Origin of the sequence: Pantoea dispersa (assembly GCF_035783935.1) — a bacterium.
Taxonomy (GTDB): domain Bacteria; phylum Pseudomonadota; class Gammaproteobacteria; order Enterobacterales; family Enterobacteriaceae; genus Pantoea; species Pantoea dispersa_C.
Genome location: NZ_JALKOV010000009.1, coordinates 1 through 56,946, shown reverse-complemented (window position 1 = coordinate 56,946; position 56,946 = coordinate 1). Strand labels below are relative to the sequence as shown.

The window sequence follows — 56,946 nt, the reverse complement described above, 5'->3', positions numbered from 1 at the left end:
GTGCTGGTGGCTGGGTGGCTACGCCGGTGCGCTGGTCGGGCTGGCGCTGGTGCCGGCGCTGCTGGTGCTGCCGGCGCTGTGGATGCTGCGTCGTCACCGTGAAGAACTGCCGCTGCGCTGGCTGAAGCCGCAGTGGCAGCCAGCGCTGGCGCGCAATCTGGGCAAATTTACCCTGATGGCGCTGATCACCGCTGTGACCTTGCCGGTGGCCTGGGTGATGATGCGTAATCTGCTGGCACAGCAGCAGGGCTGGGCGCAGGTCGGGCTGTGGCAGGGCGTCACCAGCATCTCTGATGCGTATCTGCAATTTATCACCGCCACGTTCAGCGTCTGGCTACTGCCGACGCTGGCGCGGCTGGAGCACAAAGCCGACATTGCGCGGGAAATTGGCCGCGCGCTGCGCTTTGTGCTGCCGGCGGTAGCGGCGGCCAGCTTTTGCGTCTGGCTGTTGCGCGATGTCGCCATCTGGCTGCTGTTTTCCCCGCAGTTCAGCGCCATGCGCGATCTTTTTGTCTGGCAGTTGTGCGGTGACGTCTTTAAAGTAGGCGCCTATGTTTTCGGATACCTGGTGATCGCCAAAGCCTCACTGCGCTTTTATATTCTCACGGAAATCAGCCAGTTTGTGCTGCTGACCGCCTTTGCGCACTGGCTGATCCCACTGCACGGTACCGCGGGCGCGGCGCAGGCCTATATGGCGACCTACGTGCTCTACTTTGCCCTTTGCTGTGGCGCTTTCTTGATTTATTGCCGGAAAAAATGACGCTATTTCACGTGCTGGGCTCCGATATCCCGCATCACAATCACACGCTGCTGCGCTTTTTTAACGATGTCATGAGCGTCGAAGCGCCGACGGACGTGCCACGTCAGTTTATGGTGGTATCGGCCGCGCCGGAGACCCTGCTGGTCTATCCACAGCTGCAGATCGACGTGTATCCCAGCAAGCGTGCGCTTGCGCAGGCAGTGATCGCACGCGCCGCCGATCGCCGTCAGCGCTTCTTCTTTCACGGCCAGTTCAATCCGCGCCTGTGGCTGGCGCTGCTCAGCGGCAAACTGCGGCGACAGCAGGCGTTCTGGCACGTCTGGGGCGCCGATCTCTACGAAGAGGGTGCCGGGCTGAAGTACCGCCTGTTCTATCTGCTGCGGCGTATTGCACAGGGGCGCATGGCGCAGGTATTTGCCACGCGCGGCGATCTGCACTTTTTCCAGCAGCGCCATCCGCGCGTGCCCACTTCGCTGCTCTATTTTCCAACGCGTATGCCGGAGGCCGCGATTCCCGCCCCTGCCGCCAGCGACAGCTTCACCATTCTGCTCGGCAACTCGGGCGATCGCAGCAACCGGCACATTGAGGGATTGCAGGCGATTCGCCGCCAGTTTGGTGAGCAGGTTAACGTGGTGATCCCGCTCGGTTATCCGGCCAGCAACTATGAGTACATCGATGAGATTGATGCTGCCGCGCAGCGCCTGTTTCCGCGCGGTCAGGTGACGCTGCTGCGCGACAAAATCGACTTCACTGCCTATCTGCAATTGCTGAGTCGCTGTCAGCTCGGCTATTTTATGTTCGAACGTCAGCAGGGCATCGGTACGCTGTGCCTGCTGATTCAGGCCGGCATTCCGTTTGTGGTTAACCGCAAGAATCCGTTCTGGCGTGACCTGAGCGAGCAGGGGCTACCGGTATTGTTCAGCGCGGATGCACTGGATCGCGATCGCGTGGCGGAGGCGCAGCGTCAGCTGGCGCAGTGCGACCGCTCAGCCATCGCCTTTTTTGCCCCGGGCTATCTGGCGGGATGGCGCCACGCGCTGGCGGAGAGTGAAAGGGAGTCAACATGAGCCTGCTGCAGTTTAGTGGTCTGCTGGTGGTGTATCTGTTTTCGCTGGGCTTCATTCTGACGCTGACCTGGCGCGAATTTAAACGGGTGCGTTTTAATTTCCACCTGTTCTTTACTCTGCTGTTTTTGCTGACCTTTTACTTTGGCTTCCCGCTGACCAGCGTGCTGGTGTTCCGCTTTAACGTCAGCGTGGTGCCGGCGGAGTATCTGCTGCAGGCGCTGCTGGCCGCCACCAGCTTCTATGCCATCTATTACGTCAGCTACAAAGTGCGGCTGCGGCCCGCGCAGGCCGAACCGCGCAAGCCCTGGCTGACGATGAACCGGGTGGAAACCCATCTGACCTGCCTGCTGCTGGCGCTGGTGGCCGTGGGAACCGTCACGGTGTTCTTTATGCATAACGGCCTGCTGCTGTTCCGGCTGTCGGCCTACAACCAGATCTTTTCCAGCGAAGTGTCCGGCGTGGCGCTCAAGCGCTTCTTCTACTTCTTCATTCCGGCGATGCTGATCCGCTATTTCCTTCATCCTACCCAGCGCCAGTGGCTGCTGTTTTTGCTGGTAACGGTGGCGTTTGGTCTGCTGACCTATGCGCTGGTGGGGGGGACGCGCGCCAATATCATCATCGCCTTTGCGCTGTTCCTGTTCATCGGCATTACGCGCGGCTGGATTACGCTGTGGATGCTGGTGGGTGCCGGCGTGATGGCGATTGGCGGCATGTTCTGGCTGGCGCTGCGTCGTTACAATCTCGACGTGGTGGGCGATGAAGCGTTCTACACGTTTCTTTATCTGACGCGCGACACCTTTTCGCCGTGGGAGAACCTCGCGCTGCTGCTGCAGAATTACGACAAAATCGATTTTCAGGGGCTGGCACCCATCTGGCGTGACTTCTACGTGTTTATCCCTGGCTGGCTGTGGCCGGATCGGCCATCGATGGTGCTCAACAGCGCCAACTATTTCACCTGGGAAGTGCTGAATAACCACTCCGGGCTGGCGATTTCGCCCACGCTGCTCGGTTCGCTGCTGATCATGGGCGGCGCAGCCTTTATTCCGCTCGGTGCGATAGCGGTCGGGCTGTTGATGAAAGGGTTTGATTCTCTTTACCAGCAGGGGCGCGATGCCGGTAACCGCTACAGCGGTGCCATTTTGCAGAGCTTCTGCTTTGGCGCGGTGTTCAATATGATCGTGCTGGCGCGCGAAGGGCTGGATGCATTTGGCTCGCGCGTGGTGTTCTTTTGCCTGATTTTTGCCGCCTGCGTTGGGCTGGCGAAGTTACTTTTCTGGCTGTTAGCGCGTGCCGGGCTGATTCGCCCGCGCGCGGAGCCAGGTTTACCGCGTTCTGCTTAACCTCCGGGCCTGACGGGAAATACCGACCATGGAAACCGATCATCCGCGTTATACCCTGCGCGGCATCGATTTACACGCTTTCGCTGATATGGCGAGCTTTCTTCATTTTCTGCTGCCGGACGGCCAGCCGCGCAGCGGCACGCTGGTGGCGATCAACGCTGAAAAGATGCTGACGCTGGAAGAGGATGCCCAGCTGCGCGCGCTGATTACCGCCGCCGAGATCAAATATCCGGATGGCATCAGTATTGTGCGTTCGCTGCGCAAAAAATACCCGCAGCTGAAGGTGAACCGCATCGCCGGTGCTGACCTGTGGGAAGCGCTGATGGAACAGGCGGGCCGCAGCGGTATTCCGGTGTTTTTAATCGGCGGGCGTGAGCAGGTGCTGCAGGAAACCTGTGACAAATTACGCCGTCAGTGGAACGTCAACATCGTGGGCAGCCAGAACGGCTACTTCGCCCCTGCCGAACGCGAGGCGCTGTTTGCACGCATTGCCGCCAGCGGGGCACAGATTGTCACCGTGGCGCAGGGATCGCCGCGCCAGGAGCTGCTGATGCGCGACTGTCGCGAGCTCTGGCCGCAGGCGCTGTATATGGGCGTCGGTGGCACCTACGATGTCTTTACCGGCCACGTCACGCGTGCGCCGCGCATCTGGCAACAGTTAGGGCTGGAGTGGCTGTATCGCCTGATTCGCCAGCCATCACGCTGGCGTCGTCAGTTAAAACTGCTGAAATATTTGCGCTATCACTGGCGTGGCGATCTGTAACGCAGCAGGAATAGTGCTGTAATTCCGGCAGGTTAAGCAGGCAAATTGCGTTATTTATCGACGGAATGCACAAAGCGTAAGCAAACGCGATTTTTTTATGAAAAAGCACTGGACAGCCTGGAGTCAAATACGTAGTATGCCCATCCGCAACGGCGCTACGCGCCCGTAGCTCAGCTGGATAGAGCGCTGCCCTCCGGAGGCAGAGGTCTCAGGTTCGAATCCTGTCGGGCGCGCCATTTAGTTTGTGCGCAAGAGCTTCGGTGGTTGGTTTAACCGCGTTATGCAGTGCATTGAGTAAGCGGTTACGCTTACGCACCAGAATTATGGTGGCTATAGCTCAGTTGGTAGAGCCCTGGATTGTGATTCCAGTTGTCGTGGGTTCGAGTCCCATTAGCCACCCCAGATTTTGCTGGGATATGCGAAGGTGGCGGAATTGGTAGACGCGCTAGCTTCAGGTGTTAGTGTTCTTACGGACGTGAGGGTTCAAGTCCCTCTCTTCGCACCAGGCAAAACAAGTAAGCAGTAACAGGCAGTACAAAATCGGCGAGTAGCGCAGCTTGGTAGCGCAACTGGTTTGGGACCAGTGGGTCGGAGGTTCGAATCCTCTCTCGCCGACCATATTCGAAAAGCCCGCTTTGCAAAAAGCGGGCTTTTTTCGTCTGTAGCAAAAGAGGATGAGAACCTCCGAAGGAGGTTTGAGCCGAGCGCAGCGAGACAACGTTGCGTCAGCAACGGCCCGCAGGGCGCTTCTCGCAGAGAAGCGTAATCCTCTCTCGCCGACCATCATTTAAGAAACCTGCTTTGTAAAAAGCAGGTTTTTTTTCGTCTGTAGCAAAAGAGGATGAGAACCTCCGAAGGAGGTTTGAGCCGGGCGCAGCGAAGATAGCGTCAGAGGTAGTTGTCGCTATTACGCGACACGTAACTTACTGATTATAAACAACCTTACCTTTCCTTGCACAGCTTGTCGCTCTGCGGAGACAGCTTTGAACCGGTCTGTCGCGTTTTTGCGACATCGCAACCGCCGTCAGCGGGCAGAGATTATCTAACTGACTGATATAAAATAAGTTACAGCGATTCATGCCATTCTGGCACGCTTTATGCAATAATCCCTGCGTAGATGCTCATTCCACCTCTTATGTTTGCTGATGCAACATAAACCTGGGAATGATGCAGAGCCCCTTACGGTATCCGTTGTCCAGCTGGCAGTAACGTGCACGCGCTACTGCAGTAAGAAGGACATTACGTTGAGTCGGATACCATCAGTTGTCTTACCGACCTGATCTTACACCTGCTTCTGGCAGGTGTTTTTTTATCTGCCCTTCGCGGATTGATGCCGCCTTTCCGGCCAGTTATTTCAGGCAAAAAAAAGCCGGGACTCGCCCGGCGTGCACAAAAATAACAACAGTAAAATCAGGCGCCAGGATTGTTCTTCAGCGTCAGTAACAGACCCTCGCGACGCATTTTAGCCGCGTCTTCCGGGCGATGCAGCCGATCGTAAACATCCGCCAGCCAGGCATAGTCAAAGCCATCCGGACGCTGTGCCAGCGCCTGCTGGAAGGCTTCTGCTGCCTGCTGCCACTCACCGTGGCGCATCAGCAGCTGGCCGAGCGTGCTGTGCAACAGCGGCGTGGCACCGTGCTGCTTAATCTGCTGACGCAGCGCTTTCTCCAGCGCCTGCGGATCGCCGCTTTTGATGCGCGGCATCAGCAGCACCAGCCGATCGTCATACTGACGCTTCAGCCCTTCCAGCACGATGCTTTGCGCGGTATCCGGATCGTCGCACTCAATCAGATGCTCAGCCATCGCCACCTGCAGCGCGGTCTCCTGACGGGTTTTGCGGCTCTGGTTCTGCCACCATTTCTTCAGGCCTTCGCTGCCCTGATCGGCCATAGCCTGATTCATCAGACCCAGCCACGCCTGTTGCTGCAGCGCATTGCGCTGGGCATCATCGTTAATCTGTGCCTTCTGCATGGAGGGCAGAATATCCAGCAGTGCACCCCAGGCGCCAGTGCGGATATAAGCCTGCTCGGCCAGACGCAGCACTTCCGGATGGCGCGGCGCCACTTCCAGCAGGCGATCGATACCGTGACGTGCGGCGTGATCTTCGTTACGCGCCAGCTGCAGGCGCACGCGGGTGATCTCAACCGGAATGGTATCGTTCTCGGAGAGCTCAGAGGCGCGCTCCAGATGCTGGTTAGCGCGGATTTCATCGCCGCGCTGCTGCGCCGCTTCGGCCGCCAGCAGATAGTTGGCTACCGGCTGATCGGCGTGATCGGCATTCTTCGACAGCAGCTTCTCCACCTGACGGTAATCGCCTTCCGCCAGCTTCATCAGCGCGCTCTGCGTGTGACGCTGGGCGCTGCGACGTTTACGTCCGGTGAACCAGCCGCGAGTGCGGGCACCGGTGCGGAACAGGCGGCGCAGAATCCACTCGACCAGCAGAATCACCAGCAGGCTGAGAATCAGGATGATGGCCAGACCGGTGACGCTGGTCTCAATGTTCCAGTTATCGGTCTGAATCAGCACGTAGCCCTGATGGCCGGCAACCATCGGCCCCAGCACAATGCCGGCAATCAGCAGCAGGAAAAGCACCAATACTTTCAGCATGCTTAGCCTCCCTGTTGATCAGCCGCAGCCGATGGCTGCGCCAGCAGATTGCGCACGCGGGTTTGCATCAGTTTTTCCAGCAGCGCCTGGCTCTCCAGCGTGTCCGGCACGTCCATTGAAATACTCTGCTGACTCAGCTCGTCGAGCTGGGCGAGGAAGGCTTTGGTCGCCGCATCGTTGGTGTCGTACCAGGCGCGCACCCACGTAGATACCGCATCAATGGACTGTTTGTAGATCTCATCCTGATGGCGCGGCACCGCCTGCGCGGCAATCAGCAGACGCGAACGGATGTTTTCGCGCAGATAAACATCCTGATTCGGTGCCAGCAGCGGCTGCGCGGTGTTATCGCGGCGGCGGATGGTGATGAAATCATCCATAAAATTGTGCCAGCTCTTCACCAGATTCTGACGCCACTCATGCAGCGAGCTGGAGAGCTCACCGCTGTCGGCATCCATCGGTGAATCATCGCTGTCGTTATCGGCCAGGCGCAGATTATCCACGCCGTTCGACAACTGGTTAAGTTTCAGGATGATGCCGTCGTAATCCACCTGGCTGACCGACGCCAGTGAACTGATATCCTGTGTCAGCGCACGGCGCACGTTCATGATGCTGGGATCGTTCATCTCCGCCAGGCTGGTGTCCGCGCTTTTCAGCAGCGCTGCTGCGGTGGTGACGTCCTGATCGCTCCACAGTTTGCGGCCCGCCAGTTTGACCAGATAATCGGCCTGTGCCAGCAGCCAGGTGCGGGTGTCGTTGCCGGAAATGGTGGCGACTTTTTCACGCAGCGTCTCCAGCTCTTTGGCGCTGTTGTCCTGCTGGCTGCGCGCTTCCTGCAGCGCGGTGTTGGCGTCTGCCAGCTGCTGCGAGAGCTGCTGTTTATCGCTGCCCAGTTGCTGCTGCAGGGCGCTCAGCTGCTCACTCAGGTTCTGGTTAGTCTGAGCCTGTAAGTCGGCCTGGTGTTTCCCATTCAGGTAAAGTCCCGCGCCAATCGCCAGTGCAATGACAATTGCCACCGCGCTCAGCACCTTGCCGTCGCTCTTTTTCGCACGAGGCGGCTGGCTGGCTGGCGTCGGGGAAGTGTCCGCAGGGGTGGTTTCTTCAACCATGGCGGAGGAGTCTTTTTGTTCCGTCATTGTGGCTCATCCCAATGTTAAGTTCAGCGTAACGCACGCAGCAGCGCATCGTTATCCGCACCATCGGCTACCTCAATCTCCTGCCAGCCTAATTCGGCGGCCTGGGTAGCCAAACGTTCACTGACGACCAGCAGTCGACAGTGCAGCAGCCATTCCCGCCGATCGATTGGCGGAAACAGCGCAAACAGTTGTTGTAACATTTCACCGCTGGTCACCACCAGCGTGGTGATACCGCGATCGCGCCAGCGACGGCCCTCAATTGCACCGTCGTACTGCTTTTCACAGCGCTGGTAGCACTCACAGTATTGCACGTCAGCACCGCGGGCGATCAGCGTCTCCGCCAGCAGCTCGCGGCCCGGGCTGCCGCGCAGAATCAGCGCGCGCTTGCCGCTCACCTGCTGCAGGCGATTCAGGCGCACCAGCTCTTCACTGGTTTCCCGCGCATGCGGATAGTCGACTTTCAGATTACTGACGGTGTGCAGCGCCAGCGCGGTACTGCGACCAATGGCATAATAGTCTAGAAATGCCGGCCACGCGCTGCGCTGCTGTTGTAAAGCCGGCTGGGCAAAGTGCACCACCTGCTGCGACAGCAGAAAAACCAGGTCGCCAGACTGCAGCGAGGCCAGCTGTTGCGGCAGTTGAGGGAGATCGCGACCCGGCGTGAATTCAATCAGTGGAAACGACCACGCCAGTTTGCCCTGGCTGCGCAGGCGCGCGACCAGTTCGCTGGCGGCGGGTTCCGGGCGGGTCACGAGGATAGTCATGCGGGCGGCTGTCCCTGATAAACTTCACGCAGAATGTCGCGCGCGCCGCCGTCCAGCAGCTCTTCGGCCAGGGAGATGCCCATCTGTTCAGCCTGTTCACGCGGGCCACGGCGTTCGCCCACCACCATCTGGCTGCCATCCGGCGCACCGACCAGACCGCGCAGCCATAGCTGATCGTCTTCCAGTACGGCAAAACTGCCGATCGGCACCTGACAGCCGCCTTCGAGACGGGTGTTCATCGCGCGCTCGGCGCGCACGCAGACGGCGGTGTCGCTGTGATTCAGCGCCTGCAGCAGCGTAATTAACGGCTGGTCGTCGAGACGGCACTCAATGCCGACCGCGCCCTGGCCCACCGCCGGCAGGGAAAACTCTGCCGGCAGCGCCTGGCGAATGCGATCGTCCAGTCCAAGGCGTTTCAGCCCGGCGGCAGCAAGAATGATGGCGTCATACTCGCCGGCGTCCAGTTTGCTGAGACGCGTGCCGACGTTACCGCGCAGCGAGCGAATCACCAGATCCGGGCGCCGTGCGCTGATCTGGCACTGGCGACGCAGGCTGGACGTGCCGACCACCGCGCCCTGTGGCAGCGCATCGATCGAGGAATAATGATTCGAGACGAAAGCATCACGGGGATCTTCGCGCTCGCAGATGGTCATCAGACCCAAGCCCTCTGGAAAATCGACGGGCACATCCTTCATGGAATGCACCGCCATATCGGCACGGTTTTCCAGCATCGCCAGCTCAAGTTCTTTGACAAACAGCCCTTTGCCACCCACTTTCGCCAGCGGCGTATCGAGGATGACGTCGCCTTTAGTGACCATCGGCACCAGCTCAACCTGCAGGCCGGGGTGCGCAGCCATCAGGCGCTGTTGGACATATTGTGCCTGCCACAAGGCAAGTGGACTTTGCCTGGTAGCAATTCTGAAAATTTTGTTTAACATGCTGTTAACCATTTTGATCGTTCACCGATTATCCTATCATTGATAGGGGAATGCTGTCAGTTTCAACGGATTGACCAGGCTGCAAACTCAGCGCGGAGCCCGACAGTTATCGCTCCCTGGCCTGAGGCTGGAGTCCGAAAATGCAGGGCTACGTTTGGAACGTGCTAAACTGTCAGGTAGCGCAACTTTCTTTACGGTCAATCTTCCAGGTGTTAGATTGATCACGTTTCCAGCAATAATTTGCCCGACATCTTTATTATTAAGCGGCAGATTTTGGAAACAGGGTGCTTAACACTGGGACAATCAGGCGAAACGTCTTGTACCTCTACATTGAGACACTGAAACAGAGACTGGATGCGATAAACCAGCTGCGTGTAGATCGCGCACTGGCTGCCATGGGACCTGCTTTCCAGCACGTCTACAGTCTGCTGCCAACATTACTGCATTATCATCATCCGCTGATGCCGGGTTACCTTGAAGGTAGCGTTCCCCACGGCGTCAGCTTCTTTGCGCCTGACGAAAACCAGCAGCAGCTGCTGCAACAGTTAGCGGGCGACCATCCGCTCGATCTCAGTGGCGCGGTGAAAGGCGAACTGCCGATCACTGGCATCTACTCCATGGGCAGCACCTCGTCCGTCGGCCAGAACAGTGTCTCCGATCTGGACATCTGGGTGTGCCATCAGTCGTGGCTCGATAATGAAGAGCGCCTCAATCTGCAGCGCAAGTGTACGCTCCTGCAAAAATGGTGTGTGTCGCTGGGTGTGGAAGTCAGCTTTTTCCTGATCGACGAAAACCGCTTCCGCCACAACGAGAGCGGCAGCCTCGGCGGTGAGGACTGCGGTTCTACCCAACATATTTTACTGCTGGATGAGTTCTACCGTACCGCCGTGCGCATGGCGGGCAAACGCATTCTGTGGAACATGGTGCCTGGCGAAGAAGAACATCACTACGACGATTACGTGATGTCGCTCTATTCACAGGGCGTGCTGACGCCGAATGAGTGGCTGGATCTCGGCGGTCTCGGCACGCTGTCGGCGGAAGAGTATTTCGGTGCCAGCCTGTGGCAGCTGTATAAAAGTATCGATTCGCCGTACAAAGCGGTGCTGAAAACCCTGCTGCTGGAAGCCTACAGCTGGGAATATCCCAACACGCAGCTGCTGGCAATGGATATCAAACAGCGGCTGCACGACGGCGAAATTGTCTGTTTTGGTCTCGATCCCTACTGCATGATGCTGGAGCGCGTGACGCGCTACCTGACCAGCGTCGATGACACCGCGCGCCTTGATTTGGTGCGCCGCTGTTTCTACCTCAAAGTGTGCGAAAAACTCTCCAGCGAGGAGCAGCATCCGCGCGCGGGCTGGCGGCGTGAAATCCTGTCGCAGCTGGTCAAAGAGTGGGGCTGGGACGATGAGAAGCTGGCGGTGCTGGATAATCGCGCGCAGTGGAAGATCGAACGGGTGCGTGAGGCGCACAATGAGCTGCTGGATGCGATGATGCAGAGCTATCGCAACCTGATCCGCTTTGCCCGTCGCAACAATTTAAGCGTCAGCGCCAGCCCGCAGGATATCGGCGTGCTGACGCGTAAATTGTACGCCGCGTTTGAAGCGCTGCCGGGCAAAGTCACGCTGGTGAACCCGCAAATCTCGCCCGATCTGTCGGAAGAGAACCTGACCTTTATTCACGTGCCAGCCGGGCGCGCCAACCGCGCCGGCTGGTATCTGTATAACCAGTCGCCGGACATGAGCTCAATCATCAGCCATCAGCCGCTGGAATATAATCGCTATCTCAATAAGTTAGTGGCATGGGCGTGGTTCAACGGACTGCTGACGCGCAAAACGCGTCTGCACATCAAGGGCAACGAGTTCTGCGATCTGCCGCGTCTGCAGGAGCTGGTGAACGATGTCTCCAGCCACTTTCCGCTGCGTCTGCCTGCGCCGACGCCGAAAGCGCTCTACAGCCCGTGCGAAATCCGGCATCTGGCAATTATCGTTAACCTCGAACACGATCCCACCTCGGCATTCCGCAATCAGGTAGTGCACTTCGACTTCCGTAAGCTGGATGTGTTCAGCTTCGGTCAGCAGCAGCAGTGCCTGATCGGCAGCATCGATCTGCTGTACCGTAACTCGTGGAACGAAGTGCGCACGCTGCACTTCAGCGGCGAACAGGCGATGATCGAAGCGCTGAAAACCATTCTGGGCAAAATGCATCAGGATGCTGCACCGCCGGACACGGTTGAAGTGTTCTGCTACAGCCAGCATCTGCGCGGTCTGATTCGTACCCGCGTCCAGCAGCTGGTGTCGGAATGCATTGAGCTGCGCCTGTCGAGCACGCGCCAGGAGCCGGGCCGCTTCAAGGCGCTGCGTATGGCCGGTCAGACGTGGGGGCTGTTCTTCGAGCGCATGAGCGTCTCGGTGCAGAAGCTGGAAAACGCGGTCGAATTTTACGGCGCGATCTCCAACAACAAGCTGCACGGTTTGTCGATCAAAGTGGAAACGAACCAGACGCCGCTGCCGCCGGTGGTTAACGGCTATGCCAGCGAAGGCATCATCCAGTTCTTCTTTGAAGACACCAGTGACGATCGCGGCTTCAACATCTACATCCTCGACGAAAGCAACCGGGTTGAGGTGTATCACCATTGCGAAGGCAGCAAAGAGGAGCTGGTGCGCGACGTCAGCCGCTTCTATTCGTCGTCGCACGATCGCTTTACTTACGGCTCCAGCTTTATCAATTTCAACCTGCCGCAGTTCTACCAGATTGTGCACGCCGGCGATCGCTTCCAGGTGATTCCGTTCCGCAGCCAGACGCTGACGCAGCTGTGTGCCACGCAGCCGGACAACGACAACGGCGACTTCCAGCCGCGCTACCAGATGCACTGAAGCCGCTGCGTTTTATGCCGCGGCCTGCGCCCGTCTCTGAACCTTCTGCCACATATTTCCTGTTGCTTTTACAACGTCAACTGCGATGATAAGCAGCTGGGATTTGGATAAAAAGAGCAGACAGAATGATACGAGTGATGAGCCAGCTGGGTATGGCGCTGGCACTGGTCAGCCTGGTAGGCTGTGGCCTGAAAGGACCGCTGTATTTCCCGCCCAACGATCGGCCGCAACAGAAGAATCAGCCGGTAACGGAGCAGCAGCAGAAAGCGGCGCAGGATGCGGATACCAGCGGCCTGGTCACCAGCAAACCGGCTGGCGTGCAGGCGAATTAAACCCGATGAGTCATCCGGCGGAGCAGAAAATGCAGTTCTCGAAAATGCACGGTCTCGGTAACGACTTTATGGTCGTCGATGCCGTGACGCAAAACGTCTTTTTTTCGCCGGAACTGATTCGCCGCCTGGCGGATCGGCACCTGGGGATCGGCTTCGATCAACTGCTGATCGTCGAGCCACCTTACGATCCGGATCTCGATTTTCACTACCGCATCTTCAATGCTGACGGCAGCGAAGTGGCGCAGTGCGGCAACGGCGCGCGCTGCTTTGCCCGCTTTGTCCGCCTCAAAGGCCTGACCAATAAAAGCGACATTCGCGTCAGCACCCAGACCGGTCGCATGGTACTGAGCGTCACCAGTGATGAGCTGGTGCGCGTTAATATGGGCGAACCCAATTTTGACCCGCAGCAGGTTCCGCTGCGCGCCAATAAGGCCGAAAACCTCTATCTGCAGCGCGTGGCCGAGCAGACGGTGATGTTCGGCGCGGTGTCGATGGGCAATCCACACTGCGTGATTCAGGTCGAAAGCGTGAAAACCGCCGCGGTGGAAACGCTCGGCCCGGCGCTGGAGAGCCATGAACGCTTTCCTGAGCGCGTTAACGTCGGCTTTATGGAAGTGGTCAATCCGGAACACATTCGTCTGCGCGTGTATGAACGCGGCGCGGGCGAAACCCGGGCGTGCGGCAGCGGTGCCTGCGCGGCAGTGGCCTGCGGCATCCAGCAGGGCATTCTTGCAGAAAAAGTGCGCGTCGATCTGCCCGGCGGCACGCTGCATATCGCCTGGAAAGGGGCCGGTCAGCCGCTGTTTATGACCGGACCAGCCACACACGTCTACGATGGGTTTATTCATCTATGAAAAATATCGACGAGCAGGCCGACAGCGCGGTTTTGCTGGACGATCAGGCGGTGAGCGCCTTTCTGCGTCACAACCCCGATTTCTTTATTCGCAACGCGCGCCAGGTCGAGCAGATGATGGTGCCGCATCCGGTACGCGGTAGCGTATCGCTGGTGGAGTGGCATATGGCGCGTCAGCGCAACCACATCCAGCAGTTAGAGGAGGAGATCACGCTGCTGATGGAGCAGGCCACCGCCAACCATCAGCTGTTCGATCGCCTGCTGGCGCTGCAGAGCCACCTCGCGGCCGCCGATAGCCTGCAGGAGATGCTGACGCGCCTGCACCGCTGGGCCCGTGAGCTTGGCCTCGCGGGCGCCTACGTGCGGCTGTTCAGCGATCGCTGGCGCATCGGCGCTCCTTCTGACTTCACCCAGCTTGGTCTGTCACGTCAGGCGTTTGAGCCGCTGCGCATTCAGCGCTTCGGTCAGCAGCATCACTATCTCGGCAGCCTGAACGGGCCGGAGCTGCTGTTGCTGTTGCCGCAGGCGAAAGCCGTGGGATCGGTGGCGATGTCGCTGATGGGCGAGCAGGGCGATCTCGGCGTGCTGATCTTCAGCAGCCGCGACAACCAGCACTATCAGGCGGGCATGGGCACGCTGCTGCTGCAGCACCTGGCACAAATGCTGCCCGACCTGCTGTCTCGCTGGGTTGAGCGCGCATGAGCAGCGCCAGCCCGCTGCTGCCGGCCGTTGAGGGCTTTCTGCGCTATCTGAAAGTCGAACGCCAGCTCAGTCCGCTGACGCAAAAAAATTACCAGCGCCAGCTGCAGGCGCTGGTCGCCATGGCCGATGACATGCACATTACCGCGTGGCCGCAGCTTGAACCGGCACAGGTGCGCAGTCTGGCGGCGCGCAGCCGGCGCGGCGGCCTCGGGGCCAGCAGCCTGGCGCTGCGCATGTCGGCGCTGCGCAGTTTTCTCGACTGGCAGGTCAGTCAGGGCATGCTGACGGCCAATCCGGCCAAAGGCATCGCCACGCCGCGCAACGCCCGGCATCTGCCGAAAAATATGGATGTCGACGAAGTCAGCCAGCTGCTGGAGATCGACCTCGACGATCCGCTGGCGGTGCGCGACCGCGCCATGCTGGAAACCATGTACGGCGGCGGTTTACGTCTCGCTGAACTGGTGGGCATCGACTGCCGTCATCTCGATCTGGAGAGCGGTGAAGTCTGGGTGCGCGGTAAAGGCAGCAAAGAGCGCCGCGTGCCGATTGGCGGCACGGCCGTCACCTGGCTGCAGCACTGGCTGCCGCTTCGCAACAGCTTCGCGCCGCAGGATGATGCGGTTTTCGTGTCGACGCGCGGCAGCCGTATTTCGGCGCGTAACGTACAAAAGCGCTTCGCCGAATGGGGCATTAAGCAGGGCGTTGCCAGCCATATCCATCCGCATAAGCTGCGCCACTCTTTTGCCACCCATCTGCTGGAATCGAGCGGCGACCTGCGCGCGGTGCAGGAGCTGCTGGGCCACGCCAATCTCTCGACTACGCAAATCTATACCCATCTGGATTTCCAGCATCTGGCGTCGGTGTACGATGCGGCTCACCCGCGAGCCAAACGAGGAAAGTCTGAATGAAGTTTTATCGTCCGCTGGGCCCGATCAAAGCCATCACCTTCGATCTCGACGATACGCTGTATGACAACTATCCGGTGATCCGCAAAACCACGGCAGAATCCCACGCTGCGCTGCAGGCCTATCATCCGGCACTGCGCGAGTTTACGCCGGAAGATTATCAGGCGCTGCGCGATGAACTGCTGCTGCGCGAACCGGAGATCTATCACGACGTCTCTGAGTGGCGTCGCCGCTCGGTAGAGCTGGCGCTGATCAATGCCGGGCTGCCGGCCGCGCAAGCCAGCGCAGGTGCCAGCGACGTGATGCGCGTGTTTCATCAGTGGCGCAGCGCGGTGGAAATGCCGGAGGAGACGCATCAGACGCTGGCCTGGCTCGGCGAGCGCGTGCCGCTGGTGGCGATCACCAACGGCAACGCCGACCCGCAAAAGCTCGGCATCGATCACTACTTCCGGTTCGCACTGCGCGCCGGTCCGCACGGCCGCGCCAAGCCGTGGCAGGATATGTACCACCTGGCCGCCGAACGGTTAGGCATTGCGCCGCAGCATATTCTGCACGTCGGCGATGATCTCACCACCGACGTCGCCGGTGCGCTGCGCGCCGGGCTGCAGGCCTGCTGGATCAACCTGCGGGACGGCAATCTGATGAAGATCGGCGACGCGCGCCTGCTGCCCCACGTGGAAATTCATCAGTTGGCATCGCTGACCTCGCTGCTATAATGGCTGTAAATTTATCCAGTCGTATTCTGTATTCTGCAACGCGCGGCCACGCTGGCTGTGTGCTGTCATCCCGCTGACTTAGCCAGTTACGCCAGCGGGAACTGACGCGGTTGCCGCCCGGCGGTAACGCGAACGAGGCAGGATACGCATCCTACTTGCTTAAAACGGTGCTTATGGACGTTTCCGATCTGCTTAACGGCTTGAATGACAAACAGCGCGAAGCGGTCGCCGCGCCGCGCAGCAATCTGCTGGTGCTGGCCGGAGCGGGCAGCGGTAAAACCCGCGTGCTGGTGCACCGCATCGCCTGGCTGCTGTCGGTGGAGAACTGCTCGCCGTACTCGATTATGGCGGTGACCTTCACCAACAAGGCGGCGGCAGAGATGCGCCACCGTATCGACCAGCTGATTGGCACCAGCCAGGGCGGCATGTGGATCGGCACCTTCCACGGCCTGGCGCACCGTTTGCTGCGCGCACATCATCTGGATGCCGGGCTGCCGCAGGATTTCCAGATTCTCGACAGCGAAGATCAGCTGCGCCTGCTGAAACGCCTGATCAAAGCCATGAACCTCGACGAGAAACAGTGGCCGGCGCGTCAAGGCATGTGGTACATCAACGGCAAAAAGGATGAAGGGCTGCGGCCGAAGCACATCGAAAGCTACGGCAATCCGGTGGAGCAGACGTGGCTGCGTATCTATCAGGCGTATCAGGAAGCCTGCGATCGCGCCGGGCTGGTGGACTTCGCTGAGCTGCTGCTGCGTGCGCACGAGCTGTGGCTCAACAAACCGCAGATTCTCAATCACTACCGTGAGCGCTTCAACAACATTCTGGTGGACGAATTCCAGGACACCAACAACATTCAGTACGCGTGGATTCGCATGCTGGCTGGCGACAGCGGCCGGGTCATCATCGTTGGCGATGACGATCAGTCGATTTACGGCTGGCGCGGCGCGCAGGTAGAGAACATTCAGCGTTTCCTGCAGGATTTCCCCGGTGCGGAGACCATCCGTCTTGAGCAGAACTACCGCTCAACCAATAACATTCTGAAAGCAGCTAACGCCCTGATTGCCAACAACAATGGCCGTCTGGGTAAAGAGCTGTGGACCGACGGCAGCGACGGTGAAAAGATTTCGCTGTATTGCGCCTTCAACGAGCTGGATGAAGCGCGCTTTGTCGTCAACCGCATCAAAACCTGGCACGAAAACGGCAACGCGCTGCAGGATTGCGCCATTCTCTATCGCAGCAACGCCCAGTCGCGCGTGCTGGAAGAGGCGCTGCTGCAGGGCAGCATGCCGTACCGTATTTACGGCGGTATGCGCTTCTTCGAGCGTCAGGAGATCAAAGACGCACTGGCCTATCTGCGGCTGCTGGCCAACCGCAATGACGATGCGGCATTCGAGCGCGTGGTCAACACGCCGGTGCGCGGCGTCGGCGATCGCACGCTTGATGTGGTGCGCCAGACCGCGCGTGAGCAGCAGCTGACGCTATGGCAGGCCACGCGCGAACTGCTGCAATCCAAAGCGCTGGCTGGCCGCGCTGCCTCGGCGCTGCAGCGCTTCTGTGAGCTGGTAGATTCACTGGCGACGGAAACCGCTGAAATGCCGCTGCACGTGCAGACCGATCGGGTGATCAAAGATTCCGGTTTGTGGCTGATGTACGAGCAGGAGAAGGGTGAAAAAGGCCAGGCGCGTATCGAAAACTTAGAAGAACTGGTCACCGCCACGCGTCAGTTCAGCTATCAGGATGAAGACGAAGATTTGATGCCGCTGCAGGCGTTTCTGTCGCATGCGGCGCTGGAAGCCGGTGAAGGCCAGGCGGACAAATGGCAGGATGCGGTGCAGCTGATGACGCTACATTCGGCGAAAGGGCTGGAGTTCAGTCAGGTGTTTGTGGTCGGCATGGAAGAAGGCATGTTCCCGAGCCAGATGTCGCTGGACGAAGGTGGCCGTCTCGAGGAGGAGCGTCGCCTGGCCTATGTTGGCGTGACGCGTGCGATGGAAAAGCTGACGCTGACCTACGCCGAAACCCGCCGGCTTTATGGTAAGGAAGTGTATCACCGGCCGTCGCGTTTCATTGGTGAATTGCCGGAAGAGTGCGTGGAAGAAGTGCGGCTGCGCGCCAGCGTGAGCCGGCCGGTGAGCCATCAGCGCATGGGCACGCCGGTGGCGAAGAGCGACAGCGGCTTCGCGCTCGGCCAGCGCGTGCGCCATGCCAAATTCGGCGAAGGCACCATCATCAATCTGGAAGGCAGCGGCGAGCACAGCCGTCTGCAGGTGGCCTTCCAGGGCCAGGGCATCAAGTGGCTGGTGGCGGCTTACGCCCGGCTGGAAACCGTGTAGCGCGGTTTCGCTACCTTGACGACTTTTTCGTCTCAGCGTAACATGCGCGCACTATTATCATGAGAGGACAATGCCTTGGACGCGCCCAGTCGATGCTGGCTCTATACCCTGGTTAACAGGGACAATTTCTAAGGCTACCTCTTTAACGCGGGTAGCCTTAGCGGTTATCAGCGACCTCCCTTTTTGATCCCGTCGCACGAGTCAGCACTGATTTACCCTTGAAGCGAAAGTTTCCGCGTTCAGGCTTTGCCGTGCCCGTGGTGCCAGCAGCACTGCGGTTCACCGCCTTGTCCCATGTCGTCTGCAATGGGGAGTATTGCTATGCTGAGCGCATTTAAACTGGAGCGCGATCGCCTGACGCGCATCGAGCTGGAAGACAACAACGACAAACTCAACACCTCGGTGTGGGTCGATCTGATCGAACCGGACGACAGCGAGCGTGAGCGCGTGCAGTCGGAGTTGGGGCAGAGCCTGGCAACGCGCCCCGAGCTGGAGGACATTGAGGCCTCGGCGCGTTTCTTCGAGGACGAAGACGGCCTGCACATCCACTCCTTCTTCTTTTTTGAAGATGCCGAAGATCACGCCGGTAACTCCACCGTGGCGTTTACTATCCGCGAAGATCGTCTGTACACGCTGCGCGAGCGCGAACTGCCGGCGTTCCGCCTGTACCGTATGCGCGCGCGCAATCAGCAGCTGACCGACGGCAACGCCTACGAGCTGCTGCTTGACCTGTTCGAAACCAAAATCGAGCAGCTGGCGGATGAGATCGAGAACATCTACAGCGCGCTGGAAAAACTCAGCCGCGTGATCATGGAAGGGCAGCAGGGCGAAGAGTACGACGACGCGCTGTCGCGCCTGGCGGAGCTGGAAGATATCGGCTGGAAGGTGCGGTTGTGTCTGATGGATACCCAGCGCGCCCTGAACTTCCTGGTGCGTAAAGCGCGGCTGCCGGGCAATCAGCTGGAGCAGGCGCGTGAGATCCTGCGCGATATCGAATCGCTGCTGCCACACAACGAATCGCTGTTCCAGAAGGTTAACTTCCTGATGCAGGCAGCGATGGGCTTTATCAACATCGAGCAGAACCGCATTATCAAAATCTTCTCGGTGGTGTCAGTGGTGTTCCTGCCGCCGACGCTGGTGGCCTCCAGCTACGGTATGAACTTTGAGTTTATGCCAGAGCTGAAGTGGAGCTTTGGTTATCCTGGTGCGATTGGTCTGATGATCCTCGCCGGGCTGGCGCCGTATCTCTATTTCAAACGGAAGAACTGGCTGTAATCGCACAGTATTGCATCATCGCACAGAACCGTAGCGGCGCGATTCATCGCGCTTTGTCTAACGGATGCTCAGCATATTGCGCCGTGGCATTCGCGTCATTAATACGCAATCCTGAGCGCAATAAATTGCGCCGCTACAACAGCGTGCGGTCCTTTGCTGGCGCCTTACCCCTGACGCGCCAGCGCTAATCTGCTAACCTGTTGCCTCAATTCACTTTCTGATTTCCACCCTATGGCGCGTTTCTCTTTGCGGCAGCAGTGGGCGCTGCTGCTGACGGCTTCGCTGGTGCTGGGCTGCCTGCTGCAGCTATTGCACCTGCCGGCTGCACTGTTACTCGGTCCGATGATTGTCGGTACCATTATGGGTCTGAGCGGCGCAACCGTGCGCATCGACAAACGGCTGTTCGTGCTGGCGCAGGCGGTGCTGGGCTGCATGATTGGCCAGAGCCTGTCACCGGCGATCCTCGCGCCGTTACTCAATGACTGGCCGGTGGTGCTGGCGGTACTGCTGCTGACGTTGGCGGCTAGCGGACTGTCTGGTTTTCTGCTGGTGCGCTTTAGCTCACTGCCGGGACCCACCGGCGCGTGGGGTTCGTCGCCGGGTGGCGCGTCCGCAATGGTGGCGATGGCGGGCGATTTTGGCGCCGACGTGCGGCTGGTGGCGTTCATGCAATATCTGCGCGTACTGTTTGTTGCCACCGCTGCGGCCGTGGTAGCCCGTATCGGCCTCGGCAGCAGCGGGGCGGCGGCCCACATCGTCTGGCTGCCGCCGCTGCACAGTGGCTTCGCGCTGACACTGCTGGTGATGGTGGCGGGCGCGTGGCTGGGACAGAAACTGCGTATCCCGTCCGGCGCGCTGCTGCTGCCGGCGCTGATGGGGGCCACGCTGCACGGCACTGAGGTTGCGACGCTGCAGGTGCCGGAGTGGCTGCTGGCGCTGGCCTATGGGCTGATCGGCTGGAGCGTTGGCCTGCGCTTTACCCGGCCGATCTTTTTGCTGGCGCTGCGCACGCTACCACAAATGATCGCCTCGATTATCGGGCTGATGCTGCTGTGCGGCGGGCTGGCATGGATGCTGACGCGCGTGCTGCACGTCGATCTGATGACCGCTTATCTGGCAACCAGCCCAGGCGGGCTGGATACGGTGGCGATTATTGCTGCTGGCAGCCGGGTCGATATTGCGTTTGTCATGGCGCTGCAGACGCTGCGTCTGTTTACCATTCTGCTCACTGGCCCGGCAATGGCGCGTTTTATCTCACGCTACGCGCACGCGCGTGCGGGCTGAAAACAGCAGCGCGTCCAGAATGAAGATCGCCAGCGCCAGCCAGATGAAGCCGAAGGTCACCAGTTTATCCGGCGTCAGGCTCTCACCGTAAAACAGCACTGCCAGCAGGAACATCAGCGTCGGCCCGAGATACTGAAAGAATCCGACCGTCGACAGGCGCAGGCGCGCGCAGGCGGCGGCGAACAGCATCAGCGGAATGGTGGTAATGATGCCGGCGGCGATCAGCTTGAGGTTCAGGCTTAGCGGATTGGCGCTGAGGTGGCTGGTGGCGCTGTCAGCAAAGCCAAACAGATAGATAGCCGCCAGCGGGAACAGCCACGCGGTTTCAATCAGCATACCGCTCTGTGCATCAACCTGAATCTTCTTGCGCACCAGTCCGTACAGCGCGAAGCTCAGCGCCAGGCCGAGGCCGATGATCGGCAGCGAACCGAATTGCCACAGCTGCACCAGCACGCCGGTGGCCGCCAGCAGCACCGCCAGCCACTGCAGACGGCGGAAGCGCTCACGCAGAAACAGCATGCCAAACACCACGTTAATCAGCGGGTTGATGAAGTAGCCGAGGCTGGCTTCCAGCATATGCTGATTATTCACCGCCCAGATAAACAGCAGCCAGTTGCCGCCGATGGTCAGTGCGGTCAGCGCCAGCAGCAGCACTTTTTTCGGCTGGGCCAGCACGCTGCGCACCTGGCGCCAGCTGCGGCTCAGGGTAATCAGCCCCAGCATAAACAGGGCCGACCAAATTACGCGGTGGGTCATAATTTCTGTGGGTGGCACCTCTTTGACCAGCTTGAAGTAGGCCGGCGCGATGCCCCAGATAAAGTAAGCGCCCAGCGCATAAAAAATGCCCTGACGCGTTTGTTGCGTATCCATCATCTATTCCAGAAAAGCGGCGAGTGTGGCAGGCCGCGTGAAATTAACCAATAAGATAGGTCGCAGTCGCGGTGGCGATGTAATCGCCCTGCTGATTGTGCAATTCGACGCGCGCCACCGCGACTTTATTCCCGGCGCGCAGCAGACTGCTGGTGGCGACAAAGCGCTCGCCACGGCCCGGACGCAGGTAGTCAACGCGCATGTCGATGGTGCCCATGCGCGACAGGCGCTGACGCAGCTCCTCTTCGCTGATGCTCTGCTGGCGCGACAGCGCATGGCTGACGCACACCAGCCCGGCGGCAACATCCAGCACTGAGGCGATGACGCCACCGTGCAGAATCTGCTGCGCCGCGTTACCCACCAGCATGGTTTTATTGGCAAAGCCGAGTTCGGCGTAATCGGCTTCGAGGCGATCCAGCTCAAGGCCTAGCGCCTGATTAAACGGCATGTGATAGACAAAGATTTCGCCAATCAGCCGGCGCGCTTCCTGCTGTGTCAGCATCGGGGATGACATTTTTCCTGCCTTAAGATGTTAAAGAATTGTGTATATTATGCCGCGTTCGCGCCGCTTTCCAGTTTCAGAAATCCGCACTGATCAACCACCGGGTTTGCGTGTAGAATGGCGTGCTTTTTGAACCGTCGCCCGACGATAACTTTTGCAGCGCTCTGGAGAATTCTATGCGTAAGCAGTACGCCTTGCTGGCCGCGGCATTTATGGTTCCTGCGCTGGCGCAGGCCGATGAAGCCACCGTGAAAGAGGTTCATGACGCACCGGCGGTGAAGGGCAGTATTATCGCTAACCTGCTGGAAAAACACGATAACCCATTCGTGCTTTATCCCTATGAAAATAACTATCTGCTTTACACCTACACCAGCGACATCAATAAAGAAGCGATTTCGTCTTACAACTGGGCAGACAAAGCGAAAAAGGATGAAGTAAAATTCCAGCTCAGCCTGGCGTTTCCGCTGTGGCGCGGCATTTTGGGTGACAACTCGGTGCTGGCCGCGTCGTATACTCAGCGCTCCTGGTGGCAGCTGTCGAACCGGGGAGCTTCATCACCGTTTCGTGAAACCAACTATGAGCCGCAGATTTTTCTCGGCTGGGCCACCGACTATTCGCTGGGCGGCTGGACATTACGCGACGTCGAGCTGGGGCTGAATCACCAGTCAAACGGCCGCAGCGAACCGACTTCACGCAGCTGGAACCGCGTTTACGCCCGTCTGATGGCGGAAAACGGTAACTTCCTGGCGGAAATCAAACCCTGGTATCGTCTGCCGGAAAGCGCCAGCAACGACGATAACCCGGACATCACCAAATACATGGGCTACTACCGCGCGAAGCTGGGCTATATGCTCGGTGACAGCATTTTCAGCGTGGAAGGCAACTACAACTGGAATAGCGGCTACGGCGGTGCAACCTTCGCGTGGAGCTATCCGATTACTGAACACGTGCGCTTTTACACGCAGCTGTTCAGCGGTTATGGTGAATCCCTTATTGACTATAACCATCGCCAGACGCGTCTTGGCGTCGGCGTAACGCTTAACGATCTGTTCTAACCAGTCAAAACAGGATTACCGTGGCAACATCGGCAGTGCTTAATCAGGAAATGCTGGCGCAGCAGGTATTACAGGATACCTTCGGCTATCAGCAGTTCCGTCCGGGTCAGCAAACCATCATTGAAACCGCGCTGTCAGGGCGCGACTGCCTGGTGGTGATGCCGACCGGCGGCGGCAAATCGCTGTGCTATCAAATCCCGGCGCTGGTGCGCGAAGGGCTGACGCTGGTGGTTTCGCCGCTGATTTCACTGATGAAAGATCAGGTCGATCAGCTGCTGGCGAACGGCGTGGCGGCGGCGTGCCTCAACTCGACGCAGACGCGTGAGCAGCAGCAGCAGGTGTTTGCGGACTGCCGCAGCGGCAAACTGCGGCTGCTATACATCGCGCCGGAACGTCTGATGATGGATAACTTCCTCGACACCCTGCAGCACTGGAATCCGGTGATGCTGGCCGTCGATGAAGCGCACTGTATTTCGCAGTGGGGCCACGATTTCCGTCCGGAATATGGCGCGCTCGGGCAGCTGCGCCAGCGCATTCCGCAGCTGCCGGTGATGGCGCTGACCGCCACCGCCGATGAAGCCACGCGTAACGACATCGTGCATCTGCTGCAGATGCACGATCCGCTGATTCAGATCAGCAGTTTTGACCGTCCCAACATTCGCTACACGCTGGTGGAGAAGTTCAAGCCCACCGAGCAGCTGCTGCGCTACGTGCAGGATCAGCGCGGCAAAAGCGGTATCATCTACTGTAACAGCCGCGCCAAAGTGGAAGACACCGCCGCACGTCTGCAGAGCCGCGGCATCAGCGTCGGCGCTTATCATGCCGGCATCGACAGCGAGCAGCGCGCACGCGTGCAGGAAGCGTTTCAGCGTGACGATTTGCAAATCGTGGTCGCGACCGTGGCGTTCGGCATGGGCATTAACAAGCCCAACGTGCGTTTTGTGGTGCACTTCGACATTCCGCGCAATATCGAATCCTACTATCAGGAGACCGGCCGCGCCGGGCGTGATGGCCTGCCGGCAGAAGCGATGATGCTGTACGACCCGGCTGACATGGCGTGGCTGCGTAAGTGTCTGGAAGAGAAAGCGCCGGGGCCGCTGCAGGATATTGAGCGTCATAAGCTTAACGCCATGGGCGCGTTTGCTGAGGCGCAGACCTGCCGTCGTCTGGTGCTGCTGAACTACTTTGGTGAAGGTCGCCAGCAGCCGTGCGGTAACTGCGATATCTGTCTCGATCCGCCGCGGCGCTATGACGGCCTGGTTGAAGCGCAGAAAGCGCTGTCGGGCATTTATCGTACCGGGCAGCGCTTTGGGATGAGCTATATTGTTGAAGTTTTGCGCGGTTCAACCAACCAGCGTATCCGCGATAACGGCCACGACAAACTGCCGGTGTACGGCCTGGGACGCGAACAGACTCAGGAGCACTGGGTCAGCGTGCTGCGCCAGCTGATCCATCTGGGCATGGTGACGCAAAACATCGCCATGCACTCGGCGCTGCAGCTCACCGAGGCCGCGCGCCCGGTGCTGCGCGCTGAAGTGCCGCTGATGCTGGCGGTACCGCGTACCGTGACGGTGAAAAGCCGCAGCAGCGCGCCAAAAGTCTACGGCGGCAATTACGATCGCAAGCTGTTCGCCAAGCTGCGTAAGCTGCGTAAAGCCATCGCCGACGAAGAGAATATTCCGCCCTACGTGGTGTTTAACGACGCCACGCTGATTGAAATGGCAGAGCAAATGCCGGTCAGCGCTTCAGAAATGCTGAGCGTGAACGGGGTCGGTCATCGCAAACTGGAGCGCTTCGGTAAGCCATTCCTGCTGATGATCAAAGAACATCTTGATGAAGAATAAGGGAAATAAACCATGCTGATGTTATTCGCCACCGTGGCGCTGGTGCATCTGGTTGCGCTGATGAGTCCGGGACCGGACTTCTTTTTTGTCTCACAGACCGCTGCCAGCCGCTCGCGCAAAGAGGCGATGATGGGCGTGCTCGGCATCACGCTGGGAATTGTGATCTGGGCGGGCGTTGCGCTGATGGGCCTGCATCTGATTCTGGAGAAAATGGCGTGGCTGCATGAAATCATCATGGTCGGCGGCGGGCTGTATCTGCTGTGGATGGGCTGGCAGCTGCTGCGCTCGGCGCGTCAGCGTCACAAGCAGCCGCACACGGAAGCGCCGGTGGTGGAGCTGCCAAAGCGTGGCATGAGCTTCCTCAAAGGGTTTCTCACCAACCTGTCTAACCCGAAAGCCATCATCTACTTCGGCAGTGTGTTTTCGCTGTTTGTCGGCAACGATGTAGGCGCGATTGAGCGCTGGGGGCTGTTCCTGCTGATCGTCGGTGAAACCTTCGCCTGGTTCACCCTGGTGGCGGCGATTTTTGCCCTGCCGTGGATGCGCGATAAGTATCAGCGGATGGCGAAGTGGGTGGACGGTATGGCGGGCGTGCTGTTTGCCGGGTTCGGTATTCACCTCATCATCTCCCGATAAGATCCCGAACCGTAGCGGCGCAACTTATTGCGCGTTTTTCAACGGTGCGCGATAAAGCGCGCCGCTACGATAGGTGCAAATCCTTACGCCATTTTACGTGCGCTGGCCAGCAGTGCGCCGACCGCCATAAACAAGCCACCAAATACCCGGTTCAGCAGCTTCATCTGCTTCGGTCCTTTAATCCAGCCAGCAATGCGCGTCGCCAGCGTGGCGTAGCCAATCATCACAATGATATCGACCACGATGGTGGTCACGCCGAGCACCAGATACTGCATCAGCTGCGGCTGGTGCGGCACGATAAACTGCGGAAACAGCGCGGCGAGAAACACAATGCTCTTCGGATTGGTGAGATTCACCAGCAGCGCGCGCTGAAACAGACGACGACGCGGCATCGCTTTGGCTACCGCATTGAGATCGATGCCACCCGCTGAGCGCCACTGCTGAATGCCAAGCCACACCAGATAGGCCGCGCCCGCCCATTTCAGCACCTCAAACGCCAGCACCGACTGCGAAAACAGCGCGCCCAGACCGGCGCCCACCAGCACGATATGCACCGCGAGACCGAGCTGTAATCCGGTAATTGAGGCTGCCGCACCGCGATAGCCGTGGCTGATGCCGGTACTCATGGTGTTAATCGCGCCGGAGCCGGGCGAGAGGCTGAGGATGGTCGTGGTTAACAGGTAGGTTAACCACCATTCAATGGTCATGGGTGACATTCCCTGAAGAGAGTGAAGTGTGACACAATACGCCAGAAAATCGCGCTGCGCTATTAAGTGCAGAGCCGCGTTTGACGTTTTTTCAGGGGGACGGATGCAGCAGCATAAACAGAGTTGGCTCGGACGTGAGCACGCTTTTTCGGCCTTTGCGACCGGTCCGCTGCTCGACTTCTGGCGTCAGCGTGAAGAGTGTGAATTCAGCGGCGTGGGCAATCTGACCATTCGCTATGTGCGCTTCACTTCACCGCACCACCGCCGTGTCATCCTGATTGTGCCCGGACGCATCGAAAGCTACATCAAATATCCCGAGCTGGCCTATGACCTGTTCCACTGCGGCTACGATGTGGTGATTATCGACCATCGCGGCCAGGGGCGTTCAGACCGGCTGCTGGCCGATTCGCACCGCGGTCATGTGGTGGAGTTCAGCGATTATGTCGACGATCTGGAAACGCTGTATCTGAAAGAGATCGTCAGCCATCACTATCAGCAGCGCTACGTGCTGGCGCACTCGATGGGCGGCGCAATTGTGGCGCTGTTTCTGGCGCGTCAGCCGCAGGCCTTTCACGCGGCGGTGTTTTGTGCGCCGATGTTTGGTATCGTGCTGCCGCTGCCGCCGTTTCTGGCGCACCGCATTCTCGACTGGGCGGAAAAGCTGCCCGCGCTGCGCGACGGCTACGCGCTGGGCACCGGACGCTGGCGCGCCAGCCCGTTTGGCATTAACCGGTTAACACACAGTCGTGAACGTTATCGCCGTAATCTGCGCTTTTACGCTGACGATCCGGCGATTCGCGTCGGCGGCCCCACTTATCACTGGGTGCGGGAAGGGATTCAGGCCGGACGCCATATCCTCAGCCAGGTGGCGCAGATGACCACACCGATTCTGCTGCTGCAGGCCAGTGAAGACGACGTGGTGGATAACCGTGCGCAGGACCTGTTCTGTGAGGCCATGGCGGCAGCAGGACACGCGGTGGAAGGCACCACGCCTTACATCATTCAGGGCGCGCGTCATGAGATCCTGTTTGAAACAGACGCTATGCGCGCCGAAGCGCTCAATGCGGTGGTCGATTTTTATCAGCGCCACCGTGACTAACTTATTTTCAGACATCAATACCAGAGGCTTACATGTACCACATCGTTGCATCCGACCTGGATGGCACGCTGCTTTCTCCGCAACATCGTCTGACGCCGTTCGCCCGCACCACGCTGCAGGAACTGGTGGTGCGCGATGTGCATTTTATCTTTGCCACCGGACGCCACTACATCGACGTCGGTCAGATGCGCGATAAGCTCGGCATTCCGGCGTATATGATCACCTCAAACGGCGCGCGCGTACACAACGCCGACGGCGAGCTGGTGTTCAGCCACAATCTGGACAGCGATATCGCCAGCGAACTGTATGGCCTGAAATATCACGATGAGAAAATCCTGACGCACGTTTACCGCGACGATGAGTGGCATATCAGCCGCCATAATCCGCAGGAAGCGGAGTTTTTCCAGGAGTCGGTGTTTACCTATCAGGTGTATCAGCCGGGCATGCTGGCGACCGACGGCATCAGCAAAGTGTTCTTCACCTGCGACGATCCGGAGCATCTGGTTCCGCTGGAACAGGCGATTGAAGCGCGCTGGGGCGATCGGGTTAACGTCAGCTTCTCGCTGCCCACCTGTCTGGAAGTGATGGCCGGTGGCGTTTCGAAAGGGCACGCGCTGGAAGCGGTGGCAAAACAGCTCGGCTATTCGCTGAAAGAGTGCATCGCGTTTGGCGACGGCATGAACGATGTCGAGATGCTGAGTATGGCGGGCAAAGGCTGCATTATGCACAACGCCCATCAGCGGCTGAAAGATACGCTGCCAACGCTGGAAGTGATTGGCAGCAACGCCGATGACGCGGTGCCGCAGACGCTGCGTAAGTTGTTTCTGGCCTGAATAAAACGGGCCGCGATTAAGCGGCCCGCTCTGATTACGCCTGCTGCTGCTTGTGGCGATGCTCACTGACCATGGTCAGCAGCAGTAACACCACCGCCAGCACCGATCCGACAATCATCACTAAGAAACCGCCGTCCCAGCCGAAGAAATCCACGGTGTAACCGACAATCGCACTGGCTGCTACCGATCCGCCCAGATAGCCGAACAGACCGGTAAAGCCTGCCGCAGTGCCGGCCGCTTTTTTCGGTGCCAGCTCCAGCGCGTGCAGACCAATCAGCATCACCGGACCGTAAATCAGGAAGCCAATCACAATCATGCAGAGCATATCCACGCCCGGATTGCCCGGCGGGTTGAGCCAGTACACGATGGTGGCGATGGTCACCAGCGTCATGAAGAAGACGCCGGTGGCACCGCGATTGCCGCGGAATACCTTGTCCGACATCCAGCCGCACAGCAGCGTGCCCGGAATCCCGGCGTACTCGTAGAGGAAATAGGCCCACGAGGATTTATCCAGCGTGAAGTGCTTCACCTCTTTCAGATAGGTCGGTGACCAGTCGAGGATGCCGTAGCGCAGCAGATAAACGAACACGTTGGCCAGCGCGATGTACCACAGCAGCTTATTGGGCAGCACGTACTGCATGAAAATCTGCTTCGCCGTCAGCTCCTGTTCGTGGTTTTCGCTGTAATCTGGCGGATAGTCATTCTTCCACGCCTCAATCGGCGGCAGCCCGCATGACTGCGGCGTATCGCGCATCAGCGCAAAGGCGATGATCGCCACAATAATGGCACCAAACGCCGGCATATAGAGCGCGGCTTTCCAGTCGTTAAACCACGCCATGCCGAGCAGGAACAGCAGTGGCGGAATGCCGCCACCCACGTTGTGCGCGCAGTTCCATACCGACACAATGCCGCCGCGTTCTTTCTGCGACCACCAGTGCACCATGGTGCGTCCGCACGGCGGCCAGCCCATGCCCTGGAACCAGCCACACAGAAACAGCAGCACGAACATCACCATGATGCTCGAGGTTGCCCACGGCACGAAGCCCATCACCAGCATCACGGCGGCGGCGAGAATCAGACCCGCAGGCAAAAACACCCGTGGGTTGGAGCGATCCGAGACCGATCCCATAATGAATTTGGAAAAACCGTAGGCGATGGAGATGCCGGAGAGGGCAAAACCGAGATCGCCGCGTGAGAAACCCTGTTCGACCAGATAAGGCATCGCCAGCGCAAAGTTTTTGCGCACCAGGTAATAGGCGGCGTAGCCAAAGAAAATGCCGAAGAAGATCTGCCAGCGCAGACGACGATAGAGCGGATCGACGCGATCGTCCGCCACCTGGGGCTGGTGTGGTGCAGGTTTAAAAATACTCAACATCAGAATGGCCCTCCGGGGCGCAATATAGTTATGAATTCCCAGCAGGTTGGGGCAAATGCAAAGTACGACAGCGAACAGAAAGCAACCTTTCCATTTCGCGCACAGAATAGTGATGGTTACGCGCAGTTACTGTGACGCGTGACACATATGTTACAGTTTTATGACAATAAAGAGCGATAAAAACCAGGAAATGTTGTATTTCGCGCATTTGTGCCAGCGAAAACGGCGCGCTGCATCATAAAAATCGCTGAGCTCAGTAAATCCGCCAGCCGGCTGCTGGCTTGCTGGCCGGGCAGAGAAGATGCGATCGTGTTTAATTCCACCACATGTCAACCAGATTGTCCGGTCAGCCGGCGTAAGTTTGTTTACACTAGCGCCAGGGTTGATTTTTAGGATGCATAACCGTGCTGTTGCTGATCGTTACCACCATTCTGTGGGCATTTTCTTTTAGTTTAATTGGCGAGTATCTGGCGGGGCAGGTGGATACCTGGTTCTCGGTGCTGATGCGTTTAGGGCTGGCCGCGCTGGTGTTCCTGCCGTTCCTGCGCTGGCGCGGTTATCGCGCTTCAACGTTACTGCTGTACATGCTGGTGGGCATGCTGCAGCTGGGCATCATGTATTTGCTCAGCTTTGAGGCTTATCTCTATCTCAGCGTGCCGGAATTCCTGCTGTTTACGGTGATGACGCCGCTGTATGTCACGCTGATTTATGACCTGCTCAGCAAGCGCCCGCTGCGCATTGGCTATGCCTTCAGCGCGCTGCTGGCGGTGCTCGGCGCGGCCATTATCCGCTACGACAAAGTCAGCGATGATTTCTGGTTCGGGCTACTGCTGGTGCAGGCGGCAAACATCTGTTTTGCCATCGGCATGGTGGGTTATAAGCGGCTGCAGGAGGTGCGGCCGATGCCGCAGCACACCGCGTTCTCGTGGTTCTATCTTGGCGCAGTGCTGATCGCGGTGATCGCCTGGTGCATCTGGGGCAATCCGCACAAGCTGCCGACCACCTCGCTGCAGTGGGGCGTGCTGCTGTGGCTGGGCGTGGCCGCGTCCGGGCTGGGGTACTTTATGTGGAACTACGGCGCCACCCAGGTCGATGCCGGAACGCTGGGCATTATGAACAACATGCACGTGCCGGCAGGGTTACTGGTGAATCTGGCAATCTGGCAGGAGAAGCCGCACTGGCCGAGCTTTATCGCCGGGGCGCTGGTGATTTTTGCCTCTCTGTACGTGCACAAACGCTGGGTACTGGGACACACAGCCAAAAGCGGCGGTTCAGGCGCTTAGCTTTTTTTCGCGGGTGTCGATGGCCGCTGAATCAGCGTTAAGCCTTTCAGGAAGTTACGCAGAATCTGGTCACCGCATTCGCGATAATTTTTATGGTCGGGATTACGGAAAATCGCGCCGATCTCGGCCTGTGACACCTTGAAGTTGGCCTTCAGCAGGATATCCGGGATATCGGTGGTTTTTAGCGCGAAGGCGATGCGTAACTTCTTGAGAAAAATATTGTTGTTCATGCGGCGCTCAATCGACGGTGCCGGCGCATCTTCACTTTTGCCGCGACGATAGAAAATCAGGCCGTTGAGGAAATAGCCCATCAGCACATCCGGCAATTTACGAAACGCGGCGTCATCCTCTTTCTTCAGCCACGCCTGCACATCTTCAGGCGGTACTTCACTGCCCGCCAGCGCAAAAATCTCCACCACTTTGCTGTCGCTCAAGTCCAGCATATAGCGCACGCTGCGCAGCACATCGTTATTGGTCATGGTGAAACTCTCCGGTAGCGGTTAAGGCGGCGCATTATAGAGCAGGCAGGGCGGGGATAACAGCACGGGCGACATTGGCCGCCCGCCGCATCAGGACGAGACCGGCTGCAGTGAACTGGGGCGCGAGGCATCGCGCACGTAAGGCAGGTGCTCGCAGGCGTGCTGACGGGCAAAGCGCACAAAGGCTTCCAGCACCGGCTGACGCTGCTCGCCGTCGCGCATCGCCGCGTATAAACGGCTCCACAACCCGTCACCCAGCGTGCGCGTCACCACCAGACCCTGATGCTCAAAGCTCTCCACCACCCAATGCGGCAGCGCGGCAATGCCCATGCCGGCCGACACCATCTGGATCAGCAGCAGCGTATTATCCACGCTCTTCAGCGCCGGGCTGACGCCGGCTGGCTGTAAGAAGTTACGCCACACGTCCAGCCGCTGACGCTGTACCGGATAGATCATCAGCACCTCATCGGCCAACTCTTCCGGCGTGATGTGGGCCAGCTGCGCCAGACGGTGATCCGGCGCCAGCACCAGCCGCACCTCAAAATCAAACATCGGCGCATAGAACAAACCGCTGCGCGGCAGAATATCGGACGTCAGCACCACGTCCAGTTCACCCTGCTGCAGCGCCGGCTGCGGATCAAAGGTCACGCCGGATTTGAAGTCCATCACCACCTGCGGCCAGCTCTGACGGAAATTGTTCAGGGCCGGCGTCAGCCACTGGATGCAGCTGTGGCATTCGATAGCGATGCGCAACGTGGTCTGATGCGGCTCATGACAGGCCTGCAGCGCCTGCTGGATCTGCGGCAGAATCTGCTCCGCCAGCTGCAACAGAATCTCTCCCTGCGGCGTAAAACGGAGCGGCTGGCTCTTACGCACGAACAGCCGGAAGCCCAGCCGCTGTTCCAGGTCGCTGAACTGGTGAGACAACGCCGATTGCGTCTGATGAAGCTGGGCGGCGGCGGCAGCCAGCGAGCCGGTGTGCCGTAACGCCTGCAGCGTCCGCAGGTGTTTGAGTTCGATCATGAGAGTCCTTCACATCGAGATTGAACAAATTGCGCTTGAGACACATACAGTACCCGCAGATTATAGCGGTGTAAACATCTGGACGGCTAAACATCTCAGTCAGACGCGACGGCCACTTTACCTTTGTCCAGCTAACACGCTCAGCGCACGGCAGGATTGCCCGCTGGATGAACGTAAATCGGTTGCTGCGACTGTCGCACAGCGAACAACTTCTGGAGAATCTCACATGACCATTCTGAACCATACTCTCGGTTTCCCTCGCGTTGGACTGCGCCGCGAACTGAAAAAAGCGCAGGAAAGCTACTGGGCCGGGAACAGCTCACAGGATGAACTGCTGGCGGTGGGGCGTGAACTGCGCGCCCGTCACTGGCAACAGCAGAAAGACGCTGGTGTCGATCTGCTGCCGGTCGGTGATTTTGCCTGGTACGATCACGTGCTGACCACCAGCCTGCTGCTGGGTAATGTGCCGGCACGGCATCAGAATAAAGACGGTTCGATCGACCTCGACACGCTGTTCCGCATCGGCCGCGGTCGGGCACCCAGCGGCGAGCCTGCCGCGGCGGCGGAGATGACCAAATGGTTTAACACCAACTATCACTACATCGTGCCGGAATTTACTCAGGGTCAGCAGTTCCGTCTCAGCTGGACGCAACTGCTGGACGAGGTCGATGAGGCGCTGGCGCTCGGCCACGCCATCAAACCGGTGCTGCTGGGGCCGGTGACCTATTTGTGGCTGGGTAAGGTGAAAGGTGACGCGTTCGACCGCCTGTCGCTGCTGCAGGCCATTCTGCCGGTTTACCGTCAGGTGCTGGCAGAACTGCATCAGCGCGGCATCGAATGGGTACAGATCGATGAGCCGGCGCTGGCGCTGGAACTGCCGCAGGCGTGGCGCGAGGCGTTTAAACCGGCGTACGACGCGCTGCAGGGCGAAGTGAAACTGCTGCTTACCACCTACTTTGACAGCATCGGTCAGAATCTGGATGTGATCAACACGCTGCCGGTGCAGGGACTGCACGTGGACCTGGTGCACGGCAAAGACGACCTCCAGCAGCTCAACCAGCAGATCCCGGCGGACTGGCTGCTGTCGCTGGGGGTGATCAATGGCCGTAACGTCTGGCGTGCCGATCTCACCGACTGGTTTGAGCGCCTGCAGCCGCTGATCGGCCAGCGTCAGCAGCTGTGGATTGGATCTTCCTGCTCACTGCTGCACAGCCCCATTGACCTGAGCGTGGAAACCCGCCTCGACGATGAGGTAAAGAGCTGGTTCGCCTTTGCGTTACAGAAGTGTGCCGAACTGGCGCTGCTGAGCAAGGCGCTGAACCAGCACGATACCGCATCGCTGCACGCCTGGAGCGCGCCGATTCGCGCCCGGGCAAGCTCAGCTCGTGTGCACAACGCCGCCGTGGCGCAGCGTCTGGCACAAATTCAGGCCAGAGACACCGAGCGTAACAGCAGCTACACCGTGCGGGCTCAGGCGCAGCGTCAGCGCTTTGACCTGCCGGCGTGGCCAACCACCACCATCGGTTCCTTCCCGCAGACCACCGAAATTCGCGGCCTGCGTCTCGACTTCAAAAAAGGCAACATTGACGGCGGCCATTACCGCACCGGTATCGCGGAACACATCCGGCAGGCGATCGCGGAACAGGAGCGTCTGGGGCTTGATGTGCTGGTGCACGGCGAAGCCGAGCGTAACGACATGGTGGAGTACTTCGGCGAAAACCTCGACGGCTTTGTCTTCACGCAGAACGGCTGGGTACAGAGCTACGGTTCGCGCTGTGTTAAGCCGCCAGTCATCATCGGTGACGTCAGCCGCCCGCAGCCGATCACCGTCGAGTGGGCAAAGTATGCGCAATCGCTGACCGATAAACCGGTGAAGGGCATGCTGACCGGGCCGGTCACCATTCTGTGCTGGTCGTTCCCGCGGGAAGACGTGACGCGCGAAACCATCGCGAAGCAGATTGCGCTGGCGCTGCGCGACGAAGTGCAGGACCTTGAGCAAGCCGGTATTGGCATCATCCAGATCGACGAACCGGCGCTGCGTGAAGGGTTGCCGCTGCATCAGTCTGACTGGGCAGCCTACCTGCGCTGGGCAGTGGACGCCTTCCGCCTCAACGCCGCGGTGGCGCAGGACGACACGCAGATTCACACCCACATGTGTTACTGCGAATTTAACGACATCATGGATTCGATTGCTGCGCTGGATGCCGACGTCATCACTATCGAAACCTCACGTTCAGACATGGATCTGCTGGATGCGTTTAAAGCGTTTGAGTATCCGAACGAAATCGGCCCGGGCGTATATGACATTCACTCGCCAAACGTACCGAGCGTGGAATGGATGGAAGAACTGCTGCGCAAAGCGGCGCAGAGTATTCCGCAGCAGCGCCTGTGGGTGAACCCGGATTGCGGTCTGAAAACGCGTGGCTGGAGCGAAACGCGTCAGGCGCTGGCCAACATGGTGAAAGCGGCGCAGAAGCTGCGCACCGAAGCGGTTTGATGACAGAATAATACGTTGTGTTGTTGGGTTGGGGCGCGCTGGCGCCCCCTTTTTTTATTCTGCGTTTGGCGCGACACCATACTGCTTAAACCACGCCAGCATGCGCTGCCAGCCATCCTGCGCGGATTCGGCGTGATAGCTGGGACGGTAGTCGGCGTTAAAGGCGTGGCCGGCTTCCGGATACACCACAATCTCCGCTTTGGCGTTGGCTGCGTGCAGCGCCTGGCGCATTTTATCCACGCTCTCCAGCGGAATGCTTTCATCCTGACCGCCATACAGGCCCAGCACCGGCGCGTTCAAATCCACCGCGATATCAATCGGGTGTTTTTGCTGTTTCAGCGTCTTTTCGCCCTCCAGGCGACCGTACCAGGCGGCGGCGGCGCGCACCTGCGGATTATGGGCGGCAAATAGCCAGCTGATGCGACCGCCCCAGCAGAAACCGGTGACCGCCAGACGACGGATATCGCCGCCGTGGCGCGCCGCCCAGTTGGCCACGTGGTCGAGGTCCGACAGCACCTGCGAATCCGGCACTTTACTCACCAGCTCTTTGAACAGGGTCGGAATGTCGTGGTAATCGTTGGGATCGCCTTCGCGGAAGTAGAGTTCCGGCGCCACGGCGAGATAACCTTCCAGCGCCAGACGGCGGCACAGATCGCGGATGTGCTCGTGCACGCCGAAAATTTCCTGCACCACCAGCACGACCGGCAGCGTACCGCTAAACTGTTGCGGACGAGCGTAGTAAGCTGGCAGGTTCTCACCCTGGCTTGGCACGGACGTTTCGCCGGCGTGGATGGTGTCGCTGGCGGTCATAATCGTACTGGCTGCGGTAGGCTGCACCGCCGGCGCGAAGCCGTCGGTGGCGGATTTTTGTGCCATAGTGTCTTCGGTTTTCATGGTTCTCTCCGTGCTAGCAAGTGCGCAATCACGTAACTATAGCCTGGCCTTACAGCAAGGCTGACGTAGGGTATAACCTGATCTGCTTCTCTATTAACACTGCCTTCTACTGTTACACAGCACCGCTTGTAGCAATTCAGCGCAGCAGACGGCTAATATGTGATTAGAGTCACACAATATTTTTAGTTCAATGTAACTTTCATTATTGATAGTGAATTCAGTCACATATTTATCCGGGCCGCTGACGTAAAGTGGCGCGCTTATCCCCTTATCTTCCAGGAGTCTGTTATGGCCCAGTCTGACGTTTTCCACCTTGGCATCACCAAAGCCGACCTGAAAGGAGCCACGCTGGCGATTGTTCCTGGCGATCCGGAGCGCGTGAAGAAAATCGCGGCGCTGATGGAGAATCCGCAACACCTCGCGTCGCACCGCGAGTTCACCACCTGGCTGGCGGAAATCGACGGCAAACCGGTGGTCGTCTGTTCCACCGGTATCGGCGGTCCATCCACCTCCATCGCCGTTGAAGAGCTGGCACAGCTGGGCGTGCGCACCTTCCTGCGCGTCGGCACCACTGGGGCGATACAGCCACACATCAACGTGGGTGATGTGCTGGTCACTACCGCATCAGTCCGTCTGGACGGTGCCAGCCTGCACTTTGCGCCGATGGAATTCCCGGCGGTGGCTGATTTCGCCTGCACCACCGCGCTGGCGGCGGCGGCGGAAGCCTGCGGTGCGACCACGCACATCGGCGTCACCGCCTCGTCAGACACCTTCTATCCTGGCCAGGAGCGCTACGACACCTTCTCCGGACGCGTGGTGAGCCGCTTCCAGGGCTCGATGAAAGAGTGGCAGCAAATGGGCGTGCTTAACTATGAGATGGAATCCGCTACACTGTTAACCATGTGCGCCAGTCAGGGACTGCGTGCCGGCATGGTGGCTGGCGTCATCGTGAATCGCACGCAAAAAGAGATCCCGGATGCGGCCACCATGAAGCAGACTGAAAGCGATGCGGTGAAGATTGTGGTGGATGCCGCGCGTCGCTTACTTTAGCGCGTCAGTCAGGGAGTGATTTCGAGACCAGGCTTATAGGGCGCTCAGCAATTGCCTGATTAGAATGCGCGCAATTTCAGCCGATTCTGAGAAATTTCCTATGCGCAAAACGATCTCTGTCCCACGTCCAGGTTTTGGCCACTCTCCTGCGGCAATGCAGGCCCGCGTTGAGAGTGCCGCCGCGCGGTTTCGTCAGGCAATGGCCGCGTCAGATTATCCTCTGGCGCGCCAGTGCTGCGAAGAAGTACTGCGCGTGATGCCCAATCAGATGCAGGTGCTGAGCGACTACGCACTGACGCTGATGCGCGTCGGCGAATATAAAAAATCCTACAAGGTTTATCAGAAAATCTATCAGGCACCGGCGGCGCAGCGCGCGCAGGCGTCAGAAACCTGGCTGGATGGCTTAACCGAAGTGTGTGGCTGGCTGGATAAACCAGACGAAGTGGCGCGCTACGGTCTGGAATCGCTTACCCAATCCGACGTGCGTTTCAGTCAGGGCGCGAAGGCGACGTTTCCTGCCCCCGCGCCTGCACCGATTAACCGCAGCAATCCGGCGGAAAACATCATCTCCTTCAGTCTATACGGCGGCCAGCCGCGTTACTGTGAAACCCTGATTAAAAATGTTGAGGTGGCGCGCGAGCTCTATCCGGACTGGATGTGCCGCATCTATCTTGACGATAGCGTGCCGCAGCACGTGTGGCAGCGCCTGACCCAGCCAAACACCCAACTGGTGGACATGTCGCAGGAGAAAACCATTTTCCCTACGCTGTGGCGTTTTCTGGTGATGGACGATGCCAGCGTAAAACGCTACATCGTGCGGGATGCCGACTCGCTGCTGTCAGAGCGCGAAGTGGCGGCCGTCGACGCCTGGCTGGCTTCACCGTTCTGGTTTCATCATATGCGCGATTACTACTCGCACACTGAGCTGTTGCTGGCCGGGATGTGGGGCGGCTGTCACGGCGTGTTTCACAACGTGGAGCAGCAGATGCGCGACTTTATCGCGCAGTATGACGGCAGCGAGCGCTTTACCGACCAGTACTTCCTCAAAGTGGCGCTGTGGCCGACGGTGCGCGACAGTATCCTCAATCACGACGATATCTTTCACTTCCACCACGCGCAGCCGTGGCCGGCGCATGCGCCGATTCGCTGGCAGACCGACAGCTTCCACGTCGGCAGCAACGCCGGTTTCGCCAGCATGGCCGGCAAAGTGGCTAATGCGGAAAATGGCCAGCAGCAGGTGGAGCTGACTTACGGCGGCAACAGCTGGTGCTATCCGGCGAAGGTGAAAAGCGCCACCGAATGGGTGCTGCCGATGCCGTTTTTCCTGATCGACGCCTGGAAAGCCGGCGACCTGACCGTACGCGCCCTGTAGTTGCCCGGACGGTGCCCCTCGCGCCCGCGATAAAATCCGCGGGTTGCCATGAATGTTCTGGACATTCATACAGTGGCGCTCTACCTTCTCCTCAGCGAGACGATCCGCGGGGGGATTATGGATCAGCAACTTATCATCAGCGGCGCGCTGGCGCTGGCCGGTTTGGGCATTGGCTGGATTATTGCCCAGCTGCGCGCCGGCCATCAGCACGCCAGCTTCACCACCGAACGCCGCCTGCTGGAACAGGCGCAGCAGCGACAGCAGCAGCAGCTGGAACAGCTGCAACAGCAACTGCAGCAGCGCGAGCAGGAGCTGCGCCAGCTGCACGGTACGCTAAGCGGCGCGCAGGAGCGTCTGCAGCAGCTGGATTACTGGCGCGCCGAGAGCGAACAGCTCAGCCGCGAGCTGCGTAATCAGCTGGAAGTTAACAGTGCGCAGGAAGCCGAACTGCGAGAAGTCACCATTCGGTTAGAAGAGACGCGTTTCGCCGCTGAGGAGAAGCAGCGTCTGCTGACCAACAGCGAACAGCGCCTGAGCGCCCAGTTTGAAAACCTCGCCAACCGAATCTTTGAAAACAGCGGAAAACGCGTCGACGAACAGAACCGGCAGAGCCTCAACAGCCTGATCGGCCCGCTGCGCGAGCAGCTGGACGGTTTTCGTCGCCAGGTCAACGACAGCTTCGGCCAGGAAGCGCGTGAACGTCATACGCTGGCACACGAAATTCGTCAGCTGCAGCAGCTCAACGCACAGATGGCGCAGGAAGCGATTAACCTCACCAAAGCGCTCAAGGGCGACAATAAAATTCAGGGCAACTGGGGCGAGGTGGTGCTGAGTCGGGTGCTGGAAGCCTCGGGCCTGCGCGAAGGCTACGAGTACCAGACCCAGGTCAGCGTGCAGCTGGAGCAGCAGGGCCGAATGCAACCGGATGTAATTGTGCGTCTGCCGCAGGGCAAAGATGTGGTGATTGACGCCAAAATGACGCTGATTGCCTATGAGCGCTACTTCAACGCCGACGACGAGCTGACGCGCGAACAGGCAATTCAGGAGCACATCAACGCGGTGCGCGGCCATATCCGGCTGCTGGGGCGTAAAGATTATCAACAATTGCCCGGTTTACGCTCGCTGGATTATGTGCTGATGTTTATTCCGGTCGAACCGGCGTTTCTGCTGGCGATCGATCGCCAGCCGGAGCTGATCAGCGAAGCGCTGCAGCAAAACATTATGCTGGTCAGCCCGACCACGCTGCTGGTGGCGCTGCGCACCATCAACAACCTGTGGCGCTATGAGCATCAGAGCCGCAACGCGCAGCGCATCGCCGACCGCGCCGCACGGCTGTACGACAAGATGCGGCTGTTTGTCGATGACATGAGCGGCATTGGCCACAGTCTCGATAAAGCGCAGCAGAGCTATCAGCTGGCGATGAAAAAGCTGGCGCAGGGGCGCGGCAACCTGATTGCGCAGAGCGAGTCGTTTCGTGCGCTCGGCGTGGAGATCAAACGGCCGATTAACCCGCAGCTGGCGGAGCAGGCGCAGCCCGACACGGCGGATGATGCATGGGCCGATGACAGCGAGCCCGCTGAAAATGCGGCAGATTCTTCCGCCGCTTCCCTGCGCCGCATCAACGAATAACACGCCGGTGGCGTGCTCGGATCGCCCGACTCTGATACACTTCGGGAAGTATTGTTTGTGGAACAGGTAAAACCGATGGCAGATGAATCACAGCAGGAAACTACCCATTTTGGCTTTCAGACCGTCGCCAAAAGTGAAAAGGCCGATAAAGTCGCGGACGTGTTTCACTCCGTCGCGGCGAAATATGACCTGATGAACGATCTGATGTCGTTCGGCATCCATCGCGTCTGGAAGCGTTTTACCATCGACAGCAGCGGCGTGCGCCGCGGTCAGCGCGTGCTGGATCTGGCCGGCGGTACCGGCGATCTGACGGCAAAATTCTCGCGCCTGGTCGGTGAAACCGGTCAGGTGGTACTGGCGGACATCAACAGCTCGATGCTGAAGATGGGACGCGAAAAGCTGCGCAATCTCGGCGTCACCGGCAACGTCAGCTACGTGCAGGCCAACGCAGAAGCGCTGCCGTTCCCGGATAACTACTTCGACTGCATCACTATCTCCTTCGGCCTGCGTAACGTGACCGAAAAAGAGAAAGCGCTGGCGTCGATGTTCCGCGTGCTGAAGCCGGGCGGCCGTCTGCTGGTGCTGGAGTTCTCTAAACCGGTATTCGATCCGCTGAGCAAAGCCTACGACACTTACTCTTTCCACATTCTGCCGCGTATCGGCCAGCTGGTGGCAAAAGACGCCGAAAGTTATCGCTATCTGGCGGAGTCGATTCGTATGCATCCGGATCAGGAAACCCTGAAGGCGATGATGAACGACGCCGGCTTTGAAAATACCAGCTACTACAACATGACCGGCGGTATTGTGGCGCTACATCGTGGCTTTAAGTTCTGATTAATCATGACTTTTACTCCTCTCATCACCGGCGGTCTTGAGACCGCCCTGAACCGTGTACTGTATCGCGATCGCAGCCTGAAAACCGCGCGCCAGCGCCTGGCCGGCAAAGTGTTAATGCTGCGCCTGCAGGAGCTGAATTTTCCGCTGGTGCTGGTGTTCAGTGAAAACCAGCTGGATGTGCTGAGTGACTGGCAGGACAGCAGCGACTGCAGCGTCAGCCTGCGTTTCAGCACCCTGCCTAAGCTGCGCGATCGTCAGCAGTTGACCAGCCTGATTCGCAGCGGTGAGCTGGACGTGGAAGGCGATCTGCAGGTGGTGCAGCAGTTCTCCGCGCTGATGGATCTGGCTGAACTCGATCCGGCTGAATATCTCGCGCCGTGGGTGGGCGACATTGCGGCGCAGGGCATCAGTCAGGCCGCCCAGCGTGCGCTGACTCAGGTCAAGCAGCAGCTGTCGCGCCGTCAGGATTATCTGGGGCAGGTACTGACCGAAGAGTGGCGCGTGGCGCCGGGCGCGCTGGAACAGGCGTGGTTTTGCGAGGAAGTAGAAGCGATGGAACGTGCGCTTAATGCGTTTGAAACGCGTTTGGCACAGCTGGAGGCGAAATGACGCTGGGAGAAATTCGGCGCTTATACTTCATTATCAAAGTTTTTCTGACCTACGGGCTGGATGAACTGATTCCTCACATGCGCATTACGCTGCCGCTGCGGCTGTGGCGGCGCTGTGTTTTCTGGATCCCCAACCGGCACAAAGAAGCTGAAATGGGGATTCGTCTGCGTCTGGCGATGGAGCAGCTCGGTCCGGTTTGGATCAAGTTCGGTCAGATGCTGTCGACGCGCCGCGACCTGTTCCCGCCGAAAATTGCCGATGAGCTGGCGATTCTGCAGGACCGTGTAGCACCGTTCGACGGCGTGAAAGCCAAAGCGCAGATTGAGCGTTCGATTGGCGGCCCGGTGGAAACCTGGTTCGACGACTTCGATATCAAACCGCTGGCATCCGCTTCGATCGCTCAGGTGCATACCGCGACGCTGAAATCCAACGGCCGCGAAGTGGTGATCAAAGTGATTCGCCCGGATATCCTGCCGGTAATTAAAGCTGACATGAAGCTGATTTACCGCCTGGCGCGCTGGGTGCCACGTCTGCTGCCGGACGGTCGCCGTCTGCGTCCGATGGAAGTGGTGCGCGACTACGAAAAAACGCTGATTGATGAACTCAATCTGCTGCGTGAAGCCGCCAATGCGATTCAGCTGCGCCGCAATTTCGACCAGAGCCGTATGCTGTACGTACCGGAAGTGTTCTCCGACTACTGCAGCGAGACCATGCTGGTGATGGAGCGCATTTACGGCATTCCTATTTCTGACGTTGCCACGCTGGAGCAGCACGGCGTCAATATGAAGCTGCTGGCCGAGCGCGGTGTGCAGGTGTTCTTCACTCAGGTGTTCCGCGACAGTTTCTTCCACGCCGATATGCATCCCGGCAACATCTTTGTCAGCTACGAGCATCCGGAAGATCCGCAGTACATCGGTATTGACTGCGGCATCGTTGGCTCGCTGAACAAAGAAGATAAGCGCTATCTGGCGGAAAACTTCATCGCCTTCTTCAACCGCGACTACCGCAAAGTGGCCGAGCTGCACGTCGACTCGGGCTGGGTACCGCCGGATACCAACGTGGAAGATTTTGAGTTCGCGATTCGCACCGTGTGCGAGCCGATTTTCGAAAAGCCGCTGGCGGAAATCTCCTTCGGTCACGTGCTGCTCAATCTGTTCAACACCGCGCGCCGTTTCAATATGGAAGTGCAGCCGCAGCTGGTGCTGCTGCAGAAAACCCTGCTGTACATCGAGGGCATCGGCCGTCAGCTCTATCCGCAGCTCGATCTGTGGAAAACTGCCAAGCCGTTCCTTGAGGACTGGATTAAGGATCAGATCGGCATTCCGGCCATCCTGCGGGCGGTGAAAGAGAAGGCGCCGTTCTGGGCGGAGAAACTGCCGGAGCTGCCGGAGCTTTTTTACGACAGTATGCGCCAGCACAAATTATTGCAGCACAGTGTCGATAAACTCGTCACCGATTTGAACGCGCAGCGCACCCGTCATCATCAGGCACGCTATCTGTTTGGCGTCGGGGCTACACTGTTATTAAGTGGCACCGCAGTGCTGCTGAGCCGACCTGACTGGGACTTCTTTCCGGCGCTGTTAATGGCCGCCGGCATCGTCACCTGGCTCATCGGCTGGCGCAAGACAAACTGATTGTCTGCCTGGTGCAATTCGCGTAATGTCGCAGGCTTAAGTCCGGGTAAAAACGGACTTTCTGTGCGTTACAGTTAACCGTTTTTCACAGAATATTAGAGGCATATCTCATGGGCGGTATCAGTATTTGGCAATTGTTAATCATTGCCGTCATTGTTGTACTTCTGTTCGGTACCAATAAGCTTCGTAACCTGGGTTCGGATTTAGGTTCTTCGATTCGTGGCTTCAAAAAAGCCATGGGCGATGAAGACGAGAAAAAGGATCAACCGAAAGAGCAGGACGCTGACTTCAACGCCAAACTGGCAGACAAACAGCACACCTCGGCGAGCAAAGACGACGCCCGGGACAAGTAAGGTAAAACTGTGTTCGATATTGGTTTTAGTGAACTGGTATTGGTGTTCGTGATCGGGCTGATTGTACTGGGCCCGCAGCGCTTACCGGTTGCGGTGAAAACCGTCGTTGGCTGGATCCGGGCCATTCGCTCGCTGGCTGCTAATGTGCAGAACGAACTGGCCCAGGAGCTGAAACTGCAGGAGCTGCAGGACAGCCTGAAAAAGGTCGAAGAAGCGGGACGCGGCACGCTGTCGCCGGAGCTGAAGCAATCCATGGAAGAGCTGCGTAAAACCGCAGACTCCATGAAGCGATCCGTGCAGCAGAGCATCGATATCGAAAAAGCGGAAGATGAAGCCAACACCATTCATCAGCCGCCCGCCGCCGCGCCACAGCCTGCTGAGCCGCACAGCGTCGTGACCCCGGCCAGCGCAGCGCATCAGGCCAGCGCACCGGCGCAGGCGCCGCAATCGCAGCCCGCGCCAGCTAATGCGTCAGCCGCTAACCACAGCGATTCCGTCGCGCCTGCGACCACTCCTCCCGTTAAAGATGAACGATAAACATGGCCGTTGAAGATACCCAACCGCTCATCAGCCACCTGATTGAGCTGCGCAAGCGTCTGCTGAACTGCATCATCGCAGTGTTTGTTATCTTCCTGTGTCTGGTTTACTTCGCCAACGACATCTATCACGCGGTGGCAGCGCCGCTGATTAGCCAGATGCCCGTCGGGGCCAGCATGATCGCCACGGACGTGGCCTCACCGTTCTTTACGCCGATCAAACTGACCATCATCGTGTCGGTGTTTCTTGCGGTGCCGGTGATTCTTTATCAGGTCTGGGCGTTTGTCGCACCCGCGCTGTATCGCCACGAGCGCCGTCTGGTGATGCCGCTGCTGTTCTCCAGTACGCTGCTGTTTTATGTCGGCGTGGCCTTCGCCTACTTCATTGTGTTCCCGCTGGCGTTTGGCTTCTTCGCCAAAACCGCGCCGCAGGGCGTCACCATCGCCACGGACATCACTAACTACCTCGACTTTGTCATGACGCTGTTCATGGCGTTTGGTGTGGCGTTTGAGGTGCCGATTGCCATCGTGCTGCTGTGCTGGACCGGCATCACCAGCCCGGACGATCTGAAAAAGAAACGTCCCTATATTCTGGTCGGCGCGTTTGTGGTTGGGATGTTGCTCACACCGCCGGACGTTTTCTCGCAAACTTTGCTCGCTATTCCGATGTACTGCCTGTTTGAAGTCGGCGTATTCTTCTCCCGCTACTACGTGGGTAAAGGACGTCAGGCGGCAGACGATGAGGAACAGAACCCCGACGCCTGATGTCTGTTATGCAGGGCATCCCGCCAGTGGGGTGATGATGAATCTTAACCGCCCGCTTTCGGGCGGTTTTTCTATCCGTCGCTTGAAGACGGAATGGGGAGCAAACATGTTTGATATCGGTGTAAACCTGACCAGCACGCAATTCGCAAAAGATCGCGATCAGGTGGTAAAACGCGCGCGCGAAGCAGGCGTCACCGGCCTGTTAATCACCGGCACCAATGCGCTGGAGAGCCAGCAGGCGCGTCAGCTGGCCACTCAGCATGCGGGTTACTGCTGGTCGACCGCCGGCGTGCATCCGCATCATGCCAGCGAGTGGTCGGCAGAAACCGCCAGTACGCTGCGCCGCCTGGCCGAGAGCGAGCAGGTGGTGGCGATTGGCGAATGCGGTCTCGACTTTAACCGTAATCTTTCCGCGCACCAGCAGCAGGAGTATGCGTTTGATGCGCAGCTCCAGCTGGCGGCTGAACTGCAGCTGCCGGTGTTTTTACACTGTCGTGAGGCGCACGAACGTTTTCTGGCGGTGCTGCAGCCGTGGCTGCCAAAACTGGTGGGCGCGGTGGTGCACTGTTTTACCGGCACGCGTGACGAGCTGGAAGCCTGCCTGGCGCTGGGCTTGTCGGTGGGGATTACCGGCTGGGTGTGCGATGAACGGCGCGGGTTGGAACTGCGTGACATGCTGCCGCTGATTCCGGCAGATCGCCTGCTGCTGGAGACTGACGCGCCTTATCTGCTGCCGCGCGATATGCGTCCGCGTCCGACCTCGCGCCGCAACGAACCCTGTTTTCTGCCGCACATCGTGCAGCAGGTGGCGCACTGGCGTGGTGAACAGCCGGATGCACTGGCAGCCCGCGTCGACCACAACGCACGTCAGCTGTTCAGGCTGGCTTAAACCTTACGGAACTGCTTGTTGTCCACGCTGCGCATCACCTGTTTGTTCAGCAGGTTAAGCAGCAGGATTGAGCGGGTTTCACCATCGGGCTCGGCAAAAATAGCGCGCAGCCCTTCAAAGGTGCCGTCGGTGATCAGCACTTCATCACCGACCTGCGGCGTTTCCGGATCCAGCAGGATTTGCGGCGCATCGGTTTGCAGCGCTTCAATCACTTCATACGGCACCGTAGCGGGCATGGCACCAAAGCGCACAAAGTGGCTGACGCCGCGCGTGCTGCTGATGGTGGTGGTGTGAATCGCTTCCGGATCAAATTCGATGAACAGATAGTTGGGAAACAGCGGCTCACTCACCGTGGTGCGTTTGCCGCGCACAATCTTCTCCAGAGCGATCATCGGGCTGAGGCAATTCACCTCCTGCCGCTCAAGATGCTCCTTCGCGCGCAACAGCTGTCCACGTTTGCAATAGAGTAAGTACCAGGATTCCATAACTGCTCCCAAAGAATGGACGCTAAGAATAACAAACCTGTTGTCAGAGTTATAGCGCATCGGCGGTCGGAATCCCGGTCACACCAGAAAAATCTCTACGAATTTTCCGATAGGTGCGGCGATTTAACGCTTTTCAGCAAGAAAATTGACGTCTGGCGATCATCTGTATCAGACTGCCAACCCATTACGCGAAGAAAAAAGGACGGGCTGATGGAACTGTTTTTACTGAGTAATGGCAAAGTGGCCGACGATGCGCCGCTGCTGGGCTATGCACATCCGCAGCTGCACGCGATGATTGCCCAGCGCGGCATCACCTCGGCGGTGCTGGTGCCCTATGCCATTATTCGTGACGATCACGCCCAGCGTGCGCAGGCGCTGTCCCAGTCGCTCGGCATTCCGGTGCGCACGGTACACGAGTTCGACACACCGGTGGCGGCCATTGAGCAGGCGGAGCTGATTCTGGTGAGCGGCGGCAATACCTGGCTGCTGAACCAGATGCTGCACGAGCACGGACTGATCGTGGCGATTCAGCGCGCAGTGCGCGAGCGCGACGTGCCGTATGTTGGCTGGAGCGCGGGCTGCAACGTGGCGACGCCGTCGATTCGCACCACTAACGATATGCCGGTGCGCAGCAGCGTGGTGCTGCCCGCGCTCGGCCTGTTCCCGGTGCAAATCAATCCACACTATCTGGATGCCCACGTCAGCGGCCACATGGGCGAAACCCGTGATGAGCGCCTCGCCGAATTCTGCGCGGTGAATCCGCAGGAGTCGGTGATTGCGCTGCGTGAAGCCAGCTTCCTGCACGTCAGCGAAAACCGCCTGCGCTACTACAGCGCGCGCGGCGAAGATTTTAAAGTGTTCCGCCACGGTGAGGCGATTGCCGCTTATCACGATGTGCTGGCCCTGCAGTCGCTGGTGCCGTTTTCCTGTCAGCCCGCCTGACGCAGAAACTCAAACACGCTGGCGTGAACAAACTTATAATGACGCTTCACTCTGGCCGGAAGACTAACGCCGCATGAAATATCAGGATTTACGAGACTTTCTCGCGCTGCTGGAGCAGCGCGGCGAGTTAAAGCGCATCACTCAGGAGATCGATCCTGACCTGGAAATGACCGAAATTGCCGACCGCACGCTGCGTGCCGGCGGCCCGGCACTGCTGTTCGAAAACCCGAAGGGCTACAATATGCCGGTGCTGTGCAACCTGTTCGGTACGCCGAAGCGCGTGGCGATGGGCATGGGCCAGGAAGAGGTCAGCGCGCTGCGCGACGTAGGCAAGCTGCTGGCGTTTCTGAAAGAGCCGGAGCCGCCGAAGGGCTTCCGCGATCTGTTCGATAAGATGCCGCAGTTCAAACAGGTGCTGAACATGCCGACTAAACGGCTGCGTAACGCGCCGTGTCAGGAGGAGATCTTCAGTGGTGACGAGGTCGACCTGTCGCGCATCCCGGTGATGAAGTGCTGGCCGGGCGATGCGGCGCCGCTGATCACCTGGGGATTGACCGTGTCGCGCGGGCCGCATAAAGAGCGGCAGAATCTCGGTATTTATCGTCAGCAGGTGATCGGTAAAAACCGGGTGATCATGCGCTGGCTGTCGCATCGCGGTGGCGCGCTGGATTTCCAGGAGTGGTGCAAAGCACATCCGGGCGAACGTTTCCCGGTGGCGGTGGCGCTGGGCGCCGATCCGGCCACCATTCTCGGTGCGGTGACGCCGGTGCCGGATACGCTGTCGGAATATGCGTTTGCCGGTCTGCTGCGTGGCAACAAAACCGAGGTGGTGAAGTGCGTTTCGAACGATCTGGAAGTGCCGGCCAGCGCTGAAATCGTGCTGGAAGGCTACATCGAGCCGGGCGACATGGCACCGGAAGGGCCGTACGGCGATCACACCGGCTACTACAATGAAGTAGACAGCTTCCCGGTATTTACCGTGACGCACGTGACCCAGCGGCGCAATCCGATTTATCACTCCACCTACACCGGCCGTCCGCCGGATGAGCCTGCGGTGCTGGGTGTGGCGCTGAACGAAGTGCTGGTGCCGATTCTGATCAAGCAGTTCCCGGAGATTGTGGATTTCTATCTGCCGCCGGAAGGCTGTTCTTACCGCCTCGCGGTGGTGACGATCAAAAAACAGTACGCCGGCCACGCCAAGCGCGTGATGTTCGGTGTGTGGTCGTTCCTGCGCCAGTTTATGTACACCAAGTTTGTGATTGTGTGTGACGACGACGTCAACGCACGTGACTGGAACGACGTGATTTGGGCCATCACCACGCGAATGGATCCGGCACGCGACACGGTACTGGTCGAAAACACGCCGATTGACTATCTCGACTTCGCTTCGCCGGTTTCCGGCCTTGGCTCGAAGATGGGACTGGACGCCACCAACAAGTGGCCGGGCGAAACCCAGCGTGAATGGGGTACGCCGATTGTAAAAGATCCTGCGGTCACGGCACGTATTGATGCAATCTGGGATGAGTTAGCGATCTTTGCCGAGCCGCCGCAGCGCTGACGGCGGCTGAGAACCATAAAAAAGGGCACCTATGACGACGTTAAGCTGCAAAGTGACTTCGGTTGAAGCAATTACGGACACGGTTTACCGCGTGCGGTTAATTCCGGCGGCGGATTTTAGCTTTCGCGCCGGGCAGTATCTGATGGTGGTGATGGACGAGCGCGATAAGCGCCCGTTCTCGCTGGCATCGACGCCAATGGAAAAGGACATCATTGAGCTGCATATTGGTGCCTCGGATCTGAACCTGTACGCCATGGCGGTGATGGATCGCATCAAAAACGATCGCCAGATCACCGTGGATATGCCGCACGGCGACGCCTGGCTGCGTGAAGACAGCGATCGCCCGATTGTGCTGATTGCCGGTGGCACCGGCTTCTCCTATGCGCGTTCGATTCTGCTGACCGCGCTGGCGCAGCAGCCGGATCGCGACATTGCTATTTACTGGGGCGGCCGCGAGCTGAGACATCTGTACGATCTGGACGAGCTCAATGCGCTGGCGGTGAAGCATCCGAACCTGAAAGTGATTCCGGTGGTGGAGCAGCCAGCGCAGGACTGGCAGGGGCGCAGCGGTACGGTGCTGACCGCGGTAATGCAGGATTATGCCAGCCTGAGCGGGCACGATATCTACATTGCCGGCCGGTTTGAAATGGCAAAAATTGCCAGTGAGCGTTTCTGTGCGGAACGTGGCGCGCTGGAAGCGCAGATGTTTGGCGATGCGTTTGCCTTTATCTGACGCGGTGCGCGTGCATGCGCCGCTGCAAAAAAAAGCCCGCCCGGTTGGGCGGGAACACGTGCAAGTGTCGTGGTCAACGTATTAAACCCGTTCGAACACCGTCGCGATGCCCTGGCCTAAGCCAATGCACATGGTTGCCAGACCAAACTGTGCATCGCGACGCTCCATCAGATTCAGCAACGTCGTGCTGATGCGTGCGCCGGAACAGCCCAGCGGATGTCCGAGGGCGATCGCGCCGCCGTTAAGATTCACTTTCTCATCCAGTTGCTCGAGCAGCCCAAGGTCTTTCAGGCACGGCAGCGTCTGTGCGGCGAAGGCTTCGTTGAGCTCGAACAGGTCGATATCCTGCACGCTGAGCCCGGCGCGCTTCAGCGCCAGCTTGCTGGCCGGCACCGGACCGTAACCCATAATCGACGGATCGCAGCCGACCACCGCCATGCTGCGGATGCGCGCGCGCGGTGACAGCCCCAGTTCGCGCGCCCGGCTTTCGCTCATGATCAGCATGGCGGCCGCACCGTCGGACAGCGCCGACGAACTGCCGGCGGTGACCGTGCCGTTGACCGGATCGAAGGCCGGACGCAGCGCGGCTAAGCCTTCAAGGCTGGTGTCTTCGCGAATCACTTCGTCGCTGTCATAGCGTTTCAGCACACCATCGGCATCGTGGCCGTAGGTCGGCACGATTTCGCGTTTGAAATCACCGCGCTGAGTGGCGGCCGCAGCGCGCTGGTGTGAACGCAGCGCGAAGGCATCCTGCTGTTCACGGCTGATGTGGTGCATGCGCGCCAGCATCTCGGCGGTCAGCCCCATCATGCCGGCCGCTTTTGCCACGGTGCGCCCCAGGCCAGGATGAAAATCCACGCCGTGGTTCATCGGTACGTGGCCCATATGTTCCACGCCGCCAATCAGACAGCTGTGGGCATCGCCGACCATGATCGCGCGTGCCGCATCGTGCAGCGCCTGCATGGACGAGCCGCACAGGCGGTTAACGGTGCTGGCCGGCACGCGATGCGGGATCTCGGCCAGCAGCGCGGCGTTGCGCGCGATATTAAAGCCCTGTTCCAGCGTCTGCTGCACGCAGCCCCAGATGATGTCATCCAGCGCGGCGGCATCGACAGCCGGATTGCGGCTGAGGAGTTCGCGCATCAGATGGGCGGAGAGATCCTCGGCGCGTACCTGGCGAAACGCGCCGCCTTTGGAACGGCCCATCGGCGTGCGCACGGCATCAACAATCACTACGTTTTCCATGTTCATTACCTCAGGCAGTTTGCAGCGCCGCTGCGTCAATCGGTTGAGCGACGGGATACCAGCTCTGATGCTGGTGGGCTTTCTGGACCAGCAGCTCAGGCAGCGCGTACAGCGGGCCGAGCGCGAGGTAGCGTTTGGCCTGATCGACGACATTGCTGATGCCCAGCGTATCCATATAGCGGAACGCGCCACCGCGGAACGGCGGGAAGCCCAGCCCGTACACCAGCGCCATATCGGCCTCGGCGGGGGAAGCGATGATGTTCTCTTCGAGGCAGCGCACCACTTCGTTGAGCATCGGCAGCATCATGCGGTTGGCGATCTCTTCATCGCTGAATACCCGCTTCGGTTCACATACCGGCTCCAGCAGCGCATCGACCTCTACATCGGCGCGCTTCTGCGCTTTACCTTTTTTATCCTGCTCCCAGCGGTAAAAGCCCTGGCCATTTTTCTGGCCGTAGCGTTTGGCTTCAAACAGCACATCAATGGCATCGCGGTAATCTTTCTGCATCCGCGACGGGAAGCCCTGCGCCATCACCTGTTGTGCATGATGCGCGGTATCAATGCCCACCACGTCCAGCAGCCACGCCGGCCCCATCGGCCAGCCAAACTGCTTCTCCATCACTTTATCGATCTGGCGGAAATCCGCGCCGTCGCGCAGCAGCAGGCTGAAGGCGGCAAAGTAGGGGAACAGCACGCGGTTCACAAAGAAACCGGGGCAGTCATTGACCACAATCGGCGTTTTGCCCATCTTGCTGGCCCACGCCACCACTTTGCTGATGGTGGCTTCAGAGGTCTGCGCACCGCGAATCACTTCGACCAGCGGCATACGCGGCACCGGATTGAAGAAGTGCATGCCGCAGAAATTTTGTGGACGCTGCAGCGCCTGCGCCAGCTGGCTGATCGGAATGGTGGAGGTATTTGAGGCCAGCACGGCATCATCCCGCAGCTGCTGCTCGGTTTCAGCCAGCACTTTGGCCTTGATTTGCGGGTTCTCGACCACCGCTTCCACTACCACATCGGCGCGGTCAAAGCCGCTGTAATCCAGCGTCGGCTGAATGCTCGCCAGCACGCTGGCCAGCTTCGTGCCGTCAATTTTGCCGCGCTCCAGCTGCTTGTTAAGCAGCTTGCTGGCTTCATTCATGCCCAGCGTCAGCGCCTGCGGATTAATGTCTTTCATCTTCACCGGCACGCCTTTCCAGGCCGACTGCCAGGCGATCCCGCCGCCCATGATGCCCGCGCCCAGTACCGCCGCCTGCTCTGGCGTGCCGGCCGCGCTGCTGTGTTTCTTCGCCAGTCCTTTCACGTACTGGTCATTGAGGAAGATGCCAACCAGCGCGCGTGCCACATCGCTCTGCGCCAGCGGCACAAAGGCGGCGGTTTCCAGCTTCAGCGCGTCATCACGGCCTAAGCCCGCTGCCGCTTCGATGGTTCGCACTGCGGCGATCGGTGCCGGATAGTGTTTACCGGCAGTTTGCTGCACCATGCTTTTGGCGATCGTAAAACTCATCGCGGCTTCAATCGGACTGAGCTTAAGCGGTGCCAGCTTCGGCGCACGGCGTGCCTGCCAGCTGCCCTGAGCTATGGCATCCTGCAGCATGGTCAGCGCTGCGCTGCGCAGCTTCTCGCTGCTGACTACCGCATCCACCAGACCGAGCTTCAGCGCGCTCGGGCCATCAATATCTTTACCGGCGGCGATGATCTCCAGCGCGCTGTCGGCTCCGAGCAGGCGCGGCAGACGCACGCTGCCGCCGAAGCCCGGCATGATGCCGAGTTTGGTTTCCGGCAGGCCAATGCGCGCGGTGGGCGTGGCCACGCGGAAGTCGGTCGCCAGCACGCACTCGCAGCCACCGCCCAGCGCGTAGCCGTCAATGGCGGCGATGGTTGGCACCGGCAAATCTTCCAGACGATTAAAGATGCTGTTGGCAAACGTCAGCCACTGGCTGAGCTGTTCAGCGGGCGCATCAAACAGCGACAGAAATTCGGTGATATCCGCCCCGACTATAAACGCCGGTTTGGCGGAAGAGAGCAGCAGGCCGCGCAGCGTGCTTTGCTGCTCCAGTACGCTCAGCGCCTCGCCTAAGGCGGCGACGGTTTTGGTATCGAGTTTATTCACCGAACCGGGCGCATCAAAAACCAGCTCGGCGATGCCGTCGTCAAGCCAGTGCACTGAAAGGGTATCGCCTTGGTAGAGCATGTCCGTCTCCTGAAACGCGAAAGGTGATCTGGTCATACCAGATGATCAGGAGTGTGGGTGTCATGTTAATTTTTTGCAAACGAGAGTTTGCTTATTTGATACAGCGATCACAGCGCGCGCAGCACGGCATCAGCCGCGCGGCTGTGCTACACTGCCGCCACTTTCGCGACATCGGAGACAAGTCCATGGATTCACTGAAAACCCTGTATCACGCGCATATTTCAACGCTGCAGCAGCGTGCGCAACAGGTGCTGGCGCGCTTTAAGCTCGACGCCATGCTGATTCATTCAGGCGAGTTGCTGACCGTTTTTCTTGACGATCATACCTATCCGTTCAAGGTGAATCCGCAGTTTAAAGCCTGGGTGCCGGTGACGCAGGTGCCCAACTGTTGGCTATGGATCGATGGCGTGAATAAACCCAAACTGTGGTTCTACTCGCCGGTCGATTACTGGCACAACGTCGAGCCACTGCCGGACAGCTTCTGGACCCAGGATGTTGACGTGATCGGCCTGAAAAACGCTGACGATATCGCTCAGCTGTTGCCGGCACAGCGCGACAATGTGGCTTATATCGGCCCGGTGCCGTCCCGCGCCACCCAGCTGGGCATCAGCAGTGAAGGAATCAATCCTCAGGGTGTCATCGACTTCCTGCATTATCATCGCAGCATCAAAACGGATTATGAACTGGCCTGTATGCGCGAAGCGCAGAAGCTGGCGGTCGCAGGCCACCGCGCAGCGAAAGAGGCGTTCTTCTCCGGCATGAGCGAGTTTGATATCAATCTCGCTTATCTGACCGCCACCGGCCACCGTGACATTGATGTACCGTATGGCAACATCATCGCGCTGAATGAGCATGCTGCGGTACTGCACTACACCCGGCTTGATCACCAGCCGCCGGCGAAACGTCACAGCTTCCTGATTGATGCCGGCGCAGAGTATCTTGGCTATGCGGCCGATTTGACGCGCAGCTACGCGGCGCAGAGCAAAACGCGCTACGCGGAAATGGTTGCGGCGATGAATAAAGAGGAGCTGGCGCTGATCGCCACCCTGAAACCTGGCGTACGCTATACCGATTACCATCTGCAAATGCATCAGCGCATCGCGCGTATGTTGCTGAAGTTTGAACTGGTGCAGGGGCTGAGTGAAGAGACGCTGGTGGCGGAAAACCTTACCGGGCCGTTTATGCCGCACGGTCTCGGCCATCCGCTGGGCCTGCAGGTGCACGACGTCGCCGGTTTCATGCAGGACGACAGCGGTACGCATCTGGCGGCGCCATCGCAGTATCCTTACCTGCGCTGTACGCGCGTGCTGCAGCCGGGCATGGTGCTGACCATTGAACCCGGTTTCTATATTATTGATTCGCTGCTGGCACCGCTGCGCAGCGGTAAGTTCAGTCAGCACTTTGACTGGCAGGCGATTGATGCGCTGAAGCCCTATGGCGGCATTCGTATCGAGGATAATGTGGTGATTCACGCCAGTCGCATCGAAAACATGACGCGTGACTTGCATCTGGCCTGATGGACGCTTACGACATTCCCGCTGAGGCCATCAGCCTCAGCGAGGAGACCATCAAAAAGAGTCGCTTTATTACCCTGCTGGCGCATACCGATGGGGTGGCCGCTGCGCGCGCCTTTGTGCAGCAGGTAAAGCATGAACACCCCACCGCGCGGCATCACTGCTGGGCATGGGTGGCAGGCGCGCCAGATGATTCCCAGCAGCTGGGCTTTTCCGATGATGGCGAACCTTCCGGCACGGCCGGTAAGCCGATGCTGGCACAGCTGATGGGCAGCGGCGTAGGCGAGATCACGGCGGTGGTGGTGCGCTATTATGGCGGTATCATGCTGGGCACCGGCGGACTGGTGAAAGCCTACGGCGGCGGCGTGCAGCAGGGGCTGAAGCTGCTGGCGCGCCAGCGTAAAGTGCCAATGCAGCGTTTTACCCTGCAGTGTGATTATGCGCAGCTGAGCGACATTGAGCGTCTGCTGCAGCGTTTTGACGGCAGCATTGAACAGAGCCATTATCAGGATCGCATTACGCTATGTCTGGCGTTGCCCCATCCGCAGATTGATGGCTTCAGGCAAAACCTCTCTGATTACAGCCGGGGCGCTTTGGCGCTGAGCCCGCTGGACAACTAACCGCATCTGTTTAAAGGAAACGGCTGAATGCATTTTCGCGCCATTACCCGCATCGTGGGCCTGCTGGTGATTCTGTTCTCGGTAACCATGATCCTGCCAGGCTTAGTGGCCCTGATTTATCGCGACGGTGCCGGGCGCGCGTTCAGCCAGACGTTTATGATGGCGATCATCATCGGTTCGCTGCTGTGGTGGCCTAACCGTAAACAGAAAACGGAGCTGAAGCCGCGTGAGGGCTTTCTGATTGTCGTGCTGTTCTGGACCGTGCTGGGCAGCGTGGGGGCGATGCCGTTTATCTTCGCCGAGCAGCCACATCTGTCGGTAACCGATGCCTTTTTTGAATCGTTTTCCGGCTTAACCACTACCGGTGCCACCACGCTGGTGGGGCTCGACTCACTGCCGAAAGCGATTCTGTTCTATCGCCAGATGCTGCAGTGGCTCGGCGGTATGGGGATCATCGTGCTGGCGGTCGCTATTCTGCCGATTCTTGGCGTCGGCGGTATGCAGCTGTATCGCGCCGAAATGCCGGGGCCGCTGAAAGATAACAAAATGCGCCCGCGCATTGCCGAAACCGCGAAAACCCTGTGGCTGATTTATGTGCTGCTGACGGTGGCCTGCGCGCTGGCGCTGTGGCTGGCGGGCATGCCAATGTTCGATGCCATCGGCCACAGCTTCTCGACCATCGCCATCGGCGGCTTTTCTACTCATGATGCCAGTATCGGCTACTTTAATAGCCCGACCATTAATACCATCGTGGCGGTTTTCCTGCTGATTTCCGGCTGTAACTACGGTCTGCACTTCTCGTTGCTCAGCGGACGTAACCTGAAGGTGTACTGGCGCGATCCGGAATTTCGCATGTTCATTGGCGTGCAGCTGACGCTGGTGCTGATCTGCACGCTGGTGCTGTGGTTCCACAATGTCTATTCCAGCGGCTGGCAAACCCTCAATCAGGCGTTTTTCCAGGTGGTCTCGATGGCGACGACCGCGGGCTTTACCACTGACAGTATCGCGCGCTGGCCGCTGTTCCTGCCGGTGCTGCTGCTGTGTTCGGCGTTTATCGGCGGCATGGCGGGGTCGACCGGCGGTGGCCTGAAGGTGATCCGCATTCTGCTACTGTGCAAACAGGGGTCGCGCGAGCTGAAACGCCTGGTGCATCCCAATGCGGTCTATACCATCAAGCTGGGCAACCGTGCGCTGCCGGAACGTATCCTCGAAGCGGTGTGGGGCTTTTTCTCCGCCTACGCGCTGGTGTTTCTGGTCAGCATGCTGGCGATTATTGCCACCGGCGTGGATGATTTCTCGGCCTTTGCCGCGGTGGCGGCGACGCTGAACAACCTTGGCCCGGGGCTGGGCGTGGTGGCGGATAACTTCACCTCAATGAATGATGTCGCCAAGTGGATTTTAATCTCCACCATGCTGTTTGGACGCCTTGAGGTGTTTACGCTGCTGGTGCTGTTCACGCCCACCTTCTGGCGCGAATAACAAAACAGGACTGAGTGATGAAAGCGTTGATTCTTTATTCCAGCCGCGACGGGCAAACCCGTGAAATCGCGGCGCGTATGGCCCGCACGCTGGCACCGCAGCAGCTGTGTGATGTGCTGGATCTGGCGCAGGCACCGCAGGTGGCGTGGGCGCAGTACGATCGCGTGCTGATCGGCGCCTCCATCCGCTATGGTCACTTCCAGCCCGCGCTGATGCAATTCGTCACGCAGCATAAGGCGGAACTGCAACAGCGCTTCAGTGGCTTTTTCAGCGTCAATCTTACGGCGCGCAAAGCCGATAAGTGCACGCCGGAAACCAATGCCTATACGCGTAAGTTCCTGGCGCAGTCGCCGTGGCAGCCGGATTGCTGTGCGGTGTTTGCCGGTGCGCTGCGTTATCCGCGCTATCGCTGGTTCGATCGCATCATGATTCAGTTCATTATGCGTATGACCGGCGGCGAAACGGATACATCGAAGGAAGTTGAATACACTGACTGGGAGAAAGTCACGCGTTTTGCCCAGGATTTCGCACAGTTACCAGGTAAATTGCCGCAAAATAACGCGTAGTGGTGAAATTTAGGCCGAACGATCATTTTTTTGCAATAAACCCTTGTCAGCCAGAATTAACTCCCTATAATGCGCCACCACTGAGACGGCAAAGCGGCAACGCAGGCGGCTCAGCAGGGCGTGAAGCGATTCACCCCGCCGGAGAAAAACGCTGAAAAAAGTGTTTGACTCTGAAGGAGGAAAGCGTA

The 56,946-nt window shown here is 59.0% G+C and carries 51 protein-coding genes, 4 tRNA genes and 1 other RNA gene (1 of these 56 only partly in view); 42 read left to right on the top strand and 14 right to left on the bottom strand.

Going from position 1 to position 56,946, the window contains the following annotated elements; genetic code table 11:
* From wzxE to MXF20_RS17140, 9 genes are all read left to right on the top strand, one after another.
* Positions 1–760: the 3' portion of a lipid III flippase WzxE gene (wzxE, locus tag MXF20_RS17180; RefSeq protein ID WP_325970445.1), read on the top strand. It extends 494 nt beyond the left edge of the window; only the last 760 of its 1,254 coding nucleotides appear in the window; the start codon falls outside the window, past its left edge; its stop codon occupies positions 758–760.
* Positions 757–1,827 carry a TDP-N-acetylfucosamine:lipid II N-acetylfucosaminyltransferase gene (locus tag MXF20_RS17175; RefSeq protein ID WP_325970443.1) on the top strand — a complete coding sequence of 357 codons (1,071 nt, stop codon included), beginning with the start codon at positions 757–759 and terminating at the stop codon, positions 1,825–1,827. Before wzxE ends, MXF20_RS17175 begins: the two co-directional genes overlap by 4 nt.
* Positions 1,824–3,167, top strand: a complete 1,344-nt coding sequence (gene wzyE, locus MXF20_RS17170) for an ECA oligosaccharide polymerase (RefSeq protein WP_325970441.1) — start codon at positions 1,824–1,826, stop codon at positions 3,165–3,167. The genes MXF20_RS17175 and wzyE overlap by 4 nt, the downstream gene beginning before the upstream one ends.
* 28 nt (positions 3,168–3,195) lie before the next feature.
* Positions 3,196–3,930, top strand: a complete 735-nt coding sequence (wecG, locus tag MXF20_RS17165) for a lipopolysaccharide N-acetylmannosaminouronosyltransferase (RefSeq protein WP_325970440.1) — start codon at positions 3,196–3,198, stop codon at positions 3,928–3,930.
* Between the two features lie 159 nt (positions 3,931–4,089).
* Positions 4,090–4,166: transfer RNA gene (locus MXF20_RS17160), tRNA-Arg, on the top strand.
* Positions 4,167–4,256: 90 nt separating this feature from the next.
* Positions 4,257–4,332, top strand: a tRNA-His gene (locus MXF20_RS17155).
* A gap of 16 nt (positions 4,333–4,348) precedes the next feature.
* A tRNA-Leu gene (locus MXF20_RS17150) sits at positions 4,349–4,435 on the top strand.
* A gap of 36 nt (positions 4,436–4,471) precedes the next feature.
* Positions 4,472–4,548: transfer RNA gene (locus tag MXF20_RS17145), tRNA-Pro, on the top strand.
* Between the two features lie 35 nt (positions 4,549–4,583).
* Positions 4,584–4,713, top strand: a non-coding RNA gene (locus MXF20_RS17140) — RtT sRNA.
* 627 nt (positions 4,714–5,340) lie between these two features.
* Here the strand turns inward: MXF20_RS17140 and hemY are convergent.
* Genes hemY through hemC form a run of 4 tightly spaced genes read right to left on the bottom strand, consistent with a single transcriptional unit; the run spans position 5,341 to position 9,372 of the window.
* Positions 5,341–6,537: a protoheme IX biogenesis protein HemY gene (gene hemY, locus MXF20_RS17135; protein ID WP_325970438.1), complete on the bottom strand. Its 1,197-nt coding sequence runs from the start codon at positions 6,535–6,537 to the stop codon at positions 5,341–5,343.
* A gap of 2 nt (positions 6,538–6,539) precedes the next feature.
* Positions 6,540–7,670: a uroporphyrinogen-III C-methyltransferase gene (hemX, locus tag MXF20_RS17130; protein ID WP_325970436.1), complete on the bottom strand. Its 1,131-nt coding sequence runs from the start codon at positions 7,668–7,670 to the stop codon at positions 6,540–6,542.
* Between the two features lie 23 nt (positions 7,671–7,693).
* Positions 7,694–8,434 carry a uroporphyrinogen-III synthase gene (gene hemD, locus MXF20_RS17125; RefSeq protein WP_325970435.1) on the bottom strand — a complete coding sequence of 247 codons (741 nt, stop codon included), beginning with the start codon at positions 8,432–8,434 and terminating at the stop codon, positions 7,694–7,696.
* Positions 8,431–9,372: a hydroxymethylbilane synthase gene (gene hemC, locus MXF20_RS17120; RefSeq protein ID WP_325970434.1), complete on the bottom strand. Its 942-nt coding sequence runs from the start codon at positions 9,370–9,372 to the stop codon at positions 8,431–8,433. Before hemC ends, hemD begins: the two co-directional genes overlap by 4 nt.
* A 317-nt stretch (positions 9,373–9,689) precedes the next feature.
* Between hemC and MXF20_RS17115 the strand changes: the two genes are divergently transcribed.
* The 9 genes from MXF20_RS17115 to MXF20_RS17075 all read left to right on the top strand — a co-directional run bounded on the left by MXF20_RS17115 (position 9,690) and on the right by MXF20_RS17075 (position 20,651).
* A complete protein-coding gene (locus MXF20_RS17115; RefSeq protein WP_325970433.1) occupies positions 9,690–12,248 on the top strand; it encodes a class I adenylate cyclase in 2,559 nt (852 codons plus the stop codon).
* Positions 12,249–12,373: 125 nt separating this feature from the next.
* On the top strand, positions 12,374–12,580 hold the full coding sequence (gene lptM / locus MXF20_RS17110; RefSeq protein ID WP_022548017.1) for an LPS translocon maturation chaperone LptM: 207 nt from the start codon (positions 12,374–12,376) through the stop codon (positions 12,578–12,580).
* Positions 12,581–12,609: 29 nt separating this feature from the next.
* Positions 12,610–13,434 carry a diaminopimelate epimerase gene (gene dapF / locus MXF20_RS17105; protein ID WP_325970432.1) on the top strand — a complete coding sequence of 275 codons (825 nt, stop codon included), beginning with the start codon at positions 12,610–12,612 and terminating at the stop codon, positions 13,432–13,434.
* Positions 13,431–14,135 carry a DUF484 domain-containing protein gene (locus tag MXF20_RS17100; protein ID WP_325970431.1) on the top strand — a complete coding sequence of 235 codons (705 nt, stop codon included), beginning with the start codon at positions 13,431–13,433 and terminating at the stop codon, positions 14,133–14,135. The genes dapF and MXF20_RS17100 overlap by 4 nt, the downstream gene beginning before the upstream one ends.
* A complete protein-coding gene (gene xerC, locus MXF20_RS17095; protein ID WP_325970430.1) occupies positions 14,132–15,043 on the top strand; it encodes a tyrosine recombinase XerC in 912 nt (303 codons plus the stop codon). The genes MXF20_RS17100 and xerC overlap by 4 nt, the downstream gene beginning before the upstream one ends.
* Positions 15,040–15,756 carry a 5-amino-6-(5-phospho-D-ribitylamino)uracil phosphatase YigB gene (gene yigB / locus MXF20_RS17090; RefSeq protein WP_325970429.1) on the top strand — a complete coding sequence of 239 codons (717 nt, stop codon included), beginning with the start codon at positions 15,040–15,042 and terminating at the stop codon, positions 15,754–15,756. Before xerC ends, yigB begins: the two co-directional genes overlap by 4 nt.
* Before the next feature lie 173 nt (positions 15,757–15,929).
* Entirely contained in the window at positions 15,930–18,092 is a 2,163-nt protein-coding gene (gene uvrD / locus MXF20_RS17085; protein WP_325970428.1) for a DNA helicase II, read from the top strand.
* 321 nt (positions 18,093–18,413) lie between these two features.
* Entirely contained in the window at positions 18,414–19,367 is a 954-nt protein-coding gene (gene corA, locus MXF20_RS17080) for a magnesium/cobalt transporter CorA (protein WP_010617090.1), read from the top strand.
* Between the two features lie 231 nt (positions 19,368–19,598).
* Positions 19,599–20,651: an AbrB family transcriptional regulator gene (locus tag MXF20_RS17075; protein WP_325970427.1), complete on the top strand. Its 1,053-nt coding sequence runs from the start codon at positions 19,599–19,601 to the stop codon at positions 20,649–20,651.
* On the opposite strand, the gene rarD is transcribed toward MXF20_RS17075, so the two are convergent.
* A complete protein-coding gene (rarD, locus tag MXF20_RS17070; RefSeq protein ID WP_325970616.1) occupies positions 20,622–21,521 on the bottom strand; it encodes an EamA family transporter RarD in 900 nt (299 codons plus the stop codon). The two genes, MXF20_RS17075 and rarD, sit on opposite strands and share 30 nt — an antisense overlap.
* A gap of 43 nt (positions 21,522–21,564) precedes the next feature.
* Positions 21,565–22,035: a thioesterase family protein gene (locus MXF20_RS17065; protein ID WP_031279610.1), complete on the bottom strand. Its 471-nt coding sequence runs from the start codon at positions 22,033–22,035 to the stop codon at positions 21,565–21,567.
* A 164-nt stretch (positions 22,036–22,199) separates the two neighbouring features.
* On the opposite strand from MXF20_RS17065, the gene pldA reads away from it, so the two are divergent.
* Genes pldA through rhtC form a run of 3 tightly spaced genes read left to right on the top strand, consistent with a single transcriptional unit; the run spans position 22,200 to position 25,558 of the window.
* Positions 22,200–23,078, top strand: coding sequence for a phospholipase A (pldA, locus tag MXF20_RS17060; RefSeq protein WP_325970426.1), 879 nt, complete (start codon positions 22,200–22,202; stop codon positions 23,076–23,078).
* A 20-nt stretch (positions 23,079–23,098) separates the two neighbouring features.
* Positions 23,099–24,922, top strand: a complete 1,824-nt coding sequence (gene recQ / locus MXF20_RS17055) for an ATP-dependent DNA helicase RecQ (protein WP_325970425.1) — start codon at positions 23,099–23,101, stop codon at positions 24,920–24,922.
* A 12-nt stretch (positions 24,923–24,934) separates the two neighbouring features.
* Positions 24,935–25,558, top strand: coding sequence for a threonine export protein RhtC (rhtC, locus tag MXF20_RS17050; RefSeq protein WP_021506963.1), 624 nt, complete (start codon positions 24,935–24,937; stop codon positions 25,556–25,558).
* An 83-nt stretch (positions 25,559–25,641) separates the two neighbouring features.
* Here the strand turns inward: rhtC and rhtB are convergent, their stop codons facing one another.
* Positions 25,642–26,265: a homoserine/homoserine lactone efflux protein gene (gene rhtB / locus MXF20_RS17045; RefSeq protein ID WP_021506962.1), complete on the bottom strand. Its 624-nt coding sequence runs from the start codon at positions 26,263–26,265 to the stop codon at positions 25,642–25,644.
* Positions 26,266–26,368: 103 nt separating this feature from the next.
* On the opposite strand from rhtB, the gene pldB reads away from it, so the two are divergent.
* Both pldB and yigL read left to right on the top strand, forming a co-directional pair.
* Positions 26,369–27,364: a lysophospholipase L2 gene (pldB, locus tag MXF20_RS17040; protein WP_325970424.1), complete on the top strand. Its 996-nt coding sequence runs from the start codon at positions 26,369–26,371 to the stop codon at positions 27,362–27,364.
* Between the two features lie 32 nt (positions 27,365–27,396).
* Positions 27,397–28,197 carry a sugar/pyridoxal phosphate phosphatase YigL gene (gene yigL / locus MXF20_RS17035; RefSeq protein ID WP_325970423.1) on the top strand — a complete coding sequence of 267 codons (801 nt, stop codon included), beginning with the start codon at positions 27,397–27,399 and terminating at the stop codon, positions 28,195–28,197.
* 34 nt (positions 28,198–28,231) lie between these two features.
* On the opposite strand, the gene glpT is transcribed toward yigL, so the two are convergent.
* A complete protein-coding gene (gene glpT / locus MXF20_RS17030; RefSeq protein WP_325970422.1) occupies positions 28,232–29,572 on the bottom strand; it encodes a glycerol-3-phosphate transporter in 1,341 nt (446 codons plus the stop codon).
* A gap of 404 nt (positions 29,573–29,976) precedes the next feature.
* Here glpT and MXF20_RS17025 point away from each other — a divergent pair, with 404 nt between their 5' ends.
* Positions 29,977–30,855: a carboxylate/amino acid/amine transporter gene (locus MXF20_RS17025; protein ID WP_325970421.1), complete on the top strand. Its 879-nt coding sequence runs from the start codon at positions 29,977–29,979 to the stop codon at positions 30,853–30,855.
* Here the strand turns inward: MXF20_RS17025 and MXF20_RS17020 are convergent.
* Entirely contained in the window at positions 30,852–31,334 is a 483-nt protein-coding gene (locus MXF20_RS17020; protein WP_325970420.1) for a DUF1456 family protein, read from the bottom strand. The two genes, MXF20_RS17025 and MXF20_RS17020, sit on opposite strands and share 4 nt — an antisense overlap.
* 90 nt (positions 31,335–31,424) lie before the next feature.
* Positions 31,425–32,357 (bottom strand): HTH-type transcriptional regulator MetR, encoded by a 933-nt coding sequence (gene metR / locus MXF20_RS17015; protein WP_325970419.1) that lies wholly within the window; start codon positions 32,355–32,357, stop codon positions 31,425–31,427.
* A gap of 226 nt (positions 32,358–32,583) precedes the next feature.
* Between metR and metE the strand changes: the two genes are divergently transcribed.
* Complete coding sequence (metE, locus tag MXF20_RS17010; RefSeq protein ID WP_325970418.1) at positions 32,584–34,854, top strand: 5-methyltetrahydropteroyltriglutamate--homocysteine S-methyltransferase; 2,271 nt, start codon at positions 32,584–32,586, stop codon at positions 34,852–34,854.
* A 54-nt stretch (positions 34,855–34,908) separates the two neighbouring features.
* On the opposite strand, the gene MXF20_RS17005 is transcribed toward metE, so the two are convergent.
* A complete protein-coding gene (locus MXF20_RS17005) occupies positions 34,909–35,748 on the bottom strand; it encodes a dienelactone hydrolase family protein (RefSeq protein WP_325970417.1) in 840 nt (279 codons plus the stop codon).
* Positions 35,749–36,036: 288 nt separating this feature from the next.
* Here MXF20_RS17005 and udp point away from each other — a divergent pair, with 288 nt between their 5' ends.
* The 10 genes from udp (at position 36,037) to tatD (ending at position 45,422) form a co-directional block, all read left to right on the top strand.
* Complete coding sequence (gene udp, locus MXF20_RS17000) at positions 36,037–36,798, top strand: uridine phosphorylase (RefSeq protein ID WP_325970416.1); 762 nt, start codon at positions 36,037–36,039, stop codon at positions 36,796–36,798.
* Positions 36,799–36,898: 100 nt separating this feature from the next.
* On the top strand, positions 36,899–38,170 hold the full coding sequence (locus tag MXF20_RS16995; protein ID WP_325970415.1) for a tetratricopeptide repeat protein: 1,272 nt from the start codon (positions 36,899–36,901) through the stop codon (positions 38,168–38,170).
* 117 nt (positions 38,171–38,287) lie between these two features.
* A complete protein-coding gene (rmuC, locus tag MXF20_RS16990) occupies positions 38,288–39,799 on the top strand; it encodes a DNA recombination protein RmuC (RefSeq protein WP_150361807.1) in 1,512 nt (503 codons plus the stop codon).
* A gap of 75 nt (positions 39,800–39,874) precedes the next feature.
* Positions 39,875–40,633: a bifunctional demethylmenaquinone methyltransferase/2-methoxy-6-polyprenyl-1,4-benzoquinol methylase UbiE gene (gene ubiE / locus MXF20_RS16985; RefSeq protein WP_021506949.1), complete on the top strand. Its 759-nt coding sequence runs from the start codon at positions 39,875–39,877 to the stop codon at positions 40,631–40,633.
* Positions 40,634–40,639: 6 nt separating this feature from the next.
* Complete coding sequence (gene ubiJ, locus MXF20_RS16980) at positions 40,640–41,245, top strand: ubiquinone biosynthesis protein UbiJ (protein ID WP_325970414.1); 606 nt, start codon at positions 40,640–40,642, stop codon at positions 41,243–41,245.
* On the top strand, positions 41,242–42,879 hold the full coding sequence (gene ubiB / locus MXF20_RS16975) for a ubiquinone biosynthesis regulatory protein kinase UbiB (protein WP_021506947.1): 1,638 nt from the start codon (positions 41,242–41,244) through the stop codon (positions 42,877–42,879). Before ubiJ ends, ubiB begins: the two co-directional genes overlap by 4 nt.
* Positions 42,880–42,989: 110 nt before the next feature.
* Entirely contained in the window at positions 42,990–43,232 is a 243-nt protein-coding gene (gene tatA, locus MXF20_RS16970) for a twin-arginine translocase TatA/TatE family subunit (RefSeq protein WP_325970413.1), read from the top strand.
* 9 nt (positions 43,233–43,241) lie between these two features.
* Positions 43,242–43,769 carry a Sec-independent protein translocase protein TatB gene (gene tatB / locus MXF20_RS16965; RefSeq protein WP_325970412.1) on the top strand — a complete coding sequence of 176 codons (528 nt, stop codon included), beginning with the start codon at positions 43,242–43,244 and terminating at the stop codon, positions 43,767–43,769.
* A gap of 2 nt (positions 43,770–43,771) precedes the next feature.
* Positions 43,772–44,533 (top strand): Sec-independent protein translocase subunit TatC, encoded by a 762-nt coding sequence (tatC, locus tag MXF20_RS16960; protein WP_325970411.1) that lies wholly within the window; start codon positions 43,772–43,774, stop codon positions 44,531–44,533.
* 106 nt (positions 44,534–44,639) lie between these two features.
* The gene (tatD, locus tag MXF20_RS16955; RefSeq protein ID WP_241798938.1) at positions 44,640–45,422 is read left to right on the top strand and encodes a 3'-5' ssDNA/RNA exonuclease TatD; all 783 of its coding nucleotides are present in this window, start codon (positions 44,640–44,642) and stop codon (positions 45,420–45,422) included.
* On the opposite strand, the gene rfaH is transcribed toward tatD, so the two are convergent.
* Positions 45,419–45,907 carry a transcription/translation regulatory transformer protein RfaH gene (gene rfaH / locus MXF20_RS16950; protein WP_031279607.1) on the bottom strand — a complete coding sequence of 163 codons (489 nt, stop codon included), beginning with the start codon at positions 45,905–45,907 and terminating at the stop codon, positions 45,419–45,421. The genes tatD and rfaH overlap by 4 nt on opposite strands.
* A gap of 210 nt (positions 45,908–46,117) precedes the next feature.
* On the opposite strand from rfaH, the gene pepE reads away from it, so the two are divergent.
* The 3 genes from pepE to fre all read left to right on the top strand — a co-directional run bounded on the left by pepE (position 46,118) and on the right by fre (position 49,140).
* Positions 46,118–46,849 (top strand): dipeptidase PepE, encoded by a 732-nt coding sequence (pepE, locus tag MXF20_RS16945; protein WP_325970410.1) that lies wholly within the window; start codon positions 46,118–46,120, stop codon positions 46,847–46,849.
* A 73-nt stretch (positions 46,850–46,922) separates the two neighbouring features.
* Positions 46,923–48,407: a 4-hydroxy-3-polyprenylbenzoate decarboxylase gene (gene ubiD, locus MXF20_RS16940; RefSeq protein ID WP_325970409.1), complete on the top strand. Its 1,485-nt coding sequence runs from the start codon at positions 46,923–46,925 to the stop codon at positions 48,405–48,407.
* A 31-nt stretch (positions 48,408–48,438) separates the two neighbouring features.
* Complete coding sequence (gene fre, locus MXF20_RS16935) at positions 48,439–49,140, top strand: NAD(P)H-flavin reductase (RefSeq protein WP_325970408.1); 702 nt, start codon at positions 48,439–48,441, stop codon at positions 49,138–49,140.
* Positions 49,141–49,221: 81 nt separating this feature from the next.
* On the opposite strand, the gene fadA is transcribed toward fre, so the two are convergent.
* Together fadA and fadB are read right to left on the bottom strand one after the other, a co-directional pair.
* Positions 49,222–50,385 carry an acetyl-CoA C-acyltransferase FadA gene (fadA, locus tag MXF20_RS16930; RefSeq protein WP_031279606.1) on the bottom strand — a complete coding sequence of 388 codons (1,164 nt, stop codon included), beginning with the start codon at positions 50,383–50,385 and terminating at the stop codon, positions 49,222–49,224.
* Positions 50,386–50,395: 10 nt separating this feature from the next.
* Complete coding sequence (fadB, locus tag MXF20_RS16925) at positions 50,396–52,579, bottom strand: fatty acid oxidation complex subunit alpha FadB (RefSeq protein WP_325970407.1); 2,184 nt, start codon at positions 52,577–52,579, stop codon at positions 50,396–50,398.
* A 185-nt stretch (positions 52,580–52,764) separates the two neighbouring features.
* On the opposite strand from fadB, the gene pepQ reads away from it, so the two are divergent.
* From pepQ to hemG, 4 genes are read left to right on the top strand one after another with little or no spacing between them, the layout of a single operon-like run.
* Positions 52,765–54,096 (top strand): Xaa-Pro dipeptidase, encoded by a 1,332-nt coding sequence (pepQ, locus tag MXF20_RS16920; RefSeq protein WP_325970406.1) that lies wholly within the window; start codon positions 52,765–52,767, stop codon positions 54,094–54,096.
* Positions 54,096–54,713 (top strand): IMPACT family protein, encoded by a 618-nt coding sequence (locus MXF20_RS16915; protein WP_325970405.1) that lies wholly within the window; start codon positions 54,096–54,098, stop codon positions 54,711–54,713. The genes pepQ and MXF20_RS16915 overlap by 1 nt, the downstream gene beginning before the upstream one ends.
* Before the next feature lie 27 nt (positions 54,714–54,740).
* Entirely contained in the window at positions 54,741–56,192 is a 1,452-nt protein-coding gene (gene trkH / locus MXF20_RS16910; RefSeq protein ID WP_325970404.1) for a Trk system potassium transporter TrkH, read from the top strand.
* A gap of 17 nt (positions 56,193–56,209) precedes the next feature.
* The gene (hemG, locus tag MXF20_RS16905) at positions 56,210–56,758 is read left to right on the top strand and encodes a menaquinone-dependent protoporphyrinogen IX dehydrogenase (RefSeq protein ID WP_325970403.1); all 549 of its coding nucleotides are present in this window, start codon (positions 56,210–56,212) and stop codon (positions 56,756–56,758) included.
* The last annotated feature ends 188 nt before the right edge of the window (positions 56,759–56,946 follow it).

Excerpts from the sequence above, each read along its gene's own strand:
- hemX (WP_325970436.1), bottom strand. The coding sequence starts at position 7,670 with ATGACGGAACAAAAAGACTCCTCCGCCATGGTTGAAGAAACCACCCCT.
- hemD (WP_325970435.1), bottom strand. The coding sequence starts at position 8,434 with ATGACTATCCTCGTGACCCGCCCGGAACCCGCCGCCAGCGAACTGGTC.
- lptM (WP_022548017.1), top strand. The coding sequence starts at position 12,374 with ATGATACGAGTGATGAGCCAGCTGGGTATGGCGCTGGCACTGGTCAGC.
- fadA (WP_031279606.1), bottom strand. The coding sequence starts at position 50,385 with ATGGAAAACGTAGTGATTGTTGATGCCGTGCGCACGCCGATGGGCCGT.
- rfaH (WP_031279607.1), bottom strand. The coding sequence starts at position 45,907 with ATGGAATCCTGGTACTTACTCTATTGCAAACGTGGACAGCTGTTGCGC.
- wecG (WP_325970440.1), top strand. The coding sequence starts at position 3,196 with ATGGAAACCGATCATCCGCGTTATACCCTGCGCGGCATCGATTTACAC.
- pldA (WP_325970426.1), top strand. The coding sequence starts at position 22,200 with ATGCGTAAGCAGTACGCCTTGCTGGCCGCGGCATTTATGGTTCCTGCG.
- yigB (WP_325970429.1), top strand. The coding sequence starts at position 15,040 with ATGAAGTTTTATCGTCCGCTGGGCCCGATCAAAGCCATCACCTTCGAT.
- MXF20_RS17175 (WP_325970443.1), top strand. The coding sequence starts at position 757 with ATGACGCTATTTCACGTGCTGGGCTCCGATATCCCGCATCACAATCAC.
- ubiB (WP_021506947.1), top strand. The coding sequence starts at position 41,242 with ATGACGCTGGGAGAAATTCGGCGCTTATACTTCATTATCAAAGTTTTT.
- rhtC (WP_021506963.1), top strand. The coding sequence starts at position 24,935 with ATGCTGATGTTATTCGCCACCGTGGCGCTGGTGCATCTGGTTGCGCTG.
- MXF20_RS16995 (WP_325970415.1), top strand. The coding sequence starts at position 36,899 with ATGCGCAAAACGATCTCTGTCCCACGTCCAGGTTTTGGCCACTCTCCT.
- fadB (WP_325970407.1), bottom strand. The coding sequence starts at position 52,579 with ATGCTCTACCAAGGCGATACCCTTTCAGTGCACTGGCTTGACGACGGC.
- MXF20_RS17020 (WP_325970420.1), bottom strand. The coding sequence starts at position 31,334 with ATGACCAATAACGATGTGCTGCGCAGCGTGCGCTATATGCTGGACTTG.
- metE (WP_325970418.1), top strand. The coding sequence starts at position 32,584 with ATGACCATTCTGAACCATACTCTCGGTTTCCCTCGCGTTGGACTGCGC.
- hemY (WP_325970438.1), bottom strand. The coding sequence starts at position 6,537 with ATGCTGAAAGTATTGGTGCTTTTCCTGCTGCTGATTGCCGGCATTGTG.
- glpT (WP_325970422.1), bottom strand. The coding sequence starts at position 29,572 with ATGTTGAGTATTTTTAAACCTGCACCACACCAGCCCCAGGTGGCGGAC.
- MXF20_RS17005 (WP_325970417.1), bottom strand. The coding sequence starts at position 35,748 with ATGAAAACCGAAGACACTATGGCACAAAAATCCGCCACCGACGGCTTC.
- MXF20_RS17075 (WP_325970427.1), top strand. The coding sequence starts at position 19,599 with ATGGCGCGTTTCTCTTTGCGGCAGCAGTGGGCGCTGCTGCTGACGGCT.
- tatC (WP_325970411.1), top strand. The coding sequence starts at position 43,772 with ATGGCCGTTGAAGATACCCAACCGCTCATCAGCCACCTGATTGAGCTG.
- tatD (WP_241798938.1), top strand. The coding sequence starts at position 44,640 with ATGTTTGATATCGGTGTAAACCTGACCAGCACGCAATTCGCAAAAGAT.
- pldB (WP_325970424.1), top strand. The coding sequence starts at position 26,369 with ATGCAGCAGCATAAACAGAGTTGGCTCGGACGTGAGCACGCTTTTTCG.
- trkH (WP_325970404.1), top strand. The coding sequence starts at position 54,741 with ATGCATTTTCGCGCCATTACCCGCATCGTGGGCCTGCTGGTGATTCTG.
- wzyE (WP_325970441.1), top strand. The coding sequence starts at position 1,824 with ATGAGCCTGCTGCAGTTTAGTGGTCTGCTGGTGGTGTATCTGTTTTCG.
- rmuC (WP_150361807.1), top strand. The coding sequence starts at position 38,288 with ATGGATCAGCAACTTATCATCAGCGGCGCGCTGGCGCTGGCCGGTTTG.
- MXF20_RS17100 (WP_325970431.1), top strand. The coding sequence starts at position 13,431 with ATGAAAAATATCGACGAGCAGGCCGACAGCGCGGTTTTGCTGGACGAT.
- corA (WP_010617090.1), top strand. The coding sequence starts at position 18,414 with ATGCTGAGCGCATTTAAACTGGAGCGCGATCGCCTGACGCGCATCGAG.
- dapF (WP_325970432.1), top strand. The coding sequence starts at position 12,610 with ATGCAGTTCTCGAAAATGCACGGTCTCGGTAACGACTTTATGGTCGTC.
- rhtB (WP_021506962.1), bottom strand. The coding sequence starts at position 26,265 with ATGACCATTGAATGGTGGTTAACCTACCTGTTAACCACGACCATCCTC.
- pepQ (WP_325970406.1), top strand. The coding sequence starts at position 52,765 with ATGGATTCACTGAAAACCCTGTATCACGCGCATATTTCAACGCTGCAG.
- MXF20_RS16915 (WP_325970405.1), top strand. The coding sequence starts at position 54,096 with ATGGACGCTTACGACATTCCCGCTGAGGCCATCAGCCTCAGCGAGGAG.
- xerC (WP_325970430.1), top strand. The coding sequence starts at position 14,132 with ATGAGCAGCGCCAGCCCGCTGCTGCCGGCCGTTGAGGGCTTTCTGCGC.
- uvrD (WP_325970428.1), top strand. The coding sequence starts at position 15,930 with ATGGACGTTTCCGATCTGCTTAACGGCTTGAATGACAAACAGCGCGAA.
- pepE (WP_325970410.1), top strand. The coding sequence starts at position 46,118 with ATGGAACTGTTTTTACTGAGTAATGGCAAAGTGGCCGACGATGCGCCG.
- ubiE (WP_021506949.1), top strand. The coding sequence starts at position 39,875 with ATGGCAGATGAATCACAGCAGGAAACTACCCATTTTGGCTTTCAGACC.
- yigL (WP_325970423.1), top strand. The coding sequence starts at position 27,397 with ATGTACCACATCGTTGCATCCGACCTGGATGGCACGCTGCTTTCTCCG.
- MXF20_RS17065 (WP_031279610.1), bottom strand. The coding sequence starts at position 22,035 with ATGTCATCCCCGATGCTGACACAGCAGGAAGCGCGCCGGCTGATTGGC.
- rarD (WP_325970616.1), bottom strand. The coding sequence starts at position 21,521 with ATGGATACGCAACAAACGCGTCAGGGCATTTTTTATGCGCTGGGCGCT.
- hemC (WP_325970434.1), bottom strand. The coding sequence starts at position 9,372 with ATGTTAAACAAAATTTTCAGAATTGCTACCAGGCAAAGTCCACTTGCC.
- fre (WP_325970408.1), top strand. The coding sequence starts at position 48,439 with ATGACGACGTTAAGCTGCAAAGTGACTTCGGTTGAAGCAATTACGGAC.
- tatA (WP_325970413.1), top strand. The coding sequence starts at position 42,990 with ATGGGCGGTATCAGTATTTGGCAATTGTTAATCATTGCCGTCATTGTT.
- ubiJ (WP_325970414.1), top strand. The coding sequence starts at position 40,640 with ATGACTTTTACTCCTCTCATCACCGGCGGTCTTGAGACCGCCCTGAAC.
- metR (WP_325970419.1), bottom strand. The coding sequence starts at position 32,357 with ATGATCGAACTCAAACACCTGCGGACGCTGCAGGCGTTACGGCACACC.
- hemG (WP_325970403.1), top strand. The coding sequence starts at position 56,210 with ATGAAAGCGTTGATTCTTTATTCCAGCCGCGACGGGCAAACCCGTGAA.
- udp (WP_325970416.1), top strand. The coding sequence starts at position 36,037 with ATGGCCCAGTCTGACGTTTTCCACCTTGGCATCACCAAAGCCGACCTG.
- ubiD (WP_325970409.1), top strand. The coding sequence starts at position 46,923 with ATGAAATATCAGGATTTACGAGACTTTCTCGCGCTGCTGGAGCAGCGC.